This window comes from Pseudomonas sp. Arb-4-2C (assembly GCF_055755015.1).
In genome coordinates this window covers 3,680,491-3,735,015 of record NZ_CM146899.1, presented here as the reverse complement: position 1 = coordinate 3,735,015, position 54,525 = coordinate 3,680,491, and the positions used below count along the sequence as shown (strand labels likewise).

Here is a 54,525-nt window from a genome sequence, read left to right as displayed (position 1 = left end):
TTGCGCACCGCAGGCGAGGAGGGCTCCAAATCGCTGATTGTGTCGTGGCTCACCGGCAGTGATTTCGTCTCGCAGGCGCTGGATTCGATGATCATCTTCTTCCGGTTGTCGTTCCCGGTGGAGCTGATTCTGCTGTCGGGGCCGGGGCAGGTGATCTTCGTCGCGCTGATGATCATGACTGCTCTGCTGCTGTTCAAAGTCATCACCTCCACCGATTACAAAGGCGCGCCGATCGAGACCAAACCCAAGGAACTGATCGCGATTCCGCTGGCGTTTCTGCTGGTTCAGGGTTTGTTCGAACCGGACTTCGGCTCCTTCGCCCGGCACTTTTCCATGGTGGTGCCGGTGCTGTTTGTCGGGCTGGGCCTGATGTTGCGCGCGAACAAACCGGTGCGGGTTGAATCAAGAGTTCTGAATTGAGGCGGGTGCTGTATGTCGAGCAAGAAAAAGTCCCTGGAGATCGAAACCCTGCGCGGCCTGGCGTGCCTGCTGCTGGTGCTCTATCACGTCATCGGACCGTTGGGCGGGGGGCTGAAAATCGATATCGGCTCGCCGTTCCGGGTCATCGCCGACTCCATGGTGTATGTGCGCATGCCGCTGTTCACCTTCATTTCCGGCTACATCTATTCGATCTACAAAATTCGCGGTAATGACTTTTCCGCATTCTTCAACGGCAAGGTGCGACGACTGATCGTGCCGCTGTTTTGCGTCGGTGTGCCGTTCTCGGTGTTGCAGGCGGTGGGGCCAGGCGTGAACAAGGACGTCGGGGTGATCGACGCGTTGTTGTCGTTCTGGGTTCCGGTCAACCACTTCTGGTTCTTGCAGGCGGTGTTCATCATTTTCATGTTCGTCGGCCTGCTGGAATGGCGCGGGATGCTGCGCTCGATGACGCGCTTGTATGGGCTGTTTGCATTTGCGGCGGCGGTGTTTCTGTTGCCACCGTTCAAGCTCGATGCGTTCGGCATCAATGGCGCGATTTACCTGCTGCCGTTTTTCGTGGCGGGGATGATCGGGCAGGAAAATGTCGAGGCGCTGAAGCAGCGGTTCAAGGTGATCGGGCCGCTGGTGTTTGTGCTGATCTCGTTGACGCTGCTGTATGTCGCGGCGATTGATCGCGAGTTGATTGTCGATCGTCGCAGTCTGATCGGGTTGACCGTGGGCTGTGTGTCCTGCATCGCTTTGCTGTCCAGTGACATGCGCTCGAAGTGGCTGACCTGGCTGGGTGGGTATTCTTACGCGATCTTCCTGTTCCATGTGCTGTTTGCGGCGACTTCGCGGTTTGTCATGGGGCGACTGGGCGTGAAAGACGAAAGTATTCTGGTGCTCAGCGGACTGCTGTCTGGCCTGTTGGGGCCGGTGCTGTTGTCGATGATTTTCAGTCGCTTCAATGTCACGTCGGTACTGTTCCTGGGTGAGCGTGCGGCGAAGAAGAAACCGGCGGCGAGCATTGCTCCGGTGGTGCCAGCCAATAGCTGAAAAGCTTCGCGAGCAAGCCCGCTCCCACAGGGTTCAGGTTGGACACAGATTAAGCAGACGCCCGCATCACCTGTAGGAGTGAGCCTGCTCGCGATAGCGGTCTGTCAGTCAGAGTGACAGCGTCTGAACCAACGCCATCGCGAGCAGGGTTTTCGGCAATTCACGCAACCCCTGTGGGAGCGGGCTTGCTCGCGAAGGGTCCATTCCAGACTGAAGGAAATAACGCATGTTGGCAGTGGATGACGCTCAGCCCGTTGCAGCGTCGGTAGTCGAAGCAGGCGATGCCCGCGAGCGCTTTGCGCAGTGGCGCGAAGGCAAGGCCGGGAAGGTGCTGTCGGTCTCGGTGATCGGCGACAGCTACAGCGCCGGGCAGGATTTCTACCTGAACAAACTGGTGCAGCGCGTGGCCGGGGAGGTCGGATTTGCCGGTCCCGGTTATGTCGGCTTCAACCACGGTGCGGCGCTGGGTGGCACACATTTTAAATACACCCGCAGCAGTGAGAAGTACTTCGGCGGTGGCTGGCAGGTGTCCGGACTCGGTCAGGCCAGCCCCGACAGCCGCACGGTGACCGGCAAGCCCGGTGCCTGGCTTGAGATTGACGCCAGTGCGACACCGGCGATCAACACCACCGTTACTCAGGCGAAATTGCTCTACCTGGGCACTGGCGAGTCCGCAGAGCTGCGCTATCGCTGGACGCCGTCGCAAGACTGGCAGCCGCTGGAACTTGATGGCTCAGGCGTACAGGAAGTACCGCTGGCCGGTCTTGCGGCAGCGGCAGACTGGTCGTTCAGACTGGAAGTGGTGAAGGGCGCGCCGACCTTGTTTGGGCTGTGGATGAGCAATGATCACGACGGCGTACGCGTGTCGAAACTGGCTGCATCGGGCGCAGCTTCCGCGGACTTCTATCACCAGGATCCGCAATGGCAGGTGCAGTGGAAAGCCGCCGTGTCGAAGATCCCCGCCGACATTTATCTGATCATGCTCGGCGGCAACGATCAGGGCTTTGGGGTCAAACCCGAACAGTATCTGCAGAACGTTCAGGGGCTGGTGGCAATGATCCGCGAGATTCAACCGGCGGCGAGCATCAACCTGATCCTGCGCCAGGACACCACGCGTTCCAGCGCCTATCCAATGTCAGCGTACGCACAGGTCTTGCAGCCGTGGGCGCATGAGCAGCATCTGGGTTTCGCCAATCTGCAATGCGCCTTTGGGCCTGACGTCAAACGGTATGCCGTCGCGATGATCGGCCCGGACAAGATTCATCCGCAGCCGGCCACGGGCGGGAAGGTGATTGCCGATTATTTCTATGGCTGGATCACCGGCACCAAGGATCGTTGCGACGTGTCGCCACGATGATCGTTCCCCACGCTCTGCGTGAGGTCGATCAGGTGTCCTGCTGAAAAGCGTCGACTTGACTCAGCAACTCCGAGAGCTTCTGCGGCATCAGCTGCGTGGCACAACGAGTCTCGACATTGATGATGATTGCCGGCTCGTTGCAGCACAGACGCACGCGGAATCGCCAGTCGCTGAAGATCACTTTCAGACCATCACGGTCATCCATTTCCAGCGCCTGCCCGGCGTAGCGTTTCTTCAGATGGGCGAGCAGGGGATAGGGATCCGCCAGCGTGCGACGAATGTCGCCGGACGCGGGGAACATGCCGATACGCTCCACCAGCAGAATGCTGCCCAGCCACGACTCGTTGGCGCTGGGCAATGGCTGATGGCGTGACAACCAGCTCACCACCCCGAGGTTGCCCACCTCCCGCTCAATGTCCGCTGAATGTTGTGCGATGTTCATGCTGGTCTCCTGAAAGAGAAGTGGGCGGGGAACCGTCTCAGCGGCCCTTGAGGTAAACGTTGTCGTAGCAGAAATTGGTCGCCTGCAAGTAACCCTCGGCGTCGCCGCAGTCGAAGCGCAGGCCCTTGAACTTGTAGGCCAGCACGCAACCGTTCTGCGCCTGTTTCATCAGCGCGTCGGTGATCTGGATCTCGCCACCCTTGCCGGGTTGGGTGTCGGCGATCAGGTCGAAGATGTCCGGGGTCAGGATGTAGCGGCCGATGATCGCTAGGTTTGACGGAGCGTCCTGCGGCGCCGGTTTTTCCACCATGTGGTTGACCCGGTAAATACCTTCGGAAATCAGTTCGCCGGCGATCACTCCGTATTTGTGAGTCTGATCGGCCGGGACTTCCTGGATGGCGACGATCGAGCAGCGGAATTTCTTGTACAGCTGGATCATTTGCGTGAGTACGCCGTCACCTTCCAGGTTCAGGCACAGGTCATCGGCCAGTACCACAGCGAAGGGTTCATCGCCGATCAGCGGGCGGCCGCTGAGAATCGCGTGGCCCAGGCCTTTCATTTCCACCTGACGGGTGTAGGAGAAGGTGCAGGTGTCGATCAGCTCGCGGGTGCCGGCGAGGAATTTTTCTTTCTCGGTGCCGCGGATCTGGTGTTCGAGTTCGTAGCTGATGTCGAAGTGGTCTTCCAGCGCACGCTTGCCCCGACCGGTGACGATTGCCATGTGCTGCAGGCCTGCGTCCCGTGCTTCTTCGACGGCGTATTCGATCAACGGCTTGTTGACGATCGGCAGCATTTCCTTGGGCATGGCTTTGGTGGCCGGCAAGAAACGCGTGCCGTAACCGGCGGCGGGGAACAAACATTTACGAATCATAAAAATATCCTGAACAGTCATGGAACACCGTCAACGGGTGCGCGCACTAACGAAGGTGTGCAAGTTTCAATGAATATTGAAAGACTGCTTTAATACCTGAGTCAGGTGCTGAGTGGCAATTAGCAAGCGCGGTAAAACATGACAATGTTATGAGATGTCGGTAACAGCGTTATTAGTTATTTTTAGTCGGTATCTGTTGATAGTGACGAGTGTACTTGGGGTGCTAATAAGTACCCGGCAATACAGTTTGACCTGCAAAAATATTTATTGCCAGTGGTTGAACTAATTTTGTTTGAGGCTGTTGTCGTCCTTCTTTGTGTGGTGCGCCACAGAATGAATAAAAGGGACTTGACAGGCTACTAGTCACTTATCCAATGACGGACCGCGCTATGAAGATTCTGGTAACGGGTGGCGCCGGCTATATCGGCTCGCACACCACACTTGCGCTGCTGGAAGCAGGTTATGAAGTTGTTGTACTGGATAATCTTTGCAACAGCAGCGACGCGGCACTGCACGCGGTGGAAGGCATTTGCGGAAAACGTGCGTTGATGATTCGCGGCGATGTCTGCGACCGGGCGTTGCTGGACCGGATTTTTCGCGAGCACCACATCGAAGCTGTCCTGCATTTTGCCGGGCTGAAAGCCGTGGGCGAGAGCGTGCGCAAGCCGCTGGAGTACTACGAGAACAACGTCGGCGGCAGCGTCACGCTGTGCCAGGCGATGGCCGCGGCAGGGGTGTTCCGCCTGGTGTTCAGCTCGTCGGCCACAGTGTATGGCGAGCCTGCGCAGATGCCGATCCGCGAGGATTTCCCCACCGGCGTTCCGACCAACCCTTATGGCCAGTCCAAACTGATCGTCGAGAACGTGCTGCGCGACCTGAGTCAGGCCGAGCCGCGCTGGAGCATCGCCTTGCTGCGCTACTTCAACCCGATCGGCGCCCATGACAGCGGGCACATGGGCGAAGACCCCAACGGCATCCCCAACAACCTGCTGCCTTACATCAGCCAGGTGGCGGTTGGCAGCCTGCAGGAGTTGTCGATCTTCGGCGACGATTACCCGACGATCGACGGCACCGGCGTGCGCGATTACATCCACGTCGTCGACCTTGCGGATGGCCACCTGAAGGCGTTGCAGTCGATTGCCGGTCGCCCGGGCATTCACACCTGGAACCTCGGTACCGGCGACGGCTACAGCGTGATGCAAGTGCTGCGCGCCTTCGAGCAGGCCAGCGGGCAGCCGGTGCCATACCGGGTGATGCCGCGTCGCAGCGGTGACATCGCCGAGAGTTGGGCCGATGCCTCGAAAGCGGCAAAGGAACTCGGCTGGAAAGCCACGCGCAATTTGCAGGACATGGTCACCGATACCTGGCGCTGGCAATCGAACCATCCTCGCGGTTATCTCGAATGATGTCGTTCTAATACTGAATGTTAGTTTCGGTCAGGTGTTAGATATCGTCGGGAAAATACGCTGGAAATGCCTTTTGCAAGTCCGTAGATATAAACCTGCCGTTCGACTTTTATCAGTTGGGTAAGACTGTGAAAGAACGACGGATCTTGTTCGCACTTTTCGCGGACTTGAACTCTACCACCTCTAACACCGGCCGGTTTTTAACAGGCCGACTGTTAGAAAGGAGTTGATATGAAAAAAGTGATGGCGATTGCCCTGTTGACGATGTTGAGCAACTGGGCGTCCGCCGCTGAAGCGCCGCTTACTGCGGTAACCAATGTATCTGGCAGTGTCGCGGCTTCTACAGCGCCTGCTGCCAGTACGGCAATGGTTGCCAGCGCAGTCGCGGCGTCCAACAGCGGCGGAAGTGCCAACGGCGGTACCACCGGTACGACCGGTACCACCGGCACCACCGGCACGCACAACTAACAGGAACATTTGTTAGTGCAGTACAGGGTCGCCCGACGCAAGTCGGGTGACTTTGTTTTTAGATTCGCCCTTGAATAGCGTAGTGCCATTATGACTCGTAGTTTTTCTCTCTTGATGTTGGCAAGTATCGCTTTGCAAGGTTGCATGTTTTCCCCTGGCCAATACCTCAGCACCAGTGACATCACCCGCCAGGGCGCCAGCGAGAGCAGTCGGGTCGAACTGATCCCGATCACGCCCAAGCTGATCTCGATGACGCGCGCCACGCAAAAGCGTGAATCGGTGCCGGCGGAACTGCTGGCAACGCCTGCCGAATACCGCATCGGCAGCAACGACGTGTTGTACATCACGGTGTGGGATCACCCGGAGCTGACCGCGCCATCGGGGGCACAACAGCAGATCGACGCCAACGGGCGTCTGGTGCGCTCCGATGGCACGCTGTACTACCCGTTCATCAAGGAAGTGCAGGCGGCTGGCAAAACCATCCAGCAACTGCGTGCGGACATCGAAACCCGACTGTCGGCGTTCATCGCCGAGCCGCAAGTGGATGTTGCGGTGCTGCGTTTCGCCAGTCAGAAAGTGGTGGTCTCGGGCGCCGTGGCCAAGGCCGGTCCACAGCCGATTTCCACCAACCCGTTGAGCGTGGTCGAGGCCCTCGGTTCCGCCGGCATCGATACCAACAATGCCGATTTGTCGGGCCTGCTGCTGACCCGCAATGGTCGGGTGTATCCGCTCAATCTCGACGCACTCAATCAGCACGATTCCGAGTTGCAGAACGTCTACCTCAAGGGGGGCGATCAGCTGTATCTGCCGTACAACGACAACAAGCGCATCTACGTCATGGGCGAAGTCAATCAGCCCCGTGCGCTGAGCTTCAAGACTGCAACGATGAACCTGTCTGACGTACTTGGTTCGGTCGGCGGCTTGAGTCAGACCACCTCCAACGGCAATGCGGTGTACGTCATTCGCGGGGTGGAGAATCTCGATGTCGAGCCGGCGAAGATCTATCAGCTGGAAGCCGAGTCGCCAACGGCCATGGCCCTCGCTTCGCACTTTCAAGTACGTCCCCAGGACGTGGTGTATGTCGGGCCTGCCAACGTGACGCGCTGGAATCGCCTGATCAGCCAGTTGGTGCCATCGGCATCGATTGTCGGCACCGGCGCTTCCGCCGCGAAGAACTGGAGCGAATTCAGTAACAACAACGCCAAATAGGCCCGACTGTGAAAACCTTGAAAGTTGGCGTCTGCCTGATGGCGGCCTTGTTGCTGTGTGGCTGTAACCCGCTGATGACCGCTTCGGTGCGCAACCTGAAATCAGCGGTGCTCGGCCCGGATGATCTGGATGTGACGGCGGCTCAGGTGGCCGAGGTCAAGTACCCGCAAATCAAACTGACTACGCCGTCCGGCTCCGGGGTGCTGGCGCTGCTGCGCGAGCGTGAAGACCTGCAGTTCTGGGTTGCCTCCGGCAAGCAGGTATTGCTGCTGCGTGACGGCCTCGCCGTGCGCACCATAGGCCTTGGCGTGGAGGGTGATCTGGACGGCACGCGGCTGTCCGACGACGCGCCGTTCAAACAAGGCCTGCACCGCGTTGCCGATGGCTTCACCACCCAGCGCTGGATCGACCTTTACAGGGGGCAGGAGGTCGGCTTGATCGTCAACAGCCGCTTCTTGCGCCGGTCCACACAAACCCTGGACATTCTCGACAAGGAATACACCGTGCTGCGTGTCGACGAGCAAATCGACGTCCCGGCCATCGGCCTGCGTGCGACCAACCATTATTGGGTTGATCCGGTGGACGGTTTCATTGTGCAGAGCGAGCAGCAACTGACCTCGCAATTGCGCGTGCGCATCGTGCAATTGACGCCTGATCGCAGGCATCTGCCGTGAAGCGCTTGCGGATGTTATCGGCTTGCCTGTTGTTGATCAGCGGCGTCGGTCAGGCAGCGGTCACCGTCAGCGGTGACGTCGCCAATCCGGGGCCGGTCGAATTGCCACCAGGCGGGCGCTTGCTTGACGTGATCAGCGTGGCGCAACCGAATGCCGAAGGTTACTGGCTGGCGGGGGAGTTGCTGCGTCAGTCGTTGCTGGACGAGCAGGCCCGGCTCAAGGCTGGGGTGCTGTTCGATCTGGATGTGCTGCAACGCATGGCCGCGCTGTTCGACCGCCCCGGTCGGGCGGCACTGGCGTTGCGCCTGGCCGGGCAGGTGCAGCAGATGGCGGTCACTGGCCGGCAGGTCGCGGATCTCGATCCGGTCGCGGTGGAAGTCGGTTTTGCGCGCAACATTCGCCTGGATGATGGCGATCGTCTGATCTACCCGAAGCGGGTCGATGAGGTGCAAGTGCTGGGCGCGGTTGCCGACACTTGCCACGTGCCTTATCAGCCGCTGCTGGAGGCGCGCGAGTACCTGCAAAGTTGCACGCCGCTAGACGATGCCGAGGCCGATTATCTGTGGCTGATCCAGCCCAATGGTGCGGTCCGGCGCGTGGGCATTGCGCACTGGAATCGCGAGAGTGGGCACTTCCCAGTGGCCGGCAGCAAGATTCTGGTGCCGGTGAAAAACGATGATCTTGATCCGCCTGTTCCTGAACTGAATCAGCAGTTGGCCGAATTGATTGCCACGCAGCTGGCTGAGGTGGTTCGTTGAAGTTACGTGTTGCAGCTGTGTTGTTATTGCCGTGCGGTCTGGTGCATGCCGAGCCGCGCATTACTCAAAATGATTTCGGTGGCACGGGGCTGTTGCAGACGCCGACGGCGCGCATGGCCCCGGCCGGCGAACTGAGTGTCAACGCCAACCGCACCGAGCCTTACAGCCGCTACAGCGTGTCGCTGCAGCCGCTGGACTGGCTCGAAGGCTCGTTCCGCTACACCGCCATCACTAACCGCCCGTACGGGCCGGAGTCGATGAGCGGCAGCCAGAGCTATAAGGATAAGGCGGTCGATGTCAAAGTCCGGTTGTGGGAGGAGAGCCACTGGGCGCCCGACTTCGCCATCGGCTTCCGGGACATCGGCGGTACCGGCCTGTTCGCCAGTGAATATTTCGTCGCCAACAAGCGCTATGACAATTTCGATTTCAGTGCCGGCATTGCCTGGGGGTACCTGGGCAATCGCGGCGACATCGACAACCCGCTGGGCTATCTCGATGATCGCTTCAAGACCCGGCCCGCGATGGAAGGCACCGGCGACGTCAACGCCGGTTCGTACTTTCGCGGCAAGCCTTCGTTCTTCGGCGGCGTGAGCTATCAGACGCCGTGGGATCGGCTCAGCCTGAAACTCGAATACGAAGGCAACGACTACAAGCACGAACCGAAGGACAACGTGATCGTGCAGGACTCGCCGATCAACCTTGGCGCGGTGTTCAAGGTCACCGATTCGGTTGACGTCAGCGCGGCGTGGGAGCGTGGCAACACGGCGATGTTCGGCGTGACCTTCCACACCAATTTTGTCAGCCGCAAGGCCCCTGCCAAGACTTACGACCCAACGCCCGAACCGTTGCCGGCGAAGGCGCCGAGCACGCCGCTCGATCAGGTCAACTGGGCCGATGTGTCGCAACGCCTGCAGCAAAATGCCGGGTACAAGGTCGAGCGCATCAGCCAGCGCGATTCCGAGTTGATCGTGTACGGCGAGCAGCAGCGCTACTTCCATTCGTCCAAGGCAGTTGGCCGCGCGAGCCGGATTCTCGACAACAGTGTGAACGACGACATCAACTGGTTCACCGTGGTCAACAAGCGCTACGACTTGCCGCTGGAAGAGACCAGCGTGCCACGCCAGACCTTCCGTGAAGTGATCAACAACGAGGAGCCGCTGGAGTCGTTGCACCGCACCACCGAGATCAATCCGGCGATGCCGCACAACGAGAAAACCCTCTATACCGAAGCGCCGCAGCATTTCAGTTATGGTGTCGGCCTGGGCTTCAAGCAAAACGTCGGCGGCCCTGATGGCTTGCTCTATCAGTTCAGTGCCGACGCGGATGCCGAGTACCGCTTCAACCGCAACACCTGGTGGAGCGGGCTGCTCAGTGCCAACCTGGCGAACAACTTTGACAAGTTCAGCTACGATGCGCCGAGCGGTCTGCCGCGGGTGCGCACCGATTTGCGTCAGTACCTGACCACCTCGGAAGTGACCATGCCGTTGTTCCAGGTCAGCCATGCCGAGCAGTTGGACAAAGACCTGTATGGCATGGTCTACGGCGGGTATCTGGAGTCGATGTTTGCCGGTGTCGGCGGTGAGGTGCTGTTTCGTCCGACCGGCGAGCGCTGGTCGGTAGGCGCCGATCTGAACTATGTACGCCAGCGTGAATTCGACCAGGGTTTCGGCCTGCGCGACTACTCGATCTGGACCGGCCACATCACCGGTTACACCGACCTGCCGTACGACACGCTGGCTGCGGTCAGCGTCGGTCGCTATCTGGCAGGCGACTGGGGCGGCACGCTCGACATTTCCCGCGAGTTCTTCAACGGCGTGCGCTTCGGCGCCTGGGCCACGATCACCACCGCCGGCAGTGCGGAGTACGGGGAGGGTAGTTTCGACAAGGGTATCTATCTGTCGATCCCGTTCGACGAAATGATGAGCATGTCGACCATGCGCCGCGCCAACCTCGTCTGGGCCCCACTGACCCGTGACGGCGGCGCAAGGCTCAATCGCAGCTTCCAGCTGCACTCGATGACCGACAGCCGCGAGGGCGACATGTTCTACCGCAACTTCTCGAAGATTACCGAGTAACCCCCGGAACCTGTAGTAGTGAGCCTGCTCGCGAAGGCGTCAGCGCATTCGACATCAATGTCGCCTGACCCACCGCTTTCGCGAGCAAGCCCGCTCCCACAAAGGGACCTGCAGCAAGCCACCCATCCCGACCCACCCACAAAGGGACTTGCGGCAGCCACCCATCCCGATCCAACGCCCAATCCCCGGTGGGAGCGGGCTTGCTCGCGAAGGCGTCAGCCCATTCAACATCAATGCCACCTGACCCACCGCTTTCGCGAGCAAGCCCGCTCCCACAAAGGGACCTGCGGCAGCCACCCATCCCGATCCAACGCCCAATCCCCGGTGGGAGCGGGCTTGCTCGCGAAGGCGTCAGCCCATTCAACATCACTGCCACCTGACCCACCGCTTTCGCGAGCAAGCCCGCTCCCACAAAGGGACCTGCGGCAGCCACCCATCCCGATCCAGCGCCCAATCCCCTGTGGGAGCGGGCTTGCTCGCGAAGGCGTCCGTCCATTGAACATCACTGCTGCCTGACCCACCGCATTCGCTTGCAGGCAAGCTCCCACAATGAGTTCTGCGGCAGGCCACAAATCCCGAGCCATACCGAGATCCCCTGTGGGAGCTAGCCTGCTAGCGATGGCGTCAGTCCATCCAGCATCAATACCCGTTCCCTCTAAATCCCGCCCACAAAAAAGGGGACTTTCGTCCCCTTGCGGTATTGCCTGGCCTAGCACCCGCCCATCAATAAATGTCTTTCGACAGCAACGTAAACGGCGTCTTCACCAGAATCTTCAGATCCAGCCACAACGACCAGTTGTTGATGTAATGCAGGTCCATCTCGACGCGACGCTGCATCTTGTCGATGGTGTCGGTCTCGCCACGGCAGCCGCTGATTTGCGCCAGGCCGGTGATACCCGGTTTGATTCGGTGACGGGCCATGTACGCGAGGATTTTCCCCGAGTAGTAGTTGTTGTGCGCCACCGCGTGCGGACGCGGACCGACCAGGGCCATCTGCCCCTGCAGCACGTTGAACAACTGCGGCAGTTCGTCCAGCGACGTGCGGCGGATGAAGCGCCCGACCGCAGTGATGCGCGAGTCATTGCGGCTGGCCTGGATCACCTCGCGGTCATCGTGAACGCGCATTGAGCGGTACTTCCAGACCTGAATCACCTTGCCGTTCCAGCCGTGGCGATCCTGCTTGAAGAACACCGGGCCGGGAGAGCTGATCTTCACCGCCAGCGCAATCAGCAGCAGCAGCGGGCTCAACAGGATGATTGCCAGCAACGCCACGCCTTTTTCCACCAGACTTTTGCTCAGGGCAGCGGTAGGGCGGCTGGTCAGCGGGCTCTCGTTGAGGCAGATCGCCGGCAGACCGTCCACCACCTTCACTGAGTGGTTGAGCAGGGTCAGGCTGTTCAAGTCCGGTACCCAGACCACATCAACGTTGGCACCCAGCAAATCGACATACATCGCTTCGATTTTCGCGGCTTCCGCCAGTGGCAGGGTGATGTACAAACGGCGGATGTCATGGTCCTTGATCAGTTGCAGCAGATCTTCCTGATCACCGACCACACGTGGTGCGTCCGCATCCAGATTTGCCGTCGCACCATTGCTGACCAAACCGACCAGCGGCAGGTTTTCCACCTGACTGATCTTCTTCGCCAGGCCCAGTGCCAACTCACCCGTTCCGACGATCAGGGTCTTCTGCGCGCTGGTGCGGGAACGCTGGTAGTACTTGGAAAATGCATGCAGCGGCGCGTACAACAGCGCCTGACCGAGGAAACCGTACACCGCCCAACTCAGCGTCACTTCACGGGAGAACACCTCGTCGGCCTTGCACACGAACGCGATACAAGCCAGCGCCACCATGGTCATCGACCAGCCCATGAACAAACGCCCGAGCCCGGTCAGGTAATTGTCCTGCTTGCGATACACGCCGCTGAACGTATACGCCGGCACCGAAGCCAGTACCGCCAGTGTCGCGCACATGCGGTAATAGAACTCGACCGTTCCTGTGTGTTGTTCAGCCAGCATGAACAACAGTGCAACAATGAAACTCTGCGCCAGCGCCCATTGGCCCCAGAAGGTAAGTCCCTTGAGGCCGTTATTTCGATTGATCCGTAGAGAAAGTTCCATGAGATATCCCCAGAAATACGTCCATTCAGGTTTCGACAGTTGAAGTCCGAGTTGCTAGTAGGCTTGTTGTTGTTATTGGACGAGTGTCCTGAGGTAACAACGTCGATAGGCCGAACTGTCGTCAATCAATAGACTAAGTTATTGCCGGAGAGGGTGTCTGACGAGTTCTAACAAGATGGCACAATGCCAACTTTTTAATAATCAAATACAAGGCTGTTAGAAAAGGTCGCAGAACGGAGGGTGAATAAATTATGTTGTGTTTGTTACTGTAGGAGGGGTGGAGGCAGGGAGCTTTATTTTACCAGGGGAGGTGAAGTCAAACAGAGTGCTCTTGTTGTTTTTGTAATCGCACTGTTCTGTTTGTCTTGTTCGTGGATATCGTCGGTGTTTACGCCACGATGTCCTGGATGAGGCAATAACCGCGGTTTCTTACGGCACGAAACAAGCGCTCACCATTACTGGCACTTTTGAACTTGTCCTGCAGGCGACTCAGGCACATCTCAAGGCCACGATACTGTTCCGGCTCGCGGCCGATGCTGAGGATCAGGTCATCTCGACTGACCACGCGTTCTTCGTGATTGAGCATCTTCCTGACCAACGCGGTCTCAAGCCCGGTAAGGCTGATCTCGACGCCTTCCTTGACCAGTGCGCCTTGATCGTTGTCCAGGTGCCAGGTCTCGCTGCACGGTGCGCCGTCTTCATTGGCTAAAGTCTGGTGGCTGGCGTCCGCGTTCATTGCCGGGACTTTGTGAAACGGATTTGCCGATTGCGCGGCCAGCCATTCCGACTCGAGGGTGGCCAGTATGCGCTGAGTATCGTGTTCAATTGTGCGGGCGACGTTTTTCCGGGTGCCGCTTGGGTAAGAGAACTCCATCAGCAGGGGGGTGGAAGAGGGCGAAGTAGCACCTTCAATAAACATTTGTGCCTGAGACGTGCCAAACGAATTGAAGCGCTCGCTGGACAGAATGCTCTCAAGTTCACGCTGCGACGTTGTACTGTGAGTCACGACGACAAAGTATTTTCTCGGGAGGGTTGTACTCGTTTCCATGTCTCTCTCCTAAAATGTGCACCAAAATGGGCGAAAAGATAAATCGGCAGGCGAGCAATGACTTCCTTGGAAGTAATCGACAGGCAGGGTCTGGGCCCAAAATGGCCCTCGATAAGTTCCACTCGTTCTGCTGCTATGTTGTTAAGTTTATTGTTATGGTTCGGTGTAGCCGCGCTCATTCAATTGCTTGATTATTAGTAGATTTGAAGTACAACTAGAGCTGTATGGTTGCATATGACGATCCTTCGTAAGTATGCAAAGAGGATGGCTGCCCGAGAGTCAGGCAGTCGATATCAGACCCCGCATCAGGCGATAGCCATAGCCGCGGATACTCTGAATCGCGTTTGTACCATACATGTCCTTGATTTTTCCACGCAAGCGGCTGATCGATTTTTCCAGCGCTCTCGGGTCGTAGAAATTGGTATTGAGCCCCATGATGCTGGCGATTTCATCATGGCTGAGGATGTGGTTGCTGGTCTGCGCAAAGGCTTCCAGGATCTTCATCTCGGCAAACGAGATGTCGAGTTTCTGGCTGGTGCCCAGCAGGCAGATACGCGTCGGGTCGAGCGTCAGATTGATATCCCGCTGCCATTCTTCGCTGTTGAAGAACTCACCAAGCAACTCTGCGCCCTCGTCGGAAAGAGTATTGAGCTTGATACAGAAGTCGGCACCGGCCAGAAAGTACTTGATCTTGTTGAAGGCGCCGCGACCGGTGATGACCGCGCAGATTATCGGCTTCAAGTTGTCGGTGCGCAGGTTCTCGATCAGCGCAAGATTGTCTTCCAGCGCTTGCGGACTGTCGATAACGAGAAAGATGGCCCGATACGAACCAGAAAGTTCATTGTGCTTATATGAACTAGTGTACGAACCGGCCTCAAGTGCCATATCAGTGCGTACGTGCTGTGCGACCAGCATCCTAAAATGTTCAGCCACGCCACGGGTACGGCCCAGAGTGAGAACACCGGGTTCGTCGTTTGTCGGGCGCGGACTTCTAGTCGCCAAGTTCCCTGAGAGCATCATGCATTGACTCGAATTAGGTGCTGACATCGGGATGTTAAAGCACCGGTTCTCATCTGTGACTGACAATTGGTAACATTCACGCGATTTTTAGACGTGGCTCCCGAGTTTTCTAACAATAATTAAGCATTTCAAGCTTTTAGTTGATTTTCTCGGGGCTGTGAACTAGTCGTTATATGATGGCAATGTGGAATTGTGCCACTATTTTGAATCTGTGGCCACGGCTTTGTTCATGTCCAATTGCCACTGTCCGCGTTCACGAGATAGTGTGAGCTTGATCACACTTTATTGGCTGGTCGAACTTTTTGCTACTAAATGCCTGAATATTTTCATAGAGGTTCGTAGGCGGACGTTTATTAACATGGCTTGAGTGTGTCTTTTGATAAGACATATTCTCCGTCGCCTGATCGGGCAATGGGTGTCCTTATACCGATTGTTTAACTTCAGATACTCAATTCCTGAATGCAGTTGACCGGTCGCTCATCAAGAGCGCTCTGACGGAGGATTAATGGATTTCTGGACCTTTATCCAGGTGTTGATTTTGGGCGCGGTAGAAGGCCTGACCGAGTTCTTGCCGATCTCCAGTACCGGCCACCAGATCATCGTCGCCGACCTGCTGGACTTCGGCGGCGAACGCGCCATGGCGTTCAACATCATTATCCAGCTGGGGGCGATTCTGGCCGTGGTCTGGGAGTTTCGACCGAAGATCTTCGACATCGTCAAAGGCCTGCCGACCCAACGCAATGCGCAACGTTTCACCCTCAATCTGCTGATCGCCTTTCTTCCGGCGGTGGTACTTGGCGTGTTGTTCGCTGACAAAATCCATCAATACCTGTTTAACCCGATCACCGTGGCAGTTGCACTGTTGGTGGGCGGCATCGTCATGTTGTGGGCCGAACAACGCCGCCACGTGGTGAGCGTCGAACATGTCGACGACATGCGCTGGTCAGACGCGTTGAAAATCGGCTTCGTGCAATGCCTGGCGATGATTCCGGGCACTTCGCGCTCCGGCTCGACCATCATCGGCGGTTTATTGTTCGGCTTGTCCCGGAAAGCCGCCACAGAGTTCTCGTTCTTCCTCGCCATGCCGACCATGGTCGGCGCGGCGGTGTACTCCGGCTACAAATACCGCGACCTGTTCCAGGCCAGCGACCTGCCGGTGTTCGCCCTGGGTTTTGTCATCGCCTTCATCTTCGCCATGATCGCCGTGCGCGGCCTGCTCAAATTCATCGCCAACCACAGCTATGCGGCGTTCGCCTGGTATCGGATCGCGTTTGGCTTGTTGATTCTGGCGACGTGGGTGTTTGGCTGGGTTAACTGGACGGAAGCGGCAGCGGGGTGATGTGCACGCCAGGCGGATCAACCCGCCTGGCGCATTTTACGGAGGGAGGGCATCAACGCCCTTGCAGCAACTCGCCAGCCTGATCCAGCAGCGCCAGCGGATCCTTGGCCTTGTGAATATCCACCGACAACAACTGACGGAATTTACGCGCCCCCGGGAACCCGGTGCCCAAGCCCAGCACATGCCGCGTGATGTGATGCATCGCGCCGCCCGCCTGCAAATGCGAGGCAATATAAGGCCGCAACTGCGCCAGCGCCTCGGCGCGGCTGATCACCGGCGCGATGCTGCCGAACAACTGCTGATCCACCTCCGCCAGCAAATACGGATTGTGATAAGCCTCACGCCCGAGCATCACACCGTCAAAGGTCTGCAAATGCTCATGGCAGGCCTCCATCGTCTTGATCCCGCCGTTCAGCACAATCTCCAGCTCCGGAAAATCCGCCTTCAACTGCGCCGCCACGTCATAACGCAGCGGCGGAATGTCGCGATTCTCCTTCGGCGACAACCCCTCCAGAATCGCAATCCGCGCATGCACGGTAAAACTGGTACACCCGGCATCCCGCACCGTCCCGACGAAATCACACAACTCGGCGTAACTGTCCCGCCCATTGATCCCGATCCGATGTTTCACCGTCACCGGAATCGACACCGCATCGCGCATCGCCTTCACACAATCGGCCACCAACTGCGGATGCCCCATCAGGCACGCACCGATCATATTGTTCTGCACCCGATCACTCGGGCAGCCCACATTCAGGTTCACCTCGTCGTAACCATGTTCTTGGGCCATGCGCGCGCAAGCGGCCAGATCGAGCGGAACACTGCCACCCAACTGCAACGCCAGCGGATGCTCGGCTTCGTTGTGACGGAGGAAACGTTCGTGATCGCCGTTGAGGAGCGCGCCAGTGGTGACCATTTCGGTGTAGAGCAGGGCGTTCTTCGACAGGAGGCGTAGGAAGTATCTGCAATGCCTATCAGTCCAATCCATCATGGGCGCAACGGAAAACCGCCGAGATAGCGCAGGGCTTGAGTTTACTGGGCTGGAGTGGGTATTTGGTACCATTTGGCTCAACGTATTTATAGCGTGTTTTTAGGCGTTTTCAGGCGTTTTTTCGATGGCGCTGGTACAATGTACCAATCACTTTCGGAGTTGTACCAGTCGATTATGGCAACGATCAGAGCACGAAAACGCACCGATGGCTCAGTCAGTTACACGGCACAGATACGCCTGTTTCGCGATGGAGCGCAAGTCTACCAAGAGAGCCAGACCTTCGCCCGGAAACAGGCGGCACAAGCGTGGGTGCGGCGACGCGAGGCAGAGCTAGATCAGCCTGGTGCGATTGAGCGGGCGAACCGCAAGGGCGTCACCGTTCAGGACATGATCAAGCAGTACTTGGATGAAATGGAGAAAGTCCGGCCGTTGGGTAAAACCAAGGAAGCCACTCTAAATGCTATCGCGGCGACGGAGTTTGGCCAGACCGTTGATTCGGCTATCAACAGTCAACGATTGGTGGATTTTGCACTCTGGCGAATGAGTAAAGAGGGCGGCGGCGTCCAGCCGCAGACGGCTGGCAACGATTTGGCGCACCTTGGGGCTGTCCTTTCGATTGCGCGTCCCGCTTGGGGGTATGAGGTAGACCCTCACGCGATGCCGGACGCTCGGAAGGTGTTGAGGAAGCTCGGCTACAACATGAAGAGCCGGGAGCGCGATCGTCGTCCAACGAAGGACGAGCTGGATAAACTTTTGGAGCACTTCGTCAGCATGCAGCAGCGTCGGCCTAGTTCGATCAACATGCTGAAGGTGATTGGCTTCGCGATTTTTTCCACGCGTCGGCAGGATGAGATAAGCCGAATTCAGTGGGAGGACGTCGATGAGTCGAATCAGCGGGTGCTGGTGAGAGATATGAAAAACCCCGGGCAGAAAATTGGCAATGATGTTTGGTGCCACCTACCCGACGAAGCCTGGAGAATTCTGCAGAGCATGCCAAAAGAGCGTGGGGAAATTTTCCCGTACAACTCGTCGTCGATCTCCACGGCCTGGGCGAAGGCGTGCAAGTTTCTAGAGATCGAAGATCTTCACTTCCACGATCTGCGACACGACGGAGTGAGTCGGTTGTTTGAGATAGATTGGGATATTCCGCGGGTGGCCAGTGTGTCTGGGCATCGTGATTGGAATTCATTGCGTCGATATACCCATCTGCGCGGGCGAGGTGACCACTATGCCGAGTGGCCGTGGTTAAAGAGGATAATTCAGGCGCCCGTGAAGTTGGGCGCCTGGGGTAAGCAGTGATTTAACTGGCTCGGCGGTACCCGTTGAGCTGGTTGCACTCTTTCACCGCAGCTTCCCGTTGCAGATCAAGGTAGGCTGCCAGATCAGCGATGTGGATGCCTTTAGCGCTTTTTTGACTCGACTCCAGCCGTGTGATCGGGATTTTGATCTGTCCTGCCATAACCTTGCGCTGGAACATATCGGTCGTCAGGTGCGTGAAGTAATCCTTGCAGACCTGCTCAAGTGGGATAATGGCCCGGCCATTGTATTGGGCCATTAGAATGAAGGAAGTATTCATTCATTCTCCTCGCGAATAACCACTTTTCTTCTGCTGGCCGCAGATAGGTTTGGTATTAATGCTGGTGCGGGCCTTACAGTAAAACATGTTCCACCCACCTCGACTGTTTGAACACCCCTAAGAAATCCAGTTATGTCAATATCAATGCCATTCTTTAAACGACGTTGATGAGCCGCTACCAAGTGTAGTATCGGTCGTTTTCGTCCTGTCTCGGTCAGTGGAACTGATCTCGCGTACAGCAAGGATTTAATTTGCTCGGGCATTGAGCCCAGGCGGGCGAGGCAGTTGGATTCGCGGGCCTCTATAGTCCAGCAATGTCGGCTATCGGCTATGAATTGCAGAGCGATTGAAGCCCTGGCTTCACGATCTTTTAGCTCCTTTTCGGGAGTGGTGAAATAATGATTACTTTTGTATCGATCAGATAGCTCAAAGCGTTGATCACAGGCAACCACTTTGCCTTCTTTCGTTATGCAAAAGAATGATCGCTCACCTTCTACAAATTCATTTTCCGATGCGGCAATTATAATTTCATACAACTGTCCACCTGACCGTCTATACCAGGTCTTGGGTAAATTGGTGACTTTCCGAATATATGTGGCTTGAAAGAAACCACCATATTCATCGGGCCGGGCTTGATGAGTTCTCGTAAACCCAATGCATCCAATCGAAGGCATAGGGTCATTGATGACATCAAACTCCCAATCTCCAACGCACGTTGTATTGGGCGCGATGATGACTCTGTCGTTGCTCGGAATATACGGCCCGATCCGTCTAATAAGGTTCAATCGCTCATTAGTAAGCGTGTTAGGACCCGCTCCTTTACTTTTTTTGATTCTGGTCTCAAAACAGGTAATTAAGGCAGCGGCGACACAGTCTTCAAAAGAATCAGTTGTCCATAAATCTTGGGTGTCTGTCGCCTGATATCCATCGTTTCCAGAAAGGTGCGTATACCCCACTGCAGGCTGCGCGGGCGGGCGATCCTGAGCGATTAGCGTTGCATTGGGTGTGGCTGCCTCGCGCAGCTTTTCGTGGGGTATAAGTACCTCTGCAGTGGCGCTGGAAGAAGCAATAATGCCTGCTGCTGCGCAGCAGAGACTATTGTTTACAGGCGTGTCGATCCCACTGTCATCGCGAAGCAAAGCGGCCAGCATTTGCGTGTTGTCCTGTGAGTGCGTCATGCCGCTTTCCTCCGATGTTCGATAGCAAGTTGATCCATCAGGCGCTGGTGGTAAGTGTTGCGCGCCTCTGCGGCAGACCACGGACGGATGGTTTCAACCATGGGTTCAATGCCGACCAAGCAATCCCAGATAGCCGGTTCGGTTGGCATGAGGTCGCGACGTTCGGTGGCCAGTGCTATCAGGTCGGCCTGATGGATGCAGGTCGGGAGTTCTGGGGCGATATCGAACCGCTCGCAAACGCGCCACCAAATGCAGTCCTCGAAGTGTTGGTAGGCACTAATCCACTGCTTGAGTGGCCGTGTCATATCGCCCAAGTACGCCTCGGGAGCGTCATGGAGCAAGGCCACAAGTTTGTGTTCTTCTGGCACCAGGTCGGCGACGATGCAGCTGTGCTGAGCCACGCTGTAAAACTCGCGGGTGTGGCCGTTGAAGCGGCACAAATGAGCCAGCGAGTGTGCAATGTCTCGCGGATCGATCATTTCGGCGTCCGGCTCAAGCAAATCAAAGCGCTTGCCGGTATGGGTGAGGATCCAGCTCATGCTGCACCTCTCGATTGCGCGGCGGTCGCAATAGCCTGGTGTTCTTGTTGGAAAAAAACGGCAGCGTTCTCCGCATCGTCCGTGCTGAGAGCAATACGAAGAGGAACCACCTCAACCTTTGCAGGGCCTGTTAATTCGGCGGGTTTCAGTAAATCGGCCATGGCGAGCGCTTGGTCGATCAGGGCGCGGGTTTCGCGTTCGAGTTTTTTCCCCGTGCGGAAGGCGGCGAACGTATCGGCAGCAATGCGGAGCTTTTCGGCGATTTCGAGCAGCGTCTGGCGTTCGGGATTGCCGAGCGTCAACGCTTGCTGAAGGCGTTTGCTGAATTGCGCCAAGTGGGCGTGGTCAGCCTTGATGAATTTGAGGGAGGCTCTTAACTCGCTAATGGTCTTGGCGCTTTCGGCGCGCAGGATGTCGTCGCTTTGTTTCATGCCAACGGACATGCCGTCGGTACGGCCCATGATGTAGCCGGCCCAGACTAATAGTCCGGCCAGAATGATTAGGGCGATGAGTGCGCAGATTTGAATTGCAGTCATTTGGTTTGCTCCTGGTTCAGTGTCGGACTGGTGGTGGCAGTCCTTGAGATAAGGCTTACTCGGTTGGCTCGTCTTGCTGGCTCTGCATGTCTTCGTCGGCCTGGTAGGCGCGGATATCGATGAGCGATGCAACGTGTCGAATGTGGGCGTACTTGGGCGCTTTCCGACTTGAGTCCAGTGTGGTGATCGGAAGCTGGATCCGACCGCTGTTGATTTCAATCACAAACTTTTGCTCGTTGAGGTTGCGGAAATACTTTTCGCGTACGGCCTCCAGCGGAATCAGCACATCACCGAAGGTGCGGTACAGCAGCTCGATGGTCGTGGATTCAGGAGCGGGGCGTAGCCGCAGTGGGGCTTGGGCTGCATTACTCATGGCTTTGTGTGGCCTCCTTGCGTTTGCTTCTTGCTGGATGGTTCCAGGCGTTCAGGCAATGGCGTTTGGTCAACTCCCGCAGATGCTCGGGCACCTCAAGGAGCGCGGCATTGCGCTCCTCTCGTGTCCGCATTGCGATGATCTGTCGGGCGTATTCCCTAGGCCACGTCACGGCGGTCTGCCGGAATTTCAGGTAGGTCGATGCCGAGTTTTTCAGCCAGCCAACGAATGCCGGCTTGCTTGACCCGCGTCGACTGGCTGTATTGCAAGCCGTACTTTTCGTCATACCAGGTGCCGTCCTTGACCCGCAGATACTCTTTGTCCCGTTTTGGGTAAGCCGGCAGGTTGCCCTTAAGCAGGTCTTTTTCCCGCATGAGTGCAATCAGTTTTGGACGTGTGAGGCCTAGTTGCGAGGCTGCTTGGGCGAGGGTGCGTTCCATGTCGTCCACCTCATGCCGCATGTGCGGCAGGTGTTGCTGCGGCCGCGAGATGGTTGATGGACTCGATAACCATCAGGTAAATCTCGGCATCGGTGTCGCTCACGGTGAAGCATCGGGTGTTGGGGCTTTTGTTCCCGATGCTCAGGATGATGGTCGCCCCTCGGCGCGTGTGTGTGCGGTGAATGGCAACGTGCAGGGGGAGATCAAACCCCATGTCGAGGCTCAGCACGCCGCCGGTGCGCACCAGCTCAAGCACGCGCTGCTTGTCTTGGGTTTCAAAGCGGCCGTATACGCGGCTGGCATGCGGGAGATGAACCGGATCGCTGCTATTGCTCGGATCGAACTGTCCGTTAGCGATCTCTTCAATGAAGTCGGCCAGCTTAAGGTGAGTTTTCTTGTCGCTTGGAAGGGTCAGCGTGTGACGCTCAGTCCCCAGCTCGACACTGAATGCGGTCTCAGTTGCGCCCCGTTCTACTTTGAGGCGGAACGCAAGGCACTCGCGCGTGGGAGCGGTTCGTAGGACATGATTGAAGGTTTCGGTCAGGTTGACCTGAGCTTTGAGCAGCTGCAGGGTGCGGTTGTCGATTCGGTATTTGCTCATGCCGCGTGCCCTCCGCCATTTGGATCAAATGGAGAGGCTTGGGGCTTGGCAATAAGCTTCGGTTTGTTGTTGTGAATGATGACCAAGCAGCCGGTGATGGACTGCAGCTGCTCGATCATCTTTTTATTACTGACGCACGCCGGGTGGACGTGGAGGGTTGCACTGGTTTGCATAGGTGATGCCTCGCTCTGTGGTGTGAGAGTGAGGCAAATATCACGCAGTGTGTTTTTTAAGTCAACACGGTATGTGATTATTTTTCACGGCGCGTGCAAAAAACGAGATGACTTTAGGATGCCGCCGACCAGGTGGATCTCAATTACGTCGGCCGCGGCGATATGAATTGGTGGGTGTTCGGCATTCACGCTATCCAAGCGGTACATCCCATCTCTCAGGTAAATGAACTCCTTGATCATCGTTCGGCCTTCTGTGGTTCTTACCACGACCTCATCGCCGCTGAAGTAGTTCTTGTTGGGTTCGATCAGCACGTACTCACCATTTTTGATCCTGGGAAGCATGCTGTCGCCGGTAACCTTCAATCCGTAGGCATCTGGATCATCGCTGTGGATACTTAAGTAACCATCGCCGTGGCCTGGAGGAAAATCAAGCGCTTCAAAATATCCTTCATTGCCCAGCTGTGCGGTTCCAACCACCGGAACACTCCCTGTTTTCGCTTGTCCTGCCGATGTCAATCCTTCGCTCTGGCTGCTCTTGAGTCGAGGAGGATATCTGATGTCGTAAATGTTGCCGTGCGCATCACCAGATAGGTGAGGTAACGGCCCCTCGACATCTTTGACCAACTGTGTGAGCGACGTTTTTAGGGCAGCAGCAATTTTCCCTAGATCCTGAAGGTTGGGCTGGCGTTGGTCCTTCTCATAGTTACCTATGCGAGATTGTGATTCCCAGCCACAGGCAAGGGCCAGATCTTTCTGGCTCATACCCTTGGCTTTTCTAAGTGATTTGATGCGTGAGCCGAGTGTGTTCATTTGCATTTTTTACCACGCATTGAAATAAATTTATCGCACTTTGCGTGTTGTAAAAATCACGAATCGTGTTTATTCTGCGCTTCAGTTATAGGAGGTCGTTATGAACAGGATTGCTGACCATCGAGAAAGGGCGGGTATAAAGCAGCGGGATTTGGTTTCGACTCTTGGATGGACGCAGACACGGCTTAGTAATTATGAGTCCGGACGGCGTATAGCTGGACTTGCAGAATCTCGTGCAATTACGGCTGCGTTGAATCAGCTCGGAGTCAAATGCTCGCTTGATGATGTCTTTCCGCCAGAGATAGATTTCAAAAAAGTAGCTTAGAAAAAAGGCGACCAAAGGGTCGCCCAGTTCCTCCCGACACGCACCACCACAGCGCTGTCGGGCCGCGATTGGGATTGGCGGGCAAACCAAATGCAAAACCGCCCATTCCTCTCGCGTTTTCCAGAGCTCGGAAGCTTTGGTGTTGCTGCCTTTTCCACCACAGAGCTGGCAGCTTTTGCGCCAGGGGTGAACAACGGATTGTTCGCCCCGGCACGGTGCCGGTGTTGGTCATAGGGACCTCGCCGGCGTTTGGGCCTATCAAGCCACACGACAAATGTATCACTACTGCCTGTCGTGCGGCACTGGCAACATTCAAGGATTAATGCCATGAGCCGAATCGCTCTGAGTTCTGTAGATCGAGCCCAGCGGGAAGTCCTGCCGCTCGATCTTGCGCTTTATCACGCTGCACGCGACTACCCAGGCGGCGCCGCTGCTATCGCAGCCACCACTGGCCGCAACGCCACGACGTTACAGCACAAGCTTTCCCCAACCCATCCAAGCCACACCGTGAACATCCAAGAGTTTGGCGAGATCCTGGAACTGACTAAGGATCGCCGCATTCTGGATGCGGTGCATGCGCTGGTCGGCGACACGACTTGGCAGGAACTGGCTGAGGCCTACACCAACGACATGCCCGAGACATTGACGACCGGCATCGCGGAGTATTTCCGGCAAGTGGCGGATCTTGCCGAGACCTGGGCTAAGAGCATCGGTGACGGCGTCGTCACCGACCAAGAACTGGCGGCGATTCGTCTGCAGGTATTCCGTGGGATTCAGGGTCTGCTCGGATTGTTCAACCGCGCCACCTACGTCAACCAGACGACGCGAGGTGCTGACCATGGCTGACATCGCAGACTTCGCTAATGATCTGGTTCTAGAGCGTGTTGACCAAGCGCTCGCAGCACGTCGAATCGCCGCCAAACCTGCCTTGGCGGCGCACTCGTTTCAGTTCTGCGAAGAGTGCGATGAGCCAATTCCGGAAGCGCGCCGTGTGGCGCAGCCTGGCTGCACGCATTGTGTGGATTGTCTTTCCCTCGTGGAGTTGAAGGGAGCTCGTCATGCTCGATGAAGTATTGGCGCAGTTCGCGGACTACGGTCTTTTACCAGCGCAGCCGCTGGTGTTCGGTAAGCTCACTCGGTGCAAGACAGCGCAGGATAAGGGCACAGAGAAAAACGGCTGGTATGTCGCCCATGAACATCGCACCGAGAAAGGCGAGACGCTTATTTTCGGCTCATTCGGCGATTGGCGTTCGGGCGAAACGCAGAAGATCAAGGTTAAGGCCGGTCGGATGTCTCCCGAAGAACGCGAGGTTATGCGCGCCCGTCAGGAGGAGGGCAAACGTCGTGCTGCTGAGGTGGCAGCCAATTCGGCGCGCCGGGCGGCGAAGCGTGCGGGCGGCTTATTCCAGCGCATGCCGGAGAAGGGTCGCAGCGAGTATCTGGACCGCAAGCAGATTGTCGGTTTCCGAGTTCGCTACGCGCCGCGCTCAGGTGCAGTCTTGGTTCCCATGAGCAATGCGCGGGACGAAATCGTCGGGCTTCAGGTGATTTACCCGAGCAAACAGGAAGACACCGGTCGGGACAAGTCCTACTGGCCCTACGGGATGTCGAAAGAGGGTGCTTTCCACCTTATCGGGCCGGATGCTGAGCCAGGTGATCCAGTGCTGGTATGTGAGGGCTACGCCACCGGCGCCAGCCTGCACATGGCGACTTCGCTGACCGTGGCGGTGGCATTCGACGCGGGTAACCTGCTGGCCGTGTGTAAGGCCATGCGCGAGCGGTTTGCCGGTTGCCCTCTGATCATTTGCAGGGACGATGACTGGAAGACCACGAAGCCAAACGGCGACGCCTGGAACCCAGGTGAAGAGAAGGCCAATAACGCGGCACTGATCGTCGGTGGCCAAGTGGTTGCGCCGATCTTCTCCAGTGAGCGGGAAGTGAAGTGGACCGACTTCAACGATCTGCATGTCGCCGAGGGTTTGGAGGCGGTGCGCCGTCAGGTATTGGCTGTGGTCAAGCCACCGGCTGCAGGTGGTTGGAAAGATCTACTAGCTCGCAGCGATAGCGGCGCTCTGATCGCACACATGCAGAACGTTGAATTGATACTGGCCAATGATCCACGTTGGGCTGGGGTCATCAGCTACAGCGCCTTCAGTTCGAAGCTCGTCAAGCTACGTGCGGCGCCTTATGGCGGCGGCACGGGAGACTGGGCGGATATCGATGACGTGCGGGTGATGAAGTGGCTCGCGCAGCAATACAACCTTCGGGTCAAGGCGTCCCATGTGATCGAGGCGGTCAGTGTGGTCGCACATGATCATGCGTTTCATCCGGTGCGGCAGTACCTGCGCAAGCTCGAATGGGATCGCGTGCCTCGTCTGGAAAGCTGGCTCACCGATGTCATGGGTGTGAAGGCCACCGACTACTCGTCCAAGGTTGGCAAGCGCTGGATGTTGTCGGCCGTGGCGCGAGTGATGAAGCCTGGCTGCAAGGCTGACTCGGTGATGATCCTTGAGGGTGCGCAGGGCGCCGGTAAGTCGACGGCGATGAGCATTCTCGGCGGCGAGTGGTTCATGGATACGCCGTTCGCGCTGGGCGACAAGGACGGCTTTCAGGCGATCAGGGGCAAGTGGATTGTCGAGCTGGGCGAGCTGGACAGCTTCAACAAGGCCGAGAGTACCAAGGCCAAGCAGTTTTTCTCGGCGTCCACGGACACTTATCGCGAGAGCTACGGCCGTCGCACCATGGACGTGCCGCGCCAGTGCGTGTTCGTGGGTACGACGAACCAGGACGAATACCTCAAGGACGCGACTGGTAACCGCCGTTATTGGCCGGTGGCATGTACCAAAGTGGATCTGGAGTTGTTGCGCTCGATCCGCGACCAGCTTTGGGCCGAGGCGGTTTTCTGCTACGACGCGGGCGACCTCTGGTGGGTAACGCTGGATGAGGCGGCATTGTTCGCGGAGGAGCAGGACGAGCGCTTCGTAGTGGACGAATGGGAAACACCAATCTTGACCTGGTTGGAAGAGTCGCAGATTGGTGAGACCACGACCGGCAGCGAGGTGCTGACTCAGGCTCTCAAGCTCGACCCGGGACATTGGGGTAAGCCGGAGCAAATGCGTGTCGGTGCAATCCTGCATCGGTTGGGCTGGAGACGTTTCCGGCTCGGTGCAATGACCAAGAGTCGGCAGCGGTTGTGGGGCTACAAAAAGCCAGCGGACTGGGGGAAGGCGCCTGCCTTGGAATTAGAAGCTTCAGAGGAGCCTTGTTTCGGTGATTAAGGAGATCGATTCGCTGCTTCGGTTGTGGGCGCAGGAGCTGCATTCCGAACATTCGAAAGGGGGGCTTGCTGGGGGGAACATGGTTGCCATGATGATGGAGAGCAATGGGCAACTGATTCGTGGACGGCGGGCCTTTCGTGCGCCGCTGGAGAGTTCTCTCGACATCGAGCTGATCGTGAACAAGCATCTTCCGCCTGAGCTGGTGACGGTTGTGCGGGAGCATTACTGCACGCTCGACGTTGATATGCGCTTGCGGTACGCGCACTGCGGTTGTGGCCGTGACACGTACTACCAGCGCCTGCATGAGGCACACCTGCAGATCTTCGGCGTAATGATGGGGATGGCTGCGTGACCCCAGGCTTTCGTCCGGCTGTTGCTGTCCCACCGGCCCGCCTTGTCCCACTATGTTTAGACGTAGTGGGACAGGTGCGGGCCTTGTCTTTGCTGGGCTGTCCCACCGTCCCACCTTGCAACGTCACCCGCCCGCATATGCGTAGCAGATACAATGCACGCGCGCTTCACGCGCAAGCGTGTTTATAAATTTCTCTCTTTACACGAGAAAATAGATAAATAAGTAGGACGGTGGGGCAAAGCCCCGAATCTAGGCGCTCTCAGGCGTCCCACCTCAATTCTAAAAGGTGGGACAGATGGGACGCCGCCGAAACAACAGAATGCCGTGGTGAGTTATTCGCTTACATTCGCTAGACGTTCACACCACATTGACCACTTATTCACCGGGTGGCATTAAACCGGGGTTGCTGCCACCGGAATCGACCTGTAAAAAGTAGTCATCTTCGATAGGTGCGACCGCAGAGAGCGGCACGCACCAACCACCAAACCCGGCCATTGCGCCGGGTTTTTGCGTTTAGGGGTTGGCGATGACAAGCGAGCAACAAGCACTGGCAGAAATGCCAATCTGGTTAGTGATCGTCCTGGCTCTGGTCGGTGGCGTATCGGGAGAGATGTGGCGGGCCGACAAGGACGGGGCGCGTGGCTGGGCATTGTTGCGCAGGCTGGCACTTCGGTCCGGCGCCTGCATTGTGTGCGGGGTGTCGGCGATGATGCTGATGATCGCCGCCGGCATGACAATCTGGACGGCTGGCGCCTTGGGTTGCCTGACTGCGATGGCAGGTGCAGATGTGGCCATCGGGTTGTACGAACGCTGGGCTGCCAAGCGGCTTGGCGTGTGCGATGTCCCGCCGAATGGCGGTGGGCCAGCCTGAAACCGCCGGGGACCCTGGGGTTATTCGGAGGGTACGGGGTCGGAAACCCGCGGGAAACTGTTAGCGGGAGCGCCCCCAGCTTACTGAAATTCAACCCATTGAAATTGAAAGGTCTGCATTGAAAAGCCGTTGAAAGGAGGGCTTATGACAGAACCAACTTACCTGTCAAAAAGCGCCTTCGCGGCGCGGATCGGCAGGGCGCCGAGCTACATCACCTGGTTGAAAAACAACAACCGCCTGGTGCTGTCGCCGGATGGAAAACTGGTGGACGTACAGGCCAGCGAAGCGTTGATTCGCGACACCGCTGACCCGAGCAAAACCGCCGTCGCTGATCGTCACCAACAAGACCGGATTCAGCGTGACGTTTACAGCCAACTGTCGACCCAGACCGAGCCGACTTCCACGGCTGCGCCGCCGCAGGTTCTTACCGGTGACGGCAAGCTCCCCGACTTCCAGAAGGCCCGTGCCCTGCGTGAGCACAACATGGCCAAGCTGGCGGAGATCGAACTGGGCAAAGCTCAAGGTTCGCTGGTCTCCAAAGAAGCGGTAGAAACCGGGGCCTACAACGCAGGCCGCTTGCTGCGCGATCAACTGTTCGGCCCGTTGCCGCAACTGTCTCACGATCTCGCAGCCATGACCGATCCTTGGCTGATCGAAAAGCACCTGACAGCCACCTTCCGTCGAACGCTGGAGGAAGCCGAGCGCCTCTCCTCAGCAGACCTTGAACACGCCATGACAACGGACTGAACCTATGCACACGGAATTTCCTGACGGTGCAGAGGTGTACCGTGAGGCTTATTTCCGTGGACTGCGCCCGGATCCAGACCTCTGGATCGATGAATGGGCCGACGAGTACATGCGAATCCCGCGTGACACCGGTGCCCCTGAGCCCGGCCAGTACCGCACCTCACGGACACCGTATGCCCGCGAGCCAATGCGCTGCCTGTCGCCGGCTCACCCTTGCAGACGCGTGATCACCATGGTGGCCTCGCAGTTGATGAAAACCCAGATCGCCCTGAACTGGATGGGTGGCCTGATCCACATGGCGCCGTCAAACATCCTGGCGTTGCTACCTAGCCTCGGCCTGTCCAAGCGCGTGTCGGGTCGGATCAGCAAGACCATCAAGGCCACTCCCGTTCTGCGCGAGCGGGTCGCGGCCACCCGCTCGCGGGACGCACGCAACACGATGGACACCAAGGAATTCGAGGGTGGCTCGCTGTACGTCACCACCGCCGGTTCTGCGGCCAACCTTTCGGAGCTGTCGGCGCGTTATATCTACGGCGACGAAGTCGACCGCTGGGAGAATGACGTCGGTCAGGAGGGTGACCCCATCAAGCTGGCAGAGACGCGGGCGACCAACTTTGGTCGCAACGCAAAGATTTACTTCTCCAGCTCGCCGACGATCAAAGGCGCCTCGCGGATCGCCGACCTGTTCGAGTCCAGCGACCAGCGCTACTACTACGTGCCATGTCCTACTTGCGGTCATATGCAAGTGCTGGAATGGGAGCGGCTGCACTACAGCAAGGACCTCAGCACTGTGCATTACGAGTGCGCAGCACCTGAATGCGACGTTCTGATTGAGGAACACCACAAGAGCGACATGCTCGCCCGAGGCGAGTGGCGCGCTCACGCTGGTGGCGATGGCAAAACTGTCGGCTTCCATCTCAACGCGCTGTATTCGCCGACCGGCTGGATGGATTGGGCCGGGCTTGCCGAGGAGTTTGAAGACGCCAAGAAGGCTCAGGCCCAAGGCGACACGAGCCTGATGCAGGTGTTCTACAACACTCGTTTGGCCAAGGTCTGGGACAGCGCACTTGAACAGACCAAGGCGGAAGTGCTGATCGCTCGGGCGCGGCTGGAGAACTACACCCTCGGCGCGATGCCGTCCGGTGTGCTGATGCTGACCGGCGCCGTCGATGTACAGGCCAACCGCTTGGAACTGATGGTGATGGGCTTCGGCGTCGGCATGGAACGCTGGGTTGTTGATCATCAGATTATCTGGGGTGACCCGGCAGATGAACGCACCTGGGCGGTTCTGGACGAGAAACTCAAGGCTCGTTACCGGCATCCTTGTGGTGTGGGTCTGGCGATCCTCGCAGCGGGCGTCGACTCTGGTGGTCATCACACCGATGAGGTCTACCAGTTCTGCCGCGTTCGTCGCTGGCGCAATATCTTCGCCATCAAGGGTGCAAGTAAGCCTGGCAGGCCAGTGATTGCACAGCGCCCGTCCATGGTCGACGTGACCTGGAAGGGCCAGACCGAACGCAACGGCGCCGAACTGTGGTTCGTCGGTACCGACACCGCCAAAGACTGGATCTACAACCGCTATCCATTCCCGGACGGTCCGGGATCGCTGCACTTTGCCAATGACCTGCCGGACGAGTTTTTCGCCCAATGCGTCGCCGAGCGTAAAGTCGTTCGCTACGTGCGCGGACACAAGCGCATCGAATGGGTGAAGGGCAAGGCTGAGCGCAACGAAGCGCTCGACCTGATGGTGTACTGCCTCGCGATGGCGCATTACCTCGGCATCAACCGCTACCAGGAACACGATTGGGACAGGGTGCGACAAGCCCTGGCCCAGTCTGGCTTGTTCGATGACGCCTTGAGCATCAAGCCTGTTCAGGGGGAGCGAGTTGATGTTGAGCAAACACCAGCGCCCGCTGCTGTACGACAAGCTCAACCCGCACCCCCACCCGCTGCACCGGCTACACAATCACGGCCGGCACCCCCCCCTCAACGCCGCAGCTCTGCCAGCGGTTATCTGAAGAGACGCTGATATGTCCTTTACAAAAAAGCACCTCGACGCGGTTGAGGCGGCCATTGCTCGCGGTGAGAAAACTGTGCGCTACACCGACCGTACCGTGGAGTACCGCACGGTCGATGAACTGCTCAAGGCGCGCGAGGAAATACGCTCGTCTTTGGCAAGTGCAGCTGGGCCACGTTCGCGCGTGGTCCGGCTATACCATGCAGGGAAGGGGGTCTGATGGCCCGACAGTTTCCAACGCTGACCCGTAACGGATTTGTGCTGCCGTCCAATATCAAGGCCAGTTACGAAGGTGCCGGAGAAGGGCGCCGTTCCACTGGCTGGGATGCTCCCGACAACGGAATCAACAGCATCAACACCCCGGCACTGCGCAACCTGCGGTCGCGCTCACGGGCAGCGGTTCGCAATGACCCGTATGCCTTCAACGTCATCGACAAGCGTGTCAGCAACCTGATCGGCACGGGCATCACCCCTCGGCCGACGACTGACGACGATGCCTTGCGCAAACTGCTGCAGGAGCTGTGGGGGGATTGGGTTGATGAGTCGGATGCGGATGATCGCACTGACTTCTACGGCCAGCAGGCGCTGGTGGCGCGCACGGTAGAAACATCGGGTGAATGCTTCGTTCGCTTGCGTCCTCGCAGTCTGGACGAAGGCTTGGCGGTTCCGCTGCAGTTGCAGATCCTGGCGCCGGAGTTCGTACCACACGACAAATTCGAGAGCACCAAGAACGGCAACGTCATCCGCGCCGGTATCGAGTTCACCCCCGGCGGCAAGCGGGTGGCGTACTGGATGCACCTGTCGCATCCACGTGATGCCGCGTCTCTGAACGCCGGCTACAACCAGTTGGTGCGCGTGCCTGCCGCTCAAGTGCTGCACATCTTCGAACCGGTTGAGCCTGGCCAGTTGCGCGGTGTGCCGCGATTGTCGCCGGTGCTCAAACGCCTTCGCAGTCTGGACAACTACGACGATGCGGTGCTGTTCCGCCAGGAAGTCGCCAACCTTTTTGCCGGTTTCATCAAGCGCCCGGCGCCGGAGTCGGGGCAGACACCACGCGATCCAGTCACCGGCGCCTTGCTGGATCTGGATCGCGACGGCTTCACTCCGATGGTCGCGCTCGAACCAGGCACCATGCAGGAACTGGGTGCTGGAGAGGAGGTTGAGTTCTCCAAACCACCAGACGCCGGCAACAACTACCCGGACTTCATGCGGCAACAACTGATGGCTGCTGCAGCGGGGTCGGGTACGCCTTACGAGATCCTCACCGGCGATATGCGCGGAATAAACGACCGAGCACTGCGGGTGGTACTCAACGAGTTTCGCCGCCGCCTGGAACAACTGCAGTTCAGCGTGTACGTCCATCAACTCTGCCGCCCTGTTCGGGCAGCGTGGATGGATATGGCTGTGCTTTCGGGCGTCCTGGTGCTGGACGATTACGCACAGAAACGCCGCCAGTACCTGCGCACTCGCTGGGTGCCTCAAGGCTGGGCCTATATCCAGCCGGTACAGGACGTGCAGGCACGCCGGATGGAAGTACAGGCCGGGTTTTCTTCTCGCAGCGAGATGGTGTTGCGCACCGGCTACGACGCCGAAACGGTCGATCTTGAAAACGCCGCCGATCTGGCACGGGCCACAAAACTGGGCCTCAACTACAACACCCTTGATGCCGTCGAAGACACCGACGACAAGGAGCAACCATGAGCAAACAAGCGCGACCGCGCATTTACAACCGCGCGGGCAAACGCGTCGAGGTTCAGGACAAAACCTGGTACGCCCTGCAGGCCAGTGGAGAGGCCACCGAGCGAGTGATCGAGGTTTTCGTCTATGGCGAGATCGGCGCGTGGGGCATCACTGCCAATCAGTTCGTGCAGGATCTGCGCGCCATGGATGATGGTGTGTCTCCGGTAGTGGCCGCGTTCAACAGCATCGGCGGCGATCTCTTTGATGGATTGGCCATGCACAACGCGCTGTCGCGTCTGGGCGAGCGCTGCACCGGACGGATTGATGCGCTCGCCGCCAGTGCTGCCAGTGTCGCCGTGTGCGGTGCGCACCGCGTAGTGATCGCTTCCAACGCGATGTTGATGATCCATAACCCATGGACTTACGCCGCCGGTGATGCGGAAGACTTCCGCAAGGTGGCCGAGGTTCTCGACCAGACCATGGAAGCGATCATCGCGGCGTACAAGGCCAAAGCGCCCGACATTGATGAGGTGGAACTGCGGCGTTTGGTGGCGGCTGAAACCTGGCTGACCGCCAACGAAGCGGTGGCTTTGGGGCTGGCTGATGAAGTGGGCAACGGCGTCAAGGTCAAAGCCTGTCTCGGTCAAGGCGCGGTGCTGCAACGATTCCAGAACGCACCGGCTGAATTGCTGGCCCAGCTCGAAGAGCCGCCTGAACCGGATCCCGAACTTGAACCTGTCGATCCGCCGCTAGTGCCGCCTGTAGTCGACTCGGCCAAGTTGGCATTGATGATCACTCAGCGCTGCACGGCGGCAGGCATCAGCAACCTGGTCGAGTCGGTGCTCAGTTCTACCAAGCTCGAAAGCGAGGAAATCGTTCTCGCCGGCCTGACGCGCGCCAAGGCGGTGAACGACCTCTGCGTGGCCGCGCGTCTGCCGGAATTCAGCGCCGAGTATGTCGCGGCAGGCCTGGATACTGCTGCGGTGCGGGCGCGTCTGTTCGACAAGATTGTCACCAGCGGCAAGGGCTTTGAAATCGACAACAGTCTGCCGCTGGCTGACGACCCGGCACCCAAGGTGCTGGCCAAACAACCTGACCCCAACTCGATTTGGGCTGCTCGCCAAGCGGCTCAAACTGGAACCGCGCACAGCGCGAAAGGAGCACGAGCATGACCATCAAACGGGAACCGATGCACGCAGGTGAATTCCTGCTGTCCGAGGGCGCCGGCACGATCTCGCGCGAAGCGATCAATGTAGCGGCTGGTCCAGCATTGTGGCCGGGACAGATTCTCGGGCTAGTGACCGTATCCGGCGAATTCGCGCCATACAACCCAACGGCAGAGGACGGCACTGAAAACGCTGTCGCCATTCTCTACGGCCCGCTTGGCGAATCCGACGTAGTGCGTCGCGGTCGCGCCGTGGTGCGCTTGGCCGAGGTCAGTGAAGCGCATTTGACCGGCCTCGATCTGGCTGCCGAGAAAGCCTTGGCCACACATTCGCTGATCGTCCGCTAAGACGTTTCCTTCCATTGTATGCATCCCGCCGTGTGCGGGATTTTTTGTTTCTGGAGAGTACCCATGGCCGATATCGCCATTTTTGACGACGAAGCATTTACCGTTACCTCGCTGACAGCAGCACTCAATGATCAACCGTATCTGCCGGGACGCATCAGTGCCCTGGGCCTGTTCCGCGAGGAAGGCATCACCACCCTGACGGTGCAGATCGAAAAGGACGGCGACACCCTGGCACTGGTGCCTGCCGGTGAGCGCGGTGGCCTTGGCTTGGTGGTTGCAGCCAGCAAGCGCAACCTGATCCCGTTCAACACCGTGCACTTGCCGGAGCGCTTCACCATCAAGGCTGATGAGATCCAAGGCATTCGTGCCTTCGGTACTCGCACTGAGTTGCAGGCGGTGCAGGACGTGGTCAATGCCCGCTTGGCGAAGGCGCGGCGCCAGTTGGACGCCACGCATGAGTTTCAGCGCATGGGCGCACTCAACGGCTTGATTCTCGACGCTGATGGCTCGACGGTGCTGCTGGACTTGTATGACCGCTTCGGTGTGCAGCGCCAGAAGCTGTCCATGGGGTTGACTGATCCAAGCACGAAGGTTCGAGTTAAATGTATCGAAGCGCTCGACATGCAAGAGGACGCATTGGGCAGCGTGACCAGCACCGGCGCGCGGGCCTTTTGCGGCAAGAATTTCTGGAACAAACTCGTTGTTCACAAGTCGGTCGAGGAGACTTATCTCAACAGCCAACAGGCCGCGTCGTTGCGCGGCGACGCCCGGGAGAGCTTCGAGCTCGGTGGCATCGTCTGGGAACGCTATCGCGGCAAAGTCGCTGGTGTGTCTTTCGTCCATGACGATCAGGCGTTGCTGGTTCCCGAAGGCGTACCAGATTTGTACATCTCGGCATTCGCGCCGGCCGACTACATGGAAACGGTCAATACGCAGGGCATTCCCTACTACAGCAAGATCGAGCCGATGCAGTTCGGCAAAGGCATGGCCGGTGAGGCGCAATCCAACCCGCTGCACCTGTGCACTCGACCGCGCGCCCAGATCACGCTGGAACTCTGACCGTGGGCTTTCGCGATCTGATCGCCGAAGTGGACGCGGTGGTGTTCGAAACGCTGGGCGACACCGCACGGATCAAGGGTCGCGAAGAGCCAGTGTTCGGCATGTTCGCCGCGCCCTGGCTGCAACCCAAATTCGGCAAGCTCAACACCGGGCTGCGCGAGCCGCGCTTTGAGATCCGCGTCAGCGATTCGCAAGGTCTGGAACAGGGCATGCTGGTCAGCGTTGACTTGCCTGCCTTGGACGGCGGCGGTGACTACGACCTGATTCAGCTCGAACCGAGCGGCGACGGCCTGGTCGCCCTGATTCTGAGGTTGCGCCCATGAGTGTCGGCAGCTATTTCAAACCCTCGGCCGGGGGCGGGATGATCTCCATCCAGTCCTCCGCCGCAGACTTTCAAGCGTTTCAGGACTTTGCCAAGGTGGTGCCGAAAGCTGCTGCTGCGGCGCATCGGCGCGCAATCAACAAAACGTTGGGCTGGTTGCGCACGCACATCGCCCGAGCCGTCAGCCGGTCAGAGCGCATCGCTGTTGCGGCGGTGCGTCAACGCTTGCGTAGCTATCCGGTTTCCGGCGGGGCCGCGAGCGGCAAACTGTGGTTCGGTTTGAACGCCATCGAGTCCAGCCGGATCGGCCGAGCGCGGCAAACCGGTAGCGGCGTGTCAGTAGCGGGGCGGCGTTACCAAGGGGCTTTCCTCAAGAAGGTCTACGGCAACAAGCCCGACATCTGGATCCGCACAGCCAGTAAGCATTTCAACGCGGACGACTACCCCGACAGCACGGTGTCACCAGGTCGCGGGCCGAGTTCGGGTTGGGTCGCCGAAAACGGCAGTCGTTTCCCGCTGGCCAAGGCCAAGGTATCGCTGGAGCAAGCCCGGCCGCACTTCGAAAGCTGGGTAAAAAAAGCGGATGAGCGCCTGCTGGAGATCCTCAAGCAGGAACTCAACTTTGAGCTGCAGAAATACCTCAAGAGGATCGGCAATGTCTGATGAACCCTTCAGCCTGGACCTGCTTTATCGGACGGTAGAACAGCATCTGCGCGCAAACCTTCCCGGCGTGCATGCAGTCACGGCCTGGCCAAACATCGCGGATCGCGTGTTGCTCCCAGCGGTGTTTCTTGAGGTGGCTGAAATTGAGCCGGGTACCGATATCGGCACCGGCGAAACTTCGCTGATCTTCAAGTTTGAGGCTCGCATCATCGTCGACCCAATCAAGCCGCACCATCATCAGCAGGCCGTGCAGTTAGCGACGCGTTTGGCGGTGCTGCTGCGAGCGCAAACGTGGGGGTTAGCAGTTGAACCCGCCGAGTTTGTGCAATCGCTGCAGGACTGGACCCAGCCGCACCTGGATGGATACACCGTGTGGCTGGTGGAGTGGACTCAGCAGGTTTATCTCGGCACTGAAGAATGGCCATGGCCAGACGAACCGCCGGGAACGTTGATCTTCGACGTTGAGCCGGGCGACGGGCCATTCAGGCCCGAGGAATTGTCGTGAGTTACGCGAGCGCCCAGCATGACCGCATGATCGCGGGGGCGGTAAAGGCTTGCTACGTGGTCGCGGTGGATCTGTCCGCTTCGCCGCCGGTATGTCGCGTGTCGGATGGCAGTGAATGGGTCAGCGCGTGGGTGCGTTGGCACAGCATCGCGGCGGGCAAGGCCAGGCACTGGCGGGCACCGTCTTTGGGCGAGCAAGGCAGTTTGATCAGTCCCAGCGGTGACGTGTCACAAGGCACGTTTGTCCCGGGCCTGTATGGCAATGCCGGACCGCCGCCAGACAACCGCGACCATGTCGAGGTCTGGCGTTTTGATGATGGCGGCTCGCTGATCTACGACTGGCAGGCCAAGAGCTACACCATCACCCTGCCGAGCGGCACGGTCAGCATCAAAGTGGCCAGCACGGAAGCGGTAGTAACCGATAGCGCCGTGAGCGTGACCACCGGCAACATCAACCTGAAAGCGGCGGTGATGATCGAAGGTGCGTTGCACGTCACCAAGGGCATCACCAGCGCCGGCTCAATCATTGACGCCACCGGCAACAGTAATCACCACACGCATTAATTCATTCACGACAGCCCGCCCAGTGCGGGCTTTTTCATGCCTGGAGAAATACATGGCCAAGATCGATACGACAGCCACTGAGGTGCAAGCGTCGTCGGAACCGGCAATTGCATCCTCAACGTTCTCATCGCCCGAGTCCTTGAAATTCCGCGACAAGCTCTACACGTCGCGGCTGGTGATCGTCCCCGGAACTGGCCGTTCCTATCCGGTCGATAAGGCGACGGTCGTGGTGCCGGCCTCCGACATCGAAGCAGTCAAGTTCCTGAAAGCCAGCGAAGAATACGAGCCGTTCAAGGAGTGACATCGATGATCGGAATGGATCGCCAGACCGGCCTACCCATATCCGGCATTGAGCACCTGCGGCAATCCATTGCCGACATCTTGAGCACGCCGCTGGACAGTCGCCGGCACCGTATGGAATACGGCAGCAAGTTACGGCGGTTTGTCGATTTGCCCATCAATGAAGGCTGGAAAAGTGCCGTACAGGCTGAGGTTGCCCGCGCTCTGGGGCGATGGGAGCCGCGTTTGAAGTTGGATCAGGTGCGCGTCATTTCCGTCATTGGCGGGCAAGTCAATTTGCAAATCGTCGGGAAGTACCTGGGCGACAGCGTCACGTTGGAGGTGGCCGCATGAGTACCGTAGATCTGTCGTCGCTACCCGCGCCGACCGTGCTGGAGCCTCTGGACTTCGAAGAGGTTTATCAGGACGGGCTGAGCGTGTTTCGCGGGTACATGGGCGGTAACTGGACGGCCGCGCTGGAGAGCGATCCGGTGGTCAAAGTGCTTGAGGTCGGGGCTTACAACAAAGTCGGCAACCGCGCCCGCGTTAATGACGCCGGCAAGGCGCTGTTACTGGCGCACGCTATTCGCGGCGATCTCGATCACTTGGGGGCCAACGTCAATCTGAAGCGCCTGGTCATTCAGGCCGAGGATCTGCTGGCGGTGCCACCGGTGCCCAAGGTCATGGAAGACGATGATCCGTTTCGCGAGCGCATTCAGTTGGCTTATGAAGGTTTGACCACGGCAGGCCCGCGTAACAGCTACATCCTGCATGCACGCAATGCCTCAGGGCTGGTGGCAGATGCCACGGCCGAAAGCCCGAAGCCTTGCTACGTTACGGTCACGGTGCTGGGGTTGGACGGGGAAGGTGTGGCGCCGCCGGAATTGCTGGCGACGGTGGCCGCTGCGTTGAATGATGATGACGTGCGCCCGGTTGCTGATCGGGTGACTGTGCAGAGCGCGCAGGTGATCCGTTACGAAATTGACGCCATTTTGCACATGGCCAGCGCCGGGCCGGAAGCGGATGCCAGTTTGGCCGAAGCGAAAAGCCGCTTGGCAGCCTGGATCAATCCACGCAAGCGGCTGGGCGTCGAAGTCGCCCGCTCCGCTGTTGACGCCCAGTTGCACGTCGCCGGTGTTGCCCGAGTCGAGTTGGTCGGTTGGCAGGATCTGGCTCCGACCAAGGCGCAAGCGGCGTTCTGTACGCGCTACACCGTGAGGCTGGCGGGCTGATATGAAAAGTCTTCTACCGCTCAACAGCACGCAACTGGAACGGGCCATGGAGGCCGCGTTCTTCGAAAAGACGATTGTCCCTCTGCGCGACCTCTACAACGCCGATACCTGCCCGGTGCATCTGTTGCCGCATCTGGCATGGGCGTGGTCGGTGGATCGCTGGGATTACCGGTGGAGCGAAGCTACCAAGCGCGCGGCCATCAAGGCTTCGTATTACATCCACAAGCACAAAGGCACCATCGGCGCGTTGCGCCGAGTGGTCGAGCCGCTGGGCTACCTGATCGAGATTGTCGAGTGGTTCCAGACGGTACCCGAGGGTGTGCCTGGCACCTTCGCGCTTAAGGTGGGAGTGCTGGACACCGGTATCACCGAAGAGATGTATCTCGAACTTGAACGCCTGATCGACGACGCCAAACCCGTGAGCCGGCAACTGACCGGGTTGGCGATCAGTTTGGAAACTCAAGGCGATTTGAACATCGCCGTGTCCGTCTACGAAGGCGATGTAATCGACGTTTACCCGCCCGTCATGCGTGACATTGAAGTCACTGGCAGCTTTGGCGTGGTCGGTCGCGAACACACCATAGACACTCTGGACGTTTATTATGATTGATGCGAATTCGCAGTTTTTTGCGATCCTCACGAATGTGGGGATGGCCAAGCAGGCGAATGCCGATGCCCTCGGCATTGCCTGGAAACTCACGGAAATGGGCGTTGGAGATGCCAACCCGGGCGGCCTGGCCGATCCGCCTAACCCCATTCCGTCGGCAGGTCAGACCAAGCTACTCAACGAGTGGCGGCGCAAGCCCTTGAATCAACTCCGGGTTGACCCGGTCAACTCGGCGGTGATTATCGCTGAGCAGATCATTCCGGCCGATGAGGGCGGTAAGTGGATTCGCGAAATCGGTCTCTACGATGCTGACGGCGACCTGGTCGCGGTGGCCAACTGTGCGCCGAGTTTCAAGCCGTTGCTGTCGCAAGGTTCGGGCCGCACGCAAGTCGTGCGGATGAACTTCGTGGTCACTAGTACCGGGAACATCACGTTAAAGATCGATCCGGCGGTGGTGCTCGCGACTCGTGAGTACGTCGACACAAAGATCTTGGAAGAACTGTACAAGCTGGATAACAAGCAGTCGGTGCGGATCGCTACCACGGCAAATATCGCGCTGTCGGGACTTCAGTCCATTGATGGCGTGGCGCTGGTCGTTGGCGATCGTGTGCTGGTAAAAAACCAAGTATCCGCCAAAGACAACGGTATTTGGGTCGCGGCGGCGGCTGGCTGGTCGCGTGCGGCGGATGCGGATTCTAATGGAGAGGTCACATCGGCGTTGCTGGTGTCGGTCGAACAAGGGGCGACATTAGCCGACACCCGTTGGCAGTTGATTACAGACGGCGCAATCGTGCTGGGAACCACGGCGCTGACGTTCCAGAACGTCACCCAAGGTTTTGCGCCAATCAACGCGCCGGCGCTGGTCAACCCCACGGCCAACACGCCGCCGCAGTTTGATAGTTCCCTGAAGCTCGCAACCACGGAGTTTACGCAACGTGCGCAGGGGAATTTTGCCGGGCGTATCGATATAGCTGCGTTGCCTGCAACGCTCAGTGCTGCATTCGCCGGCAACCGTATTGTACTTGCCGCGTATGGGTTGCTGACCCTTCCGCTGGTTGGCTCTGTGCCTCCCGGTGCCAAGTTTTATCTGTTCAACACGACCTCAGGTACGGTTACCGTTACTCGACAAGGTGCCGATACTATTGCTGCATTCGGCAACGGCTTGTTGACGTCGGTGACGCTACAGTCCATCTCCACCCTCGTTATTACGGCAGGTAACGGGCAGTGGGTTGTTGAAGAAGGAATGTCCGCGCTGAAGTACTCGCCGGAATTTGCTAGCGCGTTCTCAGGTACATCGTGGAAGAAAGGCCCGGGCGGCGATATTGAGCAGTGGGGGACATACCTCAGCCTTCCAGCGAGTACGAACGTTGAGATTACGTTGCCGGTAGGTTTTGTTGATCCTCCGACTTGTCTGCTCCTGACATTTGCGAACTTTTCCAACGATGAAGGTGCTGGACGCGTGCCCGTGCTTCAGGCGCGTGGTTGGACGAAAAACACCATTACAGTGCGGAACCTTTCGAGTTTCCCCGCTTCGTTTTTCTGGAATGTGAAGGGGCGTTGAATGGCGATTTTTTATAGCGCGCAGGCGCCCGGGTTTTTCAGTGATGAGAACGAAGCGCCGATTCCGAGTGATGCAGTCGCAATCACTTTAGACGAACACACTGCCTTGCTTGAAGGGCAAACCCGGGGCGCTCGAATCGTGCCAGACAGCAAGGGTTTTCCTGTGCTGGCGGCTGCGCTGCCGCCATCCGCTGAGGCGCTTGAAGCTGTGGAGCGTATCTGGCGCGACGCACAATTATTGCCCACGGATGCGCTGGTATCGCGGCACCGTGACGAAATCGAGGCGGGAGGCTCGACCACGCTCACGGCTGAGCAATACGCCGAATTGCAGATATACCGTCGGCAGTTGCGCAACTGGCCGCAAGGGGATCAATTCCCGCTCGCCGAACACCGCCCGCCGGCGCCGACCTGGCTGTCAGCACAACCCGACTAAACGCCTCGCACTGACGGGGCGTTTTTCATTCCGTTACGCGCAACACCAACACCCTCACAGCCTCGCTTATGCGGGGTTTTTTCGTTTCTGGAGACTGACCCTTATGAGTTTTTTCCACGGCGTCACGACAACGTCGGTCGACACTGGCGCACGCACCATCTCGCTGCCGTCGTCGTCGATTATCGGCCTGTGCGACACCTTCACCCCGGGCGTTCTCGGCGGCGGTACGGCCAAGGCCGGCGAGCTGAAGTTGATTACCACAGAGCGCGAAGCCATCGCCGCCTTCGGTCCCGACTCGGCGATCACCAAGGCCTGTCAGGCGATCTACGTCAAAGCCAAGGCGGTGATCGTCGCCATCGGTGTGCCCAAGCTGGAAGATGCTGCGTTGCAAACCTCGGCGATCATTGGTGGCGTTCTGGCCTCGGGTCAGCGCACCGGGTTGCAGGCGCTGCTCGATGGTAAAAGCCTGTTCAACGCGCAGCCGCGATTGCTGATCGCTCCGGGTCACACCGCGACTCAGGCGGTGGCCACGGCGCTCGATAGCTTGGCGCAAAAACTGCGCGCCATCGGCATCATCGACGGCCCTGGCACGACCGACGAGGCTGCAATGGCCTACGCCGATAACTTCGGCAGTCGCAACCTGTTCATGGTCGACCCCGGCGTCAAGTATTGGGACACCCTCACCAGCAAGACCGTTGACGCGCCCGGTTCCGCTTGGGCGGCGGGGCTGTTTGCCTGGACGGATGCTGAATACGGTTTCTGGGCTTCGCCATCGAACAAGGAGTTGACCGGTATCACCGGCACCGGCCGCGCGGTCGAGTACCTGGACGGCGACGAGACCTGCCGGGCCAACCTGCTCAACAACGCCAATATCACCACGATCATTCGCGATGACGGTTACCGGCTGTGGGGTAACCGCACGCTGTCGAGCGATCCGAAGTGGGCATTCGTTACCCGCGTTCGCACGCTCTTCATCCTCATGGACGCTGTGCAGGCGGGGCACAAATGGGCGGTCGACCGTTCCATCACCAAGACCTACGTGACCGATGTCACCAACGGCCTCAACGCGTTCATGGCCGACCTGAAAGCCCAAGGCGCGATCATCAACTTCGAAGTGTTCCCCGACACCGAACTCAACACGGCCAGCCAGATCGCCCAGGGCAAGGTGTACTGGCGTATCCGTTTCACCGACGTGCCGCCGGCAGAAAACCCGAATTTCCTTTTCGAAGTCACCGATCAATGGATGACCGAAGTGCTTGAAGCAGCCTAAGGGGGCGTAACCAATGATTCCTCAGACTTTGTACAACACGAACCTGTTCGTCGACGGCGTGAACTTCTCCGGCGACGTACCCAGCCTGACGCTGCCCAAGCTGACCACCAAGACTGACGAATATCGCGGCGGCGGTATGGCCGGCCCCGTCGAAATGGATCAGGGGCTGGAAAAAATGGAGGCCTCGTTTGTCACCAAGGGCGTGCGCCGCGAGTCGCTGAAGTACTTCGGCCTGGCTGACGGAACGGCGTTCAACGCCACATTTCGAGGCGCCTTCAAGGGCCAAAAGGGCGCGGTGACAGCGGTCGTTGCCACCCTGCGCGGCCGGCTCAAAGAGGTCGATCTCGGTGACTGGAAAGCCGGTGATGCGGCCGAGATCAAACACGCCGTTGCGGTCACCTACTACAAGCTCGAAATCGACGGGCGCCTGATGTACGAGATCGACATGGTCGCCGGCATTCAGGTGATCGACGGCAAAGACCAACTCCTCGAAGTGCGCCAGGCGCTCGGCCTGTAAGGAATAGACTCAGATGACTCAAGCAATCGCTAAAAACCTTCCGGCTTGGCTGTCGCTCAGTTCAGTCGGTGCCGTCGTAATGCTGACCCGCCCGAGCCAAGCCAATAGCATGAACGTCGAGACGTTGAGCCTGCGTAACCCGACCGTGCGTGAAGTGCGGGCGGCTGACCGTGCCGCCAACGGCGACGACGAACAGCGCGAACTGATGCTGTTCGCCGGTCTGGCCGAAGTGGGGCTGAAGGATCTGGAAGGCCTCAAGCTGACGGATTATCGCCGCGTGCAAACGGCGTATTCGCACCTGGTACCGAAAACCGATTATTCGGAATCGATGCCGGCGTGGTTGTCGCTGACCACCGATCAGGTGCTGGTAACGCTGTCGTGTCCGAGTGAGATCAACGGCGTGACGGTCGACAAGCTGGCTTTGCGTTCGCCGACCGTGGGCGACGTGCGGGCGGCCAACCGTGAGGTGGGGGGCGACGATGAGCAGCGCGAGCTGGTGTTGTTTGCTGCGTTGTCCGGCGCGTCGGTGGCGGATCTGGAGGGGCTGAAGCTGGTGGATTTTAACCGCTTGCAGGCCGGCTATTTTCGCATGGACAACGACGACGGGTTTTAACCCCAGCGTTATCAAGTCGGCGGCGAAACGTCTGGCGGCGGAAACCGGATTTTCCGCCGCCGAGATCCAGTCGATGCCGTTCGCGGATATGGTGTGGTGGCTCACGGATTGAGCCGCCATCGGTAGTGCTGGGCACAAGGGGGCCGTGATATGGCAAACAAACTCGCCCTCGGGCTGGTGATCGGCGGTGCCGTCAGTTCCACGGTCGGCGCCGCGTTCAAGGATGTGACCGGGCGCATCCAGCGCCTTGAGGCAGAAGGCAAAAAAGCGCGGGTGCTGCAGCGCACGATTGGCGACACCATCCGCCTGCGCGAGGAATGGAAAAAGGCTCACGACACCGGCGCGGCCGGCGCCTCCAAATTACTCAACCGTTTGAACTCGAACCTCGACAGCTTGAAAAAACAGGGGATCGAGGTCGGCCGACTGGAAAAAGCCTATCGCTCGATGGGGCAAACGGCCAACAAAGCCGAGCTGAAAGCCAAAGGGCATCAGCAGATTGATTCTGGCGTACAGGGCATGAAAGGCGCCGTCGGTGCGGCGGTAGTCGGTGTCGGTGCCATGGCGGTACCGACCAAGGTCAGCGCTGATTTCGGCGCGATTGTGCGTGATATCGCGATCAAGGCCGGCATTGCCAACAAGCCGGAAGAGCAGGAGATGTCGCGCAAGATCATCGACACCTCACGCGACACCGGCATGGCTCGCAACGATGTGGCCGACGTGGTCAATCAGTTGGTCGGCGCCGGTATGGACCTGAGCAAGGCGCTGGAGTATGCGCCCGTCGCGGCTAAGTTTGTCGTGGGGCAGGGATCCAGCGGCGTCGACACGGCGAAGATGATCAATGCCCTGGGGCAGAACGCCAAGATCACCGACCCCAAACAGATGCAGCAGGCGCTGGAGGCGATTGCCTACCAAGGGCAGGCGGGCAGCTTTGAAGCGGCCGACATGGCTAAGTGGTTTCCGGAACTGCTGGCCAACATGGCCAGCAACGGCATCACCGGCTTGGATGCGGTGACTCAACTGGGCGCCATGTTGCAGGTGCAGATGAAGCAGGCCGGCAGTTCGGACGAAGCGGCCAACAACCTGAAAAACTGGATGGGCAAAATCGGTTCGACCGATACGGTCAAGGCTTACGAAAAAGCCGGGATCGACTACAAAGGATCGATGCAGACCGGTTTGCAAAACGGCATGTCGACGCTTGAGACCAGTATGGCACTGGCTCAGAAATACATTCAGGCGACCGATCCAAAGCGCGCGGCGGCCATGGCCGAAGCCACGTCGAAAATCAGCAAGGAAGCCGATCCGGACAAGGCCAAGGCCATGATGGCCTCGCTGGAAGAATCCTTGCGCACCGGCGATCTGTTCGCCGACATGCAGGTCAAGGCCGCACTGTCGGCCTACATGCAGAACAAGGCGCTGTACAGCCAGCTCAAAAACGATTCGCGTGAAGCGACCGGGATCCTCGACAAGAACCTCGCCGAGCGGCGTGAGTCGTCATCGCAGAAGTGGGCCGAGATGGCCCAGTCGATGGATGACGCCATGCGCAGCATCGGCGATGCCTTGCGGCCGGTGACGGACGTCGTCGCGGAGTCGTTGACCAAGGTAGCGAAGGGCATCACGTCGCTGTCTGACAGTTCGCCCGGCGTCGTGACGGGAATCGGTTTGGTTAGTGCTGCATTGGTTGGACTGTCTGGCCTGTATAGCTCTTTCAAGATGGGCAAAGGAATGCTCAACCTGGCACGCGGAGCCTTGGGTAAAGGCAAGTCAGGTGAGGTGCAAAAGGTCTTTGTGACCAACGCTGAGGATGGCGACGGCGGCGTCAATGCCGAACCCAAAGGAAAGGCCGGTAAAGCACTGTCGCTGGTTGAAGAAGGCCTCAAGGCAGTGGCGGCGTTCAAGGGTAAGCCGGCAGATAGCAGCAGTGATGCCGGGGAGGGCGGTGACAAGAAGCCCGGGAAATTCGATCTGGTCACCACTGGCCTCAAAGTCGTCTCGCTGGCCCAAGAGGCGGTCTCGGGCGGCAATGGTGAAGGCGAGGCGGGCGGTGGTGACGACGGAGTCAAAAAGGTTTTCGTCGTCAATGCCAACGCCCTGCGCGACCCCGGTGTCGCAGATGCCCCGGGCGAAACTCGCCGACGTGGACGCGGCTCGCGGCGCAATGCCTCGCGGCGTCGGCCGCAGCCTCGACCTGGCTCGTCGCGTCCACCGGTGTCGCGCCCCCCTGCTCCGGTACCACGTCCGCCGGTTCCTGTGCCACGTCCACCCGTCCCAGTACCAAGGCCACCGATTCCTCCGGTGCCAGCAATTCCGACCGCTGCGATGTCCAAACTGACGGGGGTAGTACAGGCCGTCGGCAAGGTCGGCAAAGCTGCCAAGGGGATTCCCGGCGGTTCGCTGCTGGAAGCCGGTGCGATGGCGTTCGACACTTTCGAGAACGCCCAGACCCAGGACGAAAAAGCCGAAGGTTACGGTGCGGCCGCAGGCAATCTGGCCGGCACCATGGCCGGTGCTGCAGCTGGTGCCGCCATTGGTTCGGTGGTGCCCATCATCGGCACGGCTATTGGTGGCCTGATCGGTGCTTACCTCGGCAGTCAGGGCGGCGCGGCGCTGGGCGGATCCCTGGGTAAATCGCTGTTTGGTGGCGAGGATGAAAAGCCCGAACAGACGGCAAAGTCACCGGTGCCGACCACGCCGCTCATGATGGCGTCAGCGGGCCAGCAAGGACCGGCGTTGGGGGATGTCGCGCGCTCTATGGCGGTGACGGCGCCGCTCAAGTCGGCGGCGCTGGCCATTCAGCCCAAGGAGCCAGAAAAACCGGTGCCGGCCAAGGTGGACCAGCAGTTTCAGTACTCGCTGAACATGCCGGTCACCGTGCAGGGCGACGTCAAGGACCCGCAAACCTTGGCGCAGGACTTGATGCCGCACATGCAGCGAATGATGGCGGATGCGGCGAAGAGTAACGCCGCCAAGCTGTACGACGAACCCCATGTCTAAGGAGGTTTCATGGCTTACATGGAGCAGATGCAATCGAGCCTGAAGTATTTGGTCGAGGCAGCGGAAACGGGGCGGCGCAGTGCTGACGGCATGCTGACCCCGGTCAACGGCGCGATCCGTGAACTAACAGGCGCCGCGTCCGAGCTGGAAAACATCCCGTTTGTCGGCCCGGCCATCGGCGCCAAACTTCAGCGGGTGATGCGCGGCGTCGACGCAGCCCAAGCCAAAGTTGGTCAAGTGGTCGCGGTGTACGGCCGCGCCACTCGGGCGGCGGCTGAAGTGCAGGATCGGCTGGGCACGTTGAAGGAACAGGCGGGCAAGGCGGCCACGGCAATCAACAATGTCGCCGGCAAGGTCAGCCCGTCGCTGGCCAACATCGTGCCCACCAGTTCTTTTGCCGGGGAGGCCACGCCGGCGCCGGAGGCGGTGAAGCCGTTCCCGCACCTGATGATCATTCAACCGCGCGATCCGAAAGTTGAGCCGTATTACTTCAACCTGGACACGGCGGCCTTTGATGAGCTGAGCCGTTCGACCGAATTCCGCTGGGCTTCGCAGGAGCGGCTGACGCGCCGGCCGGCGAAGCAGGCCATCGGTATGGGCGATGAAAAGTTGACGCTCAAGGGCACGATCTACCCGGGCTTCAAGGGTGGGTTGAAGCAGCTCGACACACTGCGCTCCATTGGTGCAAGGCTTCAACCGCTGACCCTGACTACGGGGTATGGCGAAGTGATCGGAACGTGGTGCCTGAAAAACATCAACGAGGAACAGTCCGCGCTGCTGCACGGCGGGATTGCTCGCAAACAGGGTTTCACTTTGGAGTTTGAGCGCTATGGCGACGACATGCAGGACGTCTGATGGCGACATGCTCGATGTCATCTGCCACAACGTTTACGGCCATCTGAATGGCAGCGTCGAGGCCGTGCTCGATGCCAATCAGGGACTTGCCGATGAGCCTCAGCCGTTCCGATCTGGCGTGATTATTGTCCTACCGGATCTGCCGATGCCAACTGATGAAGGCATCTCGCTTTGGAATTGATGAGCTATAGTCGATGTGTAGCCTTTGTTGCACTTGCAGCTACAACCCCTTCAAAACCCGCTTCGGCGGGTTTTTTTATGGAAAAAATTTATGACCCCAATGTTTCGAATCGACGCCGATGGGGCCGATGTCACGGCCAAGATCAATGATCGGCTGTTGTTGCTGCGTACCTCTGACAAGCCGGGCATGGAGTCCGACGAGTTTGAGTTGCGTATCGACGACCGTGATGGGCAAGTGCAATTGCCACGGCGTGGCAGCTCAATCGAGATCTACCTGGGGTATGCCGAAACGACCTTGGCGCGCATGGGCAGTTATACCGTGGACACGGTCGAGGTATCAGGTCCACCCGATACCATCGTGATCAAGGGCAAAGCCAGCGACATGCGTGGCAGCGGTAAGACTATCCGTAGCGGAAGCTGGGAAGACGTGCCGCTGTCGAAGATCGTGGCTGACGTCGCCGCGCGCAATGGCTGGCAACCGGTGTGCCCTGTATCGACCAAGGTCGCCCGGGTCGACCAGCTCAACGAGTCCGATTTTAATTTCATCACCCGTCTGGCCAAGCAATACGACTGCACAGCCAAGGTCGCCGACGGCAAGCTGTTGGTGATGCCGCGCCAAGGTGGCCAGACTGCCAGCGGCAAAGCATTTGGCGCCATCACGCTGACCCGCAGTGACCTTAGCCGCTGGCAATTCAGTCTCGGAGATCGCAATTCGCACAAGGCAGTGGCCACCAAGCATCAGGACAAAAAGAACGGCAAGCTCGCGGTGGTTACCATCGACAATGATGACGCTCCGGACGGCCTGCCGGCAGTGCATACCGACCGCCATATCTACCCAAACAAAACGGCTGCTGAAGCGGCGGCCAAGGCCCGTCTATCGGCGTTTAACCGCTCGACCGCTGATGTGCGGCTTGAGATGCCCGGCCGGACGGACATCTTCGCCGAGCGTCCCATCATCGCTCAGGGATTCAAGGTCGGGCTTGATGGCGAATACCTGGCGGATTCGGTCGAGCAGGTTTTCACCCAGTCTGGATGGTCGACCACGGTCGAATGCAATGCTGGCAAAGCCGGTAAATCCAAGGGCAAGAAAAAGAAGGGGCCGAAACCACCGCTCAAGGTTGTGAACATCGAGAAACAGTAGCCGCATCCCATCGCCGCCTGAGTGCGGTTTTTTTACGTCTGGAGTTTGTATGTCCATCACTGAACAACAGCTGCAAAGCATCATGCCCAACGCCCGCCGACAAGCGGGCGTTTTTGTATCCGCCCTTAACGCAGCCATGGCCCATCGACAAATCAACACGCCGAAACGCCAAGCCGCGTTCCTGGCGCAAGTCGGTCATGAGTCGGGTCAGCTGCAGTACGTCCGCGAACTGGGTGGCGATCAATACCTGAGCAAATACGACACCGGCAACTTGGCTGCGAAACTGGGCAACACGCCGGCCGCCGATGGTGATGGCCAGCGCTATCGCGGTCGCGGCCTGATCCAAGTCACTGGCCACGACAATTACCTGCGCTGCAGCCTGGCGCTGTTCGGCGACGAGCGATTGCTGCGCACGCCTGAACTACTGGAGCTGCCGCAGTGGGCCGCCGAGTCGGCCGCATGGTTCTGGTCCGTGAATGGGTTGAACGCGCTGGCCGATCAAAACGAGTTCAACACGATCACGCGCAGGATCAACGGTGGTCTCAATGGCCTGCAAGATCGGCTGGAGTTGTGGGGGCGGGCGAGGGCGGTGTTATGCGTCTCGGCGAACTGATCCCGACACCGTATCGGTTGGTGGCCAAGGGAGTGCTGCTGGCCGTCTTAGTCGGCGGTTCCGCCGCCATTACATGGCAAGTGCAGAACTGGCGTTATGGCGGTCAGCTCGCCGAACAGCGCCGCCTGTACACCGAAACGCTCAACCAGATAACTCTCACTTCGGCCACGCAGCAGCGTGCCGAACAGGATAAACGCCTCGCGCTCGAGCAGCGCCTGGCAACCAGTGAACAAATTCATTACCGAGCCTTGAGTGATGCACAACGTGATCAAGGTCGCCTGCGCGACCGCCTTGCCACTGCTGATCTGCGCCTGTCAGTCCTACTCGACGCCGCCACCGGCATCGGATCGCTGTCAGCCTCCACCGCCACCGGCGGCGTGGTTCATGGCTCCACAAGAGCCGAACTTGACCCAGCGCATGCTCAACGAATTATCGGCGTCACCGATGACGGCGACCGGGGGCTGATTGCCCTCGCAGCCTGTCAGGCATACGCCAAAGAAGTCTCAACACCGAAGTGAAAAAGAGCGGCCGGTCCAGATGCGTCAACATCCGGATCGACCGCCGTCCCTGCAGATGGTCCCTGCAAGTCCAGCCAAGGCTCTTGCTCCGTGCACAAAGCGCGGCGAGCCTAGCACCTGTTTATCCATACAGTAAAGGTCTTGCTTTTTATGTCTACACCCATCATCCCTTGGATGGGCGGCAAACGCCGCCTGGCCGACCGCCTCATTCCGCTTTTTCCGCCACACGAATGCTACGTTGAAGTCTTTGCCGGCGGTGCCGCGCTCTACTTCATGAAGCCCCAGCCATCGCCGGTCGAAGTCCTGAACGACATCAATGGCGACTTGGTCACGCTTTATCGCGTCGTGCAGAACCACCTTGAAGAATTCGTGCGCCAGTTCAAATGGGCGCTCAGTTCGCGGCAGGTGTTCGAATGGCAGAAAATGACTCGCCCCGAAACCCTCACCGACATCCAGCGCGCCGCCCGATTCTTCTACCTGCAACACCACGCCTTCGCCGGCAAGGTCTCGGGTCAGACGTTCGGCACTGCGACGACTGCCCCGGCCATCAACCTACTGCGCATCGAGGAAAACCTCTCGGCCGCGTGGCAGCGCCTATCCGGTACCTACGTCGAAAACCTCCCCTGGCTTGAATGCGCTGAACGCTACGACCGTGCCCATACCTTCCATTACATGGATCCGCCTTACTGGCAGACCGCCGGGTATGGCGTGGACTTTCCGTTCGAAAACTACGAGCGAATGGCCGACTTCATGCGCCGTTGTAAAGGAAAAGTGATGGTCAGCATTAACGATCATCCGGACATCCGGCGCGTGTTCGAAGGCTTTCATTTCGAGACAATCGACATCCGGTACAGCAACACCAACCAGCGCCAGGGAAAAGCCGAGATCAGCGGGGAGCTGATTATCATGAACTGGGAACCGGCATCGCTGGGAGGCTTATTCTGAAGGGGGGGCTGGAGACTTCTTAACAAGCCGAATAACCGGTTCTGGCAGTTGGCTATTATTGCTGGTGGATGTGATGTGGCTCATGATCAACATTCATCAAAATGATAAGCCATTATGGACAAGCCACTGGTGGGGCTTTCGTTTCTACTAACGTTGAGTTGGGTATCCATCGTCATCTTAGTGATGTATTGGATGTCACAGTGAAGGTAAAGCTGATGGACGAAGTGGTGTTGAATGACAAGGTGAAACGGGAGGCTGATCGGCTTCTCGCGCATATTGTGCGCGCAGACTCGATGATTGTTGCCGTCAAGGCGGGTGCGAGAGCGGACGGTTTTGTTCTCGGTATGCAAATGGCGGGTGGTCTGAGAGTAGGTGACGCGGAGCAGCTCCACATCATTTTTGAGTCGGCGCTTGAAAAGCGGCTCAAGGCCCTGTCCTCGATTTAGAAAAGTCCGTCCTCGGTGGGGGCCTCGATTGGTTTTATCAAATCTGACCCTTGGTTGCGCACGTTGCCGATGGCCCGGTCTACTTTGAACCATTCAAACGCCTCAGTCGGTTCGCCCTGAAGCAGCACCATTTGTTCGGCGCGCTCTTTGGGTGTGGCCGGATTCAACCATTCCTGAGCCAAGTCTGGAGAAAGCGTCACCGGGCGGCGGTCGTGAATGTCCACCATTCCCCCAGCACTGTCTGCGGTAATGATCACAAAGCCGTCGTGCTCGCCAGGTGAATGTTCTGCATTCGGGTACTGCCCAATCGCGGCGCAAAAAATTGGCGCAAGGTCCTTTCGACGGATGAGATAGGGCTGCTTTTTCGCGCCGCCTTCATCTACCCATTCGAACCAGTTGTTTATCGCGATGATCGCCCGGTGTGGCCAGATTGCTCGGAAGTATGGGCCGTGGGCCACTTTTTCTACACGCGCATTGATGGGGGCCGCTCGATCCTTTGCCCAGTGTGGACGCCACCCCCAGCGGACCATGTCCGCGTGCAGATATTGTCCTTCCTGATGAAAGAGCGCGAGTTGTGTAGATGGGGCGGCGTTGTACCGCTCGAATGGCAAATCACCGGTGTGATTGACCAAAGGATTGGGCATGCTGAGTGCCGCAACGAAGTCATGAATGCCGTCGTACTGTGAAAGTCGTCCGCACATCTCCTGGCCGCCTATCTGATATTTCCTACAGAAATTGACCGCAAGTCATTCTGAAAGTTAACTGTACATTCGTACAGTATCGGAAGTCGTGCGTCATGAGCTTTTCAATCTTAGGCCCTATTGCCGTGGCTGGCCGGAAATTACCTCTGTGTCTTTTTCAGGTGCCCGCTGGCTTTCCCTCACCGGCAGCGGATCACATCGAAGCCCACATATCACTTGATGAGGTTTTGAATATCCGCGCTCCTCACGTCTATCTGGTGAAAATCACCGGAGAGAGCATGCAGGGAGCGGGGATCTTCGAAGGGGATTTGGCGGTGGTAGATCGTTCATTAGAGCCTGCTCATGGGCACATTGTTGTTGCGCTGCTGAACAACGATCCGCTGTGCAAACGCCTCTGCATCCGGGGGAAGGAGGTGATTCTGCTATCGGAAAATCCAAAATACCCGCCTCGCTATGTGTTGGAAGGCGATGAGCTGGCGATATGGGGTGTGATCATTGGAAGCGTGCGCAGTCATGTCTAAGTCGAAACCTGTATTCGGCCTGGTCGACTGCAATAGCTTTTATGCCAGCTGCGAGCGCGTGTTCCGTCCTGACCTGGCCAAGGTACCCATCGTGGTGCTGTCGAACAACGACGGCTGCGTTATCGCGCGGAGTTACGATGCCAAGCCCTACGTAAAAATGGGCGAGCCGTATTTCCAGATCAAGCACAAGCTCAAGCAGCACGGCATCGTCCCGTTCTCTTCGAACTACGCGCTGTACGGCGATATGAGTGAACGTGTTATGACGCTGATCGAGTCGATGGTACCGGCCGTTGAGGTCTACAGCATCGACGAAGCCTTCGTCGACCTCACCGGCATTAATGACCTGGACGCCCTCGGCCGCAAGATCCGTAGCCAGGTGTTGCGCTGCACGGGCATTCCGGTCGGTGTCGGCATGGCGCACACCAAGACCCTTGCCAAGCTGGCCAACCACACCGCCAAACGCCTGCAGGCCCAAACCGGTGGTGTCGTGAATATTTGCGATCCGATCAAGCGTGATTGGGTTCTGCGTAACACCGACGTTTCAGAAGTTTGGGGCGTAGGGCGTCGCATGAAAGCGCACCTGGATACCATGGGGATCAAAAGTGCGATGGACTTGGCCAAAGCCGACCCTTGGACACTTCGTAAAAACTTCAGTGTGGTGATCGAAAAGACGGCGCGCGAACTGGCCGGCACTCCCTGTTTAGGGCTAGATGAACCCGATCCGCCGAAACAGGAGATCTGCTGCAGTCGAATGTTCGGCACTCGCCTGACAGAACTGGCACCGATCAAGGAAGCTGTGGCCACGTACATGATGCGCGCTTCAGAAAAGCTCAGGGCGCAAAACTCTTTGTGCAAGAAAGTGCGCGTGAGCATTCGCACCGGCATGTTCAACCCGGAGGAGGCGAAGTACGCCAATGGTGTGGTGATCGATATGCCTTACCCCACGGATGACGTCCGGCTTCTGACCAAGGCTGCAGTCGATGTGCTGGACCGGGTATATCGCCCTGGTTTCAAGTACAGCAAAGCGGAGGTATTGCTGATGAACCTGTGTCAGCCAGGCGAATACACGGACGATCTGTTTGCGGCTTCTCAACCGACCGAATCTACCAAGGTCATGGCCGTACTGGATCAGATCAACGAACGGTGGGGAAGGGGGACGCTGCGAGCGGCGAGCGTCCCTAGCAAGCCAGAGTGGGCTATGCGGCGTGAAATGATGAGCCAGAGCTACACGACTCGCTTAGATCAATTGTGGACGATCAACTGTAGATAGTGATACGTCTGCTATCGGCCAGAAGCGGACGCTCAATGGTGTTCATCAAAACAGCGGGATCCACCATTCTGATGTACCTCGGTTTAGGGCATAGAACCGTCCACGAAACTCTGGGCGATTCAGTGCGGCTGCTAGAGTTTGTTAACTATTATTAGGGAAGGAATCAACAAAGAACTCTAAACACCCTTCTTCAATCTCTATTGAGGTGCCATCTTCAAACTCAATTATATACACAGCGCCCTTAGGATAGACGGTCAAAAGCTCCCCTCGGGGCATTTCCAACACCCCAACAATCCATGCCTTGCTGCCTGAGCGTGCACACGCTGGTGCTGTGCTAATAGCTGTAACAATGTCATCATAGTCAAATTTCGGCACAGTTAACTCCATATGCTAGTGAGTGGTGATTGTCCTCAGTCGTTATTAACTTTGCTTTTATACCCTTTCGCAAAGCAACGGCTAG

General features: G+C 58.4%; 64 protein-coding genes and 1 pseudogene (1 of these 65 only partly in view). 48 read left to right on the top strand and 17 right to left on the bottom strand.

Annotated features, from left to right (window positions below; genetic code table 11):
- The 3 genes from AC0J41_RS16840 to AC0J41_RS16830 all read left to right on the top strand — a co-directional run.
- Positions 1-420: the 3' portion of a hypothetical protein gene (locus tag AC0J41_RS16840; protein ID WP_025111088.1), read on the top strand. 684 nt of this gene lie to the left of the window's left edge; 420 of the gene's 1,104 nt are visible here — the last part of the coding sequence; the start codon falls outside the window, past its left edge; its stop codon occupies positions 418-420.
- A gap of 12 nt (positions 421-432) precedes the next feature.
- Complete coding sequence (locus tag AC0J41_RS16835; protein WP_025111089.1) at positions 433-1,476, top strand: acyltransferase family protein; 1,044 nt, start codon at positions 433-435, stop codon at positions 1,474-1,476.
- A gap of 226 nt (positions 1,477-1,702) precedes the next feature.
- On the top strand, positions 1,703-2,833 hold the full coding sequence (locus AC0J41_RS16830; RefSeq protein ID WP_473013095.1) for an SGNH/GDSL hydrolase family protein: 1,131 nt from the start codon (positions 1,703-1,705) through the stop codon (positions 2,831-2,833).
- A gap of 28 nt (positions 2,834-2,861) precedes the next feature.
- Here the strand turns inward: AC0J41_RS16830 and AC0J41_RS16825 are convergent, their stop codons facing one another.
- Both AC0J41_RS16825 and galU read right to left on the bottom strand, forming a co-directional pair.
- Positions 2,862-3,275 carry a phosphohexomutase domain-containing protein gene (locus AC0J41_RS16825; protein WP_025111091.1) on the bottom strand — a complete coding sequence of 138 codons (414 nt, stop codon included), beginning with the start codon at positions 3,273-3,275 and terminating at the stop codon, positions 2,862-2,864.
- Positions 3,276-3,312: 37 nt separating this feature from the next.
- Positions 3,313-4,146 (bottom strand): UTP--glucose-1-phosphate uridylyltransferase GalU, encoded by an 834-nt coding sequence (gene galU, locus AC0J41_RS16820; protein ID WP_025111092.1) that lies wholly within the window; start codon positions 4,144-4,146, stop codon positions 3,313-3,315.
- Between the two features lie 389 nt (positions 4,147-4,535).
- Between galU and galE the strand changes: the two genes are divergently transcribed.
- The 6 genes from galE (at position 4,536) to AC0J41_RS16790 (ending at position 10,736) form a co-directional block, all read left to right on the top strand.
- Positions 4,536-5,552, top strand: a complete 1,017-nt coding sequence (gene galE, locus AC0J41_RS16815) for a UDP-glucose 4-epimerase GalE (RefSeq protein WP_473013094.1) — start codon at positions 4,536-4,538, stop codon at positions 5,550-5,552.
- A 231-nt stretch (positions 5,553-5,783) separates the two neighbouring features.
- A complete protein-coding gene (locus tag AC0J41_RS16810; RefSeq protein WP_003226528.1) occupies positions 5,784-6,020 on the top strand; it encodes a hypothetical protein in 237 nt (78 codons plus the stop codon).
- 90 nt (positions 6,021-6,110) lie between these two features.
- A complete protein-coding gene (locus AC0J41_RS16805) occupies positions 6,111-7,229 on the top strand; it encodes a polysaccharide biosynthesis/export family protein (protein WP_473013093.1) in 1,119 nt (372 codons plus the stop codon).
- A gap of 8 nt (positions 7,230-7,237) precedes the next feature.
- A complete protein-coding gene (locus AC0J41_RS16800; RefSeq protein ID WP_473013092.1) occupies positions 7,238-7,903 on the top strand; it encodes a YjbF family lipoprotein in 666 nt (221 codons plus the stop codon).
- Positions 7,900-8,661: a capsule biosynthesis GfcC family protein gene (locus AC0J41_RS16795; protein ID WP_473013091.1), complete on the top strand. Its 762-nt coding sequence runs from the start codon at positions 7,900-7,902 to the stop codon at positions 8,659-8,661. The genes AC0J41_RS16800 and AC0J41_RS16795 overlap by 4 nt, the downstream gene beginning before the upstream one ends.
- The gene (locus AC0J41_RS16790) at positions 8,658-10,736 is read left to right on the top strand and encodes a YjbH domain-containing protein (protein WP_473013090.1); all 2,079 of its coding nucleotides are present in this window, start codon (positions 8,658-8,660) and stop codon (positions 10,734-10,736) included. Before AC0J41_RS16795 ends, AC0J41_RS16790 begins: the two co-directional genes overlap by 4 nt.
- Before the next feature lie 723 nt (positions 10,737-11,459).
- Here AC0J41_RS16790 and AC0J41_RS16785 read toward each other — a convergent pair.
- From AC0J41_RS16785 to AC0J41_RS16775, 3 genes are all read right to left on the bottom strand, one after another.
- Positions 11,460-12,854, bottom strand: coding sequence for an undecaprenyl-phosphate glucose phosphotransferase (locus AC0J41_RS16785; RefSeq protein ID WP_025111098.1), 1,395 nt, complete (start codon positions 12,852-12,854; stop codon positions 11,460-11,462).
- A gap of 388 nt (positions 12,855-13,242) precedes the next feature.
- On the bottom strand, positions 13,243-13,902 hold the full coding sequence (locus AC0J41_RS16780; RefSeq protein WP_473013089.1) for a winged helix-turn-helix domain-containing protein: 660 nt from the start codon (positions 13,900-13,902) through the stop codon (positions 13,243-13,245).
- Positions 13,903-14,181: 279 nt separating this feature from the next.
- Entirely contained in the window at positions 14,182-14,922 is a 741-nt protein-coding gene (locus AC0J41_RS16775; RefSeq protein ID WP_473013088.1) for a winged helix-turn-helix domain-containing protein, read from the bottom strand.
- Between the two features lie 505 nt (positions 14,923-15,427).
- Between AC0J41_RS16775 and AC0J41_RS16770 the strand changes: the two genes are divergently transcribed.
- Positions 15,428-16,261, top strand: coding sequence for an undecaprenyl-diphosphate phosphatase (locus AC0J41_RS16770; RefSeq protein ID WP_473013087.1), 834 nt, complete (start codon positions 15,428-15,430; stop codon positions 16,259-16,261).
- A gap of 52 nt (positions 16,262-16,313) precedes the next feature.
- On the opposite strand, the gene dusA is transcribed toward AC0J41_RS16770, so the two are convergent.
- Positions 16,314-17,324 (bottom strand): tRNA dihydrouridine(20/20a) synthase DusA, encoded by a 1,011-nt coding sequence (dusA, locus tag AC0J41_RS16765; protein ID WP_473013086.1) that lies wholly within the window; start codon positions 17,322-17,324, stop codon positions 16,314-16,316.
- Positions 17,325-17,426: 102 nt separating this feature from the next.
- Here dusA and AC0J41_RS16760 point away from each other — a divergent pair, with 102 nt between their 5' ends.
- Positions 17,427-18,551, top strand: coding sequence for a site-specific integrase (locus AC0J41_RS16760; RefSeq protein WP_473016014.1), 1,125 nt, complete (start codon positions 17,427-17,429; stop codon positions 18,549-18,551).
- Position 18,552: 1 nt separating this feature from the next.
- Here the strand turns inward: AC0J41_RS16760 and AC0J41_RS16755 are convergent, their stop codons facing one another.
- The 9 genes from AC0J41_RS16755 to AC0J41_RS16715 form a co-directional block, all read right to left on the bottom strand.
- Positions 18,553-18,828, bottom strand: coding sequence for a pyocin activator PrtN family protein (locus AC0J41_RS16755; protein ID WP_103305111.1), 276 nt, complete (start codon positions 18,826-18,828; stop codon positions 18,553-18,555).
- Positions 18,825-20,006 (bottom strand): hypothetical protein, encoded by a 1,182-nt coding sequence (locus AC0J41_RS16750; protein WP_473013085.1) that lies wholly within the window; start codon positions 20,004-20,006, stop codon positions 18,825-18,827. Before AC0J41_RS16750 ends, AC0J41_RS16755 begins: the two co-directional genes overlap by 4 nt.
- The gene (locus AC0J41_RS16745; RefSeq protein WP_473013084.1) at positions 20,003-20,545 is read right to left on the bottom strand and encodes a phosphohydrolase; all 543 of its coding nucleotides are present in this window, start codon (positions 20,543-20,545) and stop codon (positions 20,003-20,005) included. Before AC0J41_RS16745 ends, AC0J41_RS16750 begins: the two co-directional genes overlap by 4 nt.
- Positions 20,542-21,081, bottom strand: a complete 540-nt coding sequence (locus AC0J41_RS16740) for a hypothetical protein (RefSeq protein ID WP_473013083.1) — start codon at positions 21,079-21,081, stop codon at positions 20,542-20,544. Before AC0J41_RS16740 ends, AC0J41_RS16745 begins: the two co-directional genes overlap by 4 nt.
- 55 nt (positions 21,082-21,136) lie before the next feature.
- On the bottom strand, positions 21,137-21,454 hold the full coding sequence (locus AC0J41_RS16735) for a pyocin activator PrtN family protein (protein ID WP_038362343.1): 318 nt from the start codon (positions 21,452-21,454) through the stop codon (positions 21,137-21,139).
- A gap of 158 nt (positions 21,455-21,612) precedes the next feature.
- On the bottom strand, positions 21,613-21,894 hold the full coding sequence (locus tag AC0J41_RS16730; protein ID WP_100847388.1) for a phage antirepressor KilAC domain-containing protein: 282 nt from the start codon (positions 21,892-21,894) through the stop codon (positions 21,613-21,615).
- Between the two features lie 10 nt (positions 21,895-21,904).
- Positions 21,905-22,495, bottom strand: a complete 591-nt coding sequence (locus AC0J41_RS16725; protein ID WP_473013082.1) for a hypothetical protein — start codon at positions 22,493-22,495, stop codon at positions 21,905-21,907.
- A complete protein-coding gene (locus tag AC0J41_RS16720) occupies positions 22,492-22,668 on the bottom strand; it encodes a hypothetical protein (RefSeq protein ID WP_162999859.1) in 177 nt (58 codons plus the stop codon). The genes AC0J41_RS16725 and AC0J41_RS16720 overlap by 4 nt, the downstream gene beginning before the upstream one ends.
- 84 nt (positions 22,669-22,752) lie before the next feature.
- Positions 22,753-23,478 (bottom strand): XRE family transcriptional regulator, encoded by a 726-nt coding sequence (locus AC0J41_RS16715; protein ID WP_038362533.1) that lies wholly within the window; start codon positions 23,476-23,478, stop codon positions 22,753-22,755.
- 100 nt (positions 23,479-23,578) lie between these two features.
- Between AC0J41_RS16715 and AC0J41_RS16710 the strand changes: the two genes are divergently transcribed.
- From AC0J41_RS16710 to AC0J41_RS16540, 35 genes and pseudogenes are all read left to right on the top strand, one after another.
- Positions 23,579-23,803, top strand: a complete 225-nt coding sequence (locus AC0J41_RS16710; protein WP_080750752.1) for a helix-turn-helix transcriptional regulator — start codon at positions 23,579-23,581, stop codon at positions 23,801-23,803.
- Between the two features lie 327 nt (positions 23,804-24,130).
- On the top strand, positions 24,131-24,649 hold the full coding sequence (locus AC0J41_RS16705; RefSeq protein WP_038362352.1) for a phage regulatory CII family protein: 519 nt from the start codon (positions 24,131-24,133) through the stop codon (positions 24,647-24,649).
- Positions 24,642-24,872, top strand: coding sequence for a TraR/DksA family transcriptional regulator (locus tag AC0J41_RS16700; protein ID WP_122612692.1), 231 nt, complete (start codon positions 24,642-24,644; stop codon positions 24,870-24,872). Before AC0J41_RS16705 ends, AC0J41_RS16700 begins: the two co-directional genes overlap by 8 nt.
- Complete coding sequence (locus AC0J41_RS16695; RefSeq protein ID WP_103305116.1) at positions 24,862-27,081, top strand: VapE domain-containing protein; 2,220 nt, start codon at positions 24,862-24,864, stop codon at positions 27,079-27,081. The genes AC0J41_RS16700 and AC0J41_RS16695 overlap by 11 nt, the downstream gene beginning before the upstream one ends.
- Positions 27,074-27,433, top strand: coding sequence for a PA0613 family protein (locus AC0J41_RS16690; protein ID WP_038362361.1), 360 nt, complete (start codon positions 27,074-27,076; stop codon positions 27,431-27,433). The genes AC0J41_RS16695 and AC0J41_RS16690 overlap by 8 nt, the downstream gene beginning before the upstream one ends.
- 526 nt (positions 27,434-27,959) lie before the next feature.
- Positions 27,960-28,304 carry a phage holin family protein gene (locus AC0J41_RS16685; RefSeq protein ID WP_038362364.1) on the top strand — a complete coding sequence of 115 codons (345 nt, stop codon included), beginning with the start codon at positions 27,960-27,962 and terminating at the stop codon, positions 28,302-28,304.
- A gap of 144 nt (positions 28,305-28,448) precedes the next feature.
- Entirely contained in the window at positions 28,449-29,051 is a 603-nt protein-coding gene (locus AC0J41_RS16680) for a terminase small subunit (RefSeq protein WP_473013081.1), read from the top strand.
- A gap of 4 nt (positions 29,052-29,055) precedes the next feature.
- Entirely contained in the window at positions 29,056-31,080 is a 2,025-nt protein-coding gene (locus AC0J41_RS16675) for a phage terminase large subunit family protein (RefSeq protein ID WP_473013080.1), read from the top strand.
- A 1-nt stretch (position 31,081) separates the two neighbouring features.
- On the top strand, positions 31,082-31,288 hold the full coding sequence (locus tag AC0J41_RS16670; RefSeq protein WP_008087653.1) for a phage head-tail joining protein: 207 nt from the start codon (positions 31,082-31,084) through the stop codon (positions 31,286-31,288).
- Complete coding sequence (locus tag AC0J41_RS16665; protein ID WP_473013079.1) at positions 31,288-32,769, top strand: phage portal protein; 1,482 nt, start codon at positions 31,288-31,290, stop codon at positions 32,767-32,769. Before AC0J41_RS16670 ends, AC0J41_RS16665 begins: the two co-directional genes overlap by 1 nt.
- The gene (locus tag AC0J41_RS16660) at positions 32,766-33,920 is read left to right on the top strand and encodes a head maturation protease, ClpP-related (RefSeq protein ID WP_473013078.1); all 1,155 of its coding nucleotides are present in this window, start codon (positions 32,766-32,768) and stop codon (positions 33,918-33,920) included. Before AC0J41_RS16665 ends, AC0J41_RS16660 begins: the two co-directional genes overlap by 4 nt.
- Entirely contained in the window at positions 33,917-34,261 is a 345-nt protein-coding gene (locus AC0J41_RS16655; RefSeq protein WP_473013077.1) for a head decoration protein, read from the top strand. Before AC0J41_RS16660 ends, AC0J41_RS16655 begins: the two co-directional genes overlap by 4 nt.
- A 63-nt stretch (positions 34,262-34,324) precedes the next feature.
- Complete coding sequence (locus AC0J41_RS16650) at positions 34,325-35,320, top strand: major capsid protein (protein ID WP_473013076.1); 996 nt, start codon at positions 34,325-34,327, stop codon at positions 35,318-35,320.
- 2 nt (positions 35,321-35,322) lie between these two features.
- Complete coding sequence (locus AC0J41_RS16645) at positions 35,323-35,643, top strand: head-tail joining protein (RefSeq protein ID WP_473013075.1); 321 nt, start codon at positions 35,323-35,325, stop codon at positions 35,641-35,643.
- The gene (locus AC0J41_RS16640; RefSeq protein WP_473013074.1) at positions 35,640-36,305 is read left to right on the top strand and encodes a hypothetical protein; all 666 of its coding nucleotides are present in this window, start codon (positions 35,640-35,642) and stop codon (positions 36,303-36,305) included. The genes AC0J41_RS16645 and AC0J41_RS16640 overlap by 4 nt, the downstream gene beginning before the upstream one ends.
- The gene (locus AC0J41_RS16635) at positions 36,298-36,810 is read left to right on the top strand and encodes a hypothetical protein (protein WP_473013073.1); all 513 of its coding nucleotides are present in this window, start codon (positions 36,298-36,300) and stop codon (positions 36,808-36,810) included. The genes AC0J41_RS16640 and AC0J41_RS16635 overlap by 8 nt, the downstream gene beginning before the upstream one ends.
- Positions 36,807-37,373: a phage baseplate assembly protein V gene (locus AC0J41_RS16630; RefSeq protein ID WP_473013072.1), complete on the top strand. Its 567-nt coding sequence runs from the start codon at positions 36,807-36,809 to the stop codon at positions 37,371-37,373. Before AC0J41_RS16635 ends, AC0J41_RS16630 begins: the two co-directional genes overlap by 4 nt.
- Positions 37,374-37,425: 52 nt before the next feature.
- A complete protein-coding gene (locus AC0J41_RS16625; protein WP_473013071.1) occupies positions 37,426-37,674 on the top strand; it encodes a hypothetical protein in 249 nt (82 codons plus the stop codon).
- 5 nt (positions 37,675-37,679) lie between these two features.
- Positions 37,680-38,006, top strand: a complete 327-nt coding sequence (locus tag AC0J41_RS16620) for a GPW/gp25 family protein (RefSeq protein ID WP_473013070.1) — start codon at positions 37,680-37,682, stop codon at positions 38,004-38,006.
- A complete protein-coding gene (locus AC0J41_RS16615; RefSeq protein WP_473013069.1) occupies positions 38,003-38,884 on the top strand; it encodes a baseplate assembly protein in 882 nt (293 codons plus the stop codon). The genes AC0J41_RS16620 and AC0J41_RS16615 overlap by 4 nt, the downstream gene beginning before the upstream one ends.
- Before the next feature lies 1 nt (position 38,885).
- Entirely contained in the window at positions 38,886-39,494 is a 609-nt protein-coding gene (locus AC0J41_RS16610) for a phage tail protein I (protein ID WP_473013068.1), read from the top strand.
- Entirely contained in the window at positions 39,487-41,052 is a 1,566-nt protein-coding gene (locus AC0J41_RS16605) for a phage tail protein (protein WP_473013067.1), read from the top strand. Before AC0J41_RS16610 ends, AC0J41_RS16605 begins: the two co-directional genes overlap by 8 nt.
- The gene (locus AC0J41_RS16600) at positions 41,053-41,484 is read left to right on the top strand and encodes a phage tail protein (protein WP_473013066.1); all 432 of its coding nucleotides are present in this window, start codon (positions 41,053-41,055) and stop codon (positions 41,482-41,484) included.
- A gap of 103 nt (positions 41,485-41,587) precedes the next feature.
- A complete protein-coding gene (locus AC0J41_RS16595; RefSeq protein WP_473013065.1) occupies positions 41,588-42,754 on the top strand; it encodes a phage tail sheath subtilisin-like domain-containing protein in 1,167 nt (388 codons plus the stop codon).
- 13 nt (positions 42,755-42,767) lie between these two features.
- Complete coding sequence (locus tag AC0J41_RS16590) at positions 42,768-43,271, top strand: phage major tail tube protein (protein WP_473013064.1); 504 nt, start codon at positions 42,768-42,770, stop codon at positions 43,269-43,271.
- A 13-nt stretch (positions 43,272-43,284) separates the two neighbouring features.
- A pseudogene (locus tag AC0J41_RS16585) lies at positions 43,285-43,575 on the top strand (phage tail assembly protein); the annotation flags it as partial.
- Between the two features lie 24 nt (positions 43,576-43,599).
- Positions 43,600-43,884 carry a phage tail assembly protein gene (locus tag AC0J41_RS16580; protein WP_249490789.1) on the top strand — a complete coding sequence of 95 codons (285 nt, stop codon included), beginning with the start codon at positions 43,600-43,602 and terminating at the stop codon, positions 43,882-43,884.
- A 150-nt stretch (positions 43,885-44,034) separates the two neighbouring features.
- The gene (locus tag AC0J41_RS16575; RefSeq protein WP_473013063.1) at positions 44,035-46,875 is read left to right on the top strand and encodes a phage tail tape measure protein; all 2,841 of its coding nucleotides are present in this window, start codon (positions 44,035-44,037) and stop codon (positions 46,873-46,875) included.
- A gap of 9 nt (positions 46,876-46,884) precedes the next feature.
- Positions 46,885-47,730 (top strand): phage tail protein, encoded by an 846-nt coding sequence (locus AC0J41_RS16570; RefSeq protein ID WP_440828950.1) that lies wholly within the window; start codon positions 46,885-46,887, stop codon positions 47,728-47,730.
- Positions 47,705-47,911 carry a tail protein X gene (locus AC0J41_RS16565; protein WP_473013062.1) on the top strand — a complete coding sequence of 69 codons (207 nt, stop codon included), beginning with the start codon at positions 47,705-47,707 and terminating at the stop codon, positions 47,909-47,911. The genes AC0J41_RS16570 and AC0J41_RS16565 overlap by 26 nt, the downstream gene beginning before the upstream one ends.
- 90 nt (positions 47,912-48,001) lie before the next feature.
- On the top strand, positions 48,002-49,051 hold the full coding sequence (locus AC0J41_RS16560; protein ID WP_473013061.1) for a phage late control D family protein: 1,050 nt from the start codon (positions 48,002-48,004) through the stop codon (positions 49,049-49,051).
- Positions 49,052-49,100: 49 nt separating this feature from the next.
- Positions 49,101-49,664: a glycoside hydrolase family 19 protein gene (locus tag AC0J41_RS16555; protein WP_123377008.1), complete on the top strand. Its 564-nt coding sequence runs from the start codon at positions 49,101-49,103 to the stop codon at positions 49,662-49,664.
- The gene (locus AC0J41_RS16550) at positions 49,646-50,182 is read left to right on the top strand and encodes a lysis system spanin subunit (RefSeq protein ID WP_473013060.1); all 537 of its coding nucleotides are present in this window, start codon (positions 49,646-49,648) and stop codon (positions 50,180-50,182) included. The genes AC0J41_RS16555 and AC0J41_RS16550 overlap by 19 nt, the downstream gene beginning before the upstream one ends.
- Positions 50,183-50,332: 150 nt before the next feature.
- On the top strand, positions 50,333-51,127 hold the full coding sequence (locus AC0J41_RS16545; RefSeq protein ID WP_473013059.1) for a DNA adenine methylase: 795 nt from the start codon (positions 50,333-50,335) through the stop codon (positions 51,125-51,127).
- Positions 51,128-51,342: 215 nt separating this feature from the next.
- Positions 51,343-51,573, top strand: coding sequence for a hypothetical protein (locus tag AC0J41_RS16540; protein WP_473013058.1), 231 nt, complete (start codon positions 51,343-51,345; stop codon positions 51,571-51,573).
- Here the strand turns inward: AC0J41_RS16540 and AC0J41_RS16535 are convergent.
- The gene (locus tag AC0J41_RS16535; protein ID WP_473013057.1) at positions 51,570-52,274 is read right to left on the bottom strand and encodes an SOS response-associated peptidase family protein; all 705 of its coding nucleotides are present in this window, start codon (positions 52,272-52,274) and stop codon (positions 51,570-51,572) included. The genes AC0J41_RS16540 and AC0J41_RS16535 overlap by 4 nt on opposite strands.
- 95 nt (positions 52,275-52,369) lie before the next feature.
- Here AC0J41_RS16535 and AC0J41_RS16530 point away from each other — a divergent pair, with 95 nt between their 5' ends.
- Complete coding sequence (locus tag AC0J41_RS16530; protein WP_473013056.1) at positions 52,370-52,795, top strand: LexA family protein; 426 nt, start codon at positions 52,370-52,372, stop codon at positions 52,793-52,795.
- Positions 52,788-54,065 carry a translesion error-prone DNA polymerase V subunit UmuC gene (gene umuC, locus AC0J41_RS16525; protein ID WP_473013055.1) on the top strand — a complete coding sequence of 426 codons (1,278 nt, stop codon included), beginning with the start codon at positions 52,788-52,790 and terminating at the stop codon, positions 54,063-54,065. The genes AC0J41_RS16530 and umuC overlap by 8 nt, the downstream gene beginning before the upstream one ends.
- A 141-nt stretch (positions 54,066-54,206) precedes the next feature.
- Here the strand turns inward: umuC and AC0J41_RS16520 are convergent, their stop codons facing one another.
- Positions 54,207-54,440: a hypothetical protein gene (locus AC0J41_RS16520; RefSeq protein ID WP_473013054.1), complete on the bottom strand. Its 234-nt coding sequence runs from the start codon at positions 54,438-54,440 to the stop codon at positions 54,207-54,209.
- Positions 54,441-54,525: the final 85 nt, after the last annotated feature.

Bases quoted from the DNA above. Each gene is read 5' to 3' on its own strand.
- AC0J41_RS16835 (WP_025111089.1), top strand. From the start codon at position 433: ATGTCGAGCAAGAAAAAGTCCCTGGAGATCGAAACCCTGCGCGGCCTG.
- AC0J41_RS16830 (WP_473013095.1), top strand. From the start codon at position 1,703: ATGTTGGCAGTGGATGACGCTCAGCCCGTTGCAGCGTCGGTAGTCGAA.
- AC0J41_RS16825 (WP_025111091.1), bottom strand. From the start codon at position 3,275: ATGAACATCGCACAACATTCAGCGGACATTGAGCGGGAGGTGGGCAAC.
- galU (WP_025111092.1), bottom strand. From the start codon at position 4,146: ATGATTCGTAAATGTTTGTTCCCCGCCGCCGGTTACGGCACGCGTTTC.
- galE (WP_473013094.1), top strand. From the start codon at position 4,536: ATGAAGATTCTGGTAACGGGTGGCGCCGGCTATATCGGCTCGCACACC.
- AC0J41_RS16810 (WP_003226528.1), top strand. From the start codon at position 5,784: ATGAAAAAAGTGATGGCGATTGCCCTGTTGACGATGTTGAGCAACTGG.
- AC0J41_RS16805 (WP_473013093.1), top strand. From the start codon at position 6,111: ATGACTCGTAGTTTTTCTCTCTTGATGTTGGCAAGTATCGCTTTGCAA.
- AC0J41_RS16785 (WP_025111098.1), bottom strand. From the start codon at position 12,854: ATGGAACTTTCTCTACGGATCAATCGAAATAACGGCCTCAAGGGACTT.
- AC0J41_RS16780 (WP_473013089.1), bottom strand. From the start codon at position 13,902: ATGGAAACGAGTACAACCCTCCCGAGAAAATACTTTGTCGTCGTGACT.
- AC0J41_RS16775 (WP_473013088.1), bottom strand. From the start codon at position 14,922: ATGATGCTCTCAGGGAACTTGGCGACTAGAAGTCCGCGCCCGACAAAC.
- AC0J41_RS16770 (WP_473013087.1), top strand. From the start codon at position 15,428: ATGGATTTCTGGACCTTTATCCAGGTGTTGATTTTGGGCGCGGTAGAA.
- dusA (WP_473013086.1), bottom strand. From the start codon at position 17,324: ATGGTACCAAATACCCACTCCAGCCCAGTAAACTCAAGCCCTGCGCTA.
- AC0J41_RS16760 (WP_473016014.1), top strand. From the start codon at position 17,427: ATGGCAACGATCAGAGCACGAAAACGCACCGATGGCTCAGTCAGTTAC.
- AC0J41_RS16755 (WP_103305111.1), bottom strand. From the start codon at position 18,828: ATGAATACTTCCTTCATTCTAATGGCCCAATACAATGGCCGGGCCATT.
- AC0J41_RS16750 (WP_473013085.1), bottom strand. From the start codon at position 20,006: ATGACGCACTCACAGGACAACACGCAAATGCTGGCCGCTTTGCTTCGC.
- AC0J41_RS16745 (WP_473013084.1), bottom strand. From the start codon at position 20,545: ATGAGCTGGATCCTCACCCATACCGGCAAGCGCTTTGATTTGCTTGAG.
- AC0J41_RS16740 (WP_473013083.1), bottom strand. From the start codon at position 21,081: ATGACTGCAATTCAAATCTGCGCACTCATCGCCCTAATCATTCTGGCC.
- AC0J41_RS16735 (WP_038362343.1), bottom strand. From the start codon at position 21,454: ATGAGTAATGCAGCCCAAGCCCCACTGCGGCTACGCCCCGCTCCTGAA.
- AC0J41_RS16730 (WP_100847388.1), bottom strand. From the start codon at position 21,894: ATGGAACGCACCCTCGCCCAAGCAGCCTCGCAACTAGGCCTCACACGT.
- AC0J41_RS16725 (WP_473013082.1), bottom strand. From the start codon at position 22,495: ATGAGCAAATACCGAATCGACAACCGCACCCTGCAGCTGCTCAAAGCT.
- AC0J41_RS16720 (WP_162999859.1), bottom strand. From the start codon at position 22,668: ATGCAAACCAGTGCAACCCTCCACGTCCACCCGGCGTGCGTCAGTAAT.
- AC0J41_RS16715 (WP_038362533.1), bottom strand. From the start codon at position 23,478: ATGAACACACTCGGCTCACGCATCAAATCACTTAGAAAAGCCAAGGGT.
- AC0J41_RS16710 (WP_080750752.1), top strand. From the start codon at position 23,579: ATGAACAGGATTGCTGACCATCGAGAAAGGGCGGGTATAAAGCAGCGG.
- AC0J41_RS16705 (WP_038362352.1), top strand. From the start codon at position 24,131: ATGAGCCGAATCGCTCTGAGTTCTGTAGATCGAGCCCAGCGGGAAGTC.
- AC0J41_RS16700 (WP_122612692.1), top strand. From the start codon at position 24,642: ATGGCTGACATCGCAGACTTCGCTAATGATCTGGTTCTAGAGCGTGTT.
- AC0J41_RS16695 (WP_103305116.1), top strand. From the start codon at position 24,862: ATGCTCGATGAAGTATTGGCGCAGTTCGCGGACTACGGTCTTTTACCA.
- AC0J41_RS16685 (WP_038362364.1), top strand. From the start codon at position 27,960: ATGACAAGCGAGCAACAAGCACTGGCAGAAATGCCAATCTGGTTAGTG.
- AC0J41_RS16680 (WP_473013081.1), top strand. From the start codon at position 28,449: ATGACAGAACCAACTTACCTGTCAAAAAGCGCCTTCGCGGCGCGGATC.
- AC0J41_RS16675 (WP_473013080.1), top strand. From the start codon at position 29,056: ATGCACACGGAATTTCCTGACGGTGCAGAGGTGTACCGTGAGGCTTAT.
- AC0J41_RS16670 (WP_008087653.1), top strand. From the start codon at position 31,082: ATGTCCTTTACAAAAAAGCACCTCGACGCGGTTGAGGCGGCCATTGCT.
- AC0J41_RS16665 (WP_473013079.1), top strand. From the start codon at position 31,288: ATGGCCCGACAGTTTCCAACGCTGACCCGTAACGGATTTGTGCTGCCG.
- AC0J41_RS16660 (WP_473013078.1), top strand. From the start codon at position 32,766: ATGAGCAAACAAGCGCGACCGCGCATTTACAACCGCGCGGGCAAACGC.
- AC0J41_RS16655 (WP_473013077.1), top strand. From the start codon at position 33,917: ATGACCATCAAACGGGAACCGATGCACGCAGGTGAATTCCTGCTGTCC.
- AC0J41_RS16650 (WP_473013076.1), top strand. From the start codon at position 34,325: ATGGCCGATATCGCCATTTTTGACGACGAAGCATTTACCGTTACCTCG.
- AC0J41_RS16640 (WP_473013074.1), top strand. From the start codon at position 35,640: ATGAGTGTCGGCAGCTATTTCAAACCCTCGGCCGGGGGCGGGATGATC.
- AC0J41_RS16635 (WP_473013073.1), top strand. From the start codon at position 36,298: ATGTCTGATGAACCCTTCAGCCTGGACCTGCTTTATCGGACGGTAGAA.
- AC0J41_RS16625 (WP_473013071.1), top strand. From the start codon at position 37,426: ATGGCCAAGATCGATACGACAGCCACTGAGGTGCAAGCGTCGTCGGAA.
- AC0J41_RS16620 (WP_473013070.1), top strand. From the start codon at position 37,680: ATGATCGGAATGGATCGCCAGACCGGCCTACCCATATCCGGCATTGAG.
- AC0J41_RS16615 (WP_473013069.1), top strand. From the start codon at position 38,003: ATGAGTACCGTAGATCTGTCGTCGCTACCCGCGCCGACCGTGCTGGAG.
- AC0J41_RS16610 (WP_473013068.1), top strand. From the start codon at position 38,886: ATGAAAAGTCTTCTACCGCTCAACAGCACGCAACTGGAACGGGCCATG.
- AC0J41_RS16605 (WP_473013067.1), top strand. From the start codon at position 39,487: ATGATTGATGCGAATTCGCAGTTTTTTGCGATCCTCACGAATGTGGGG.
- AC0J41_RS16600 (WP_473013066.1), top strand. From the start codon at position 41,053: ATGGCGATTTTTTATAGCGCGCAGGCGCCCGGGTTTTTCAGTGATGAG.
- AC0J41_RS16595 (WP_473013065.1), top strand. From the start codon at position 41,588: ATGAGTTTTTTCCACGGCGTCACGACAACGTCGGTCGACACTGGCGCA.
- AC0J41_RS16590 (WP_473013064.1), top strand. From the start codon at position 42,768: ATGATTCCTCAGACTTTGTACAACACGAACCTGTTCGTCGACGGCGTG.
- AC0J41_RS16580 (WP_249490789.1), top strand. From the start codon at position 43,600: ATGCCGGCGTGGTTGTCGCTGACCACCGATCAGGTGCTGGTAACGCTG.
- AC0J41_RS16575 (WP_473013063.1), top strand. From the start codon at position 44,035: ATGGCAAACAAACTCGCCCTCGGGCTGGTGATCGGCGGTGCCGTCAGT.
- AC0J41_RS16570 (WP_440828950.1), top strand. From the start codon at position 46,885: ATGGCTTACATGGAGCAGATGCAATCGAGCCTGAAGTATTTGGTCGAG.
- AC0J41_RS16565 (WP_473013062.1), top strand. From the start codon at position 47,705: ATGGCGACGACATGCAGGACGTCTGATGGCGACATGCTCGATGTCATC.
- AC0J41_RS16560 (WP_473013061.1), top strand. From the start codon at position 48,002: ATGACCCCAATGTTTCGAATCGACGCCGATGGGGCCGATGTCACGGCC.
- AC0J41_RS16555 (WP_123377008.1), top strand. From the start codon at position 49,101: ATGTCCATCACTGAACAACAGCTGCAAAGCATCATGCCCAACGCCCGC.
- AC0J41_RS16550 (WP_473013060.1), top strand. From the start codon at position 49,646: ATGCGTCTCGGCGAACTGATCCCGACACCGTATCGGTTGGTGGCCAAG.
- AC0J41_RS16545 (WP_473013059.1), top strand. From the start codon at position 50,333: ATGTCTACACCCATCATCCCTTGGATGGGCGGCAAACGCCGCCTGGCC.
- AC0J41_RS16540 (WP_473013058.1), top strand. From the start codon at position 51,343: ATGGACGAAGTGGTGTTGAATGACAAGGTGAAACGGGAGGCTGATCGG.
- AC0J41_RS16535 (WP_473013057.1), bottom strand. From the start codon at position 52,274: ATGTGCGGACGACTTTCACAGTACGACGGCATTCATGACTTCGTTGCG.
- AC0J41_RS16530 (WP_473013056.1), top strand. From the start codon at position 52,370: ATGAGCTTTTCAATCTTAGGCCCTATTGCCGTGGCTGGCCGGAAATTA.
- umuC (WP_473013055.1), top strand. From the start codon at position 52,788: ATGTCTAAGTCGAAACCTGTATTCGGCCTGGTCGACTGCAATAGCTTT.